The 57509-nt window shown below is 56.1% G+C and carries 52 protein-coding genes and 1 riboswitch (1 of these 53 running past the window's edge); of the genes, 33 read left to right on the top strand and 19 right to left on the bottom strand.

Going from position 1 to position 57509, the window contains the following annotated elements; genetic code table 11:
* The 5 genes from HMPREF1207_RS07355 to HMPREF1207_RS07335 all read left to right on the top strand — a co-directional run.
* Positions 1–548: the 3' portion of a carbohydrate ABC transporter permease gene (locus HMPREF1207_RS07355; RefSeq protein WP_009676244.1), read on the top strand. It extends 370 nt beyond the left edge of the window; 548 of the gene's 918 nt are visible here — the last part of the coding sequence; its start codon lies beyond the left edge, outside the window; it ends in the stop codon at positions 546–548.
* Entirely contained in the window at positions 545–1384 is an 840-nt protein-coding gene (locus HMPREF1207_RS07350) for a carbohydrate ABC transporter permease (protein ID WP_009676265.1), read from the top strand. Before HMPREF1207_RS07355 ends, HMPREF1207_RS07350 begins: the two co-directional genes overlap by 4 nt.
* Before the next feature lie 16 nt (positions 1385–1400).
* A complete protein-coding gene (locus tag HMPREF1207_RS07345) occupies positions 1401–2861 on the top strand; it encodes an arylsulfatase (RefSeq protein ID WP_009676273.1) in 1461 nt (486 codons plus the stop codon).
* 77 nt (positions 2862–2938) lie between these two features.
* Positions 2939–3817 carry a MurR/RpiR family transcriptional regulator gene (locus tag HMPREF1207_RS07340; protein ID WP_231392023.1) on the top strand — a complete coding sequence of 293 codons (879 nt, stop codon included), beginning with the start codon at positions 2939–2941 and terminating at the stop codon, positions 3815–3817.
* A gap of 81 nt (positions 3818–3898) precedes the next feature.
* Complete coding sequence (locus tag HMPREF1207_RS07335; protein ID WP_009676268.1) at positions 3899–6274, top strand: polysaccharide lyase 8 family protein; 2376 nt, start codon at positions 3899–3901, stop codon at positions 6272–6274.
* A gap of 322 nt (positions 6275–6596) precedes the next feature.
* Here the strand turns inward: HMPREF1207_RS07335 and HMPREF1207_RS07330 are convergent, their stop codons facing one another.
* The 5 genes from HMPREF1207_RS07330 to HMPREF1207_RS07310 form a co-directional block, all read right to left on the bottom strand.
* On the bottom strand, positions 6597–7595 hold the full coding sequence (locus HMPREF1207_RS07330; RefSeq protein WP_009676263.1) for a zinc-dependent alcohol dehydrogenase family protein: 999 nt from the start codon (positions 7593–7595) through the stop codon (positions 6597–6599).
* Between the two features lie 143 nt (positions 7596–7738).
* Entirely contained in the window at positions 7739–8719 is a 981-nt protein-coding gene (locus HMPREF1207_RS07325; protein ID WP_009676285.1) for a cation diffusion facilitator family transporter, read from the bottom strand.
* 618 nt (positions 8720–9337) lie between these two features.
* Positions 9338–10144 (bottom strand): histidinol-phosphatase, encoded by an 807-nt coding sequence (locus HMPREF1207_RS07320; RefSeq protein ID WP_009676254.1) that lies wholly within the window; start codon positions 10142–10144, stop codon positions 9338–9340.
* Between the two features lie 11 nt (positions 10145–10155).
* Positions 10156–11058, bottom strand: a complete 903-nt coding sequence (locus tag HMPREF1207_RS07315; protein WP_009676241.1) for a LysR family transcriptional regulator — start codon at positions 11056–11058, stop codon at positions 10156–10158.
* Between the two features lie 248 nt (positions 11059–11306).
* Positions 11307–12086: a TIGR01457 family HAD-type hydrolase gene (locus tag HMPREF1207_RS07310; protein ID WP_016423550.1), complete on the bottom strand. Its 780-nt coding sequence runs from the start codon at positions 12084–12086 to the stop codon at positions 11307–11309.
* 405 nt (positions 12087–12491) lie between these two features.
* On the opposite strand from HMPREF1207_RS07310, the gene HMPREF1207_RS07305 reads away from it, so the two are divergent.
* Positions 12492–12947, top strand: a complete 456-nt coding sequence (locus HMPREF1207_RS07305) for a chemotaxis protein CheX (protein WP_009676282.1) — start codon at positions 12492–12494, stop codon at positions 12945–12947.
* A gap of 333 nt (positions 12948–13280) precedes the next feature.
* A complete protein-coding gene (locus HMPREF1207_RS07300; protein ID WP_036739571.1) occupies positions 13281–14057 on the top strand; it encodes an SDR family NAD(P)-dependent oxidoreductase in 777 nt (258 codons plus the stop codon).
* Positions 14058–14164: 107 nt separating this feature from the next.
* On the opposite strand, the gene HMPREF1207_RS07295 is transcribed toward HMPREF1207_RS07300, so the two are convergent.
* Positions 14165–14413 (bottom strand): YkuS family protein, encoded by a 249-nt coding sequence (locus HMPREF1207_RS07295; protein ID WP_009676264.1) that lies wholly within the window; start codon positions 14411–14413, stop codon positions 14165–14167.
* Between the two features lie 57 nt (positions 14414–14470).
* Positions 14471–14728, bottom strand: coding sequence for a DUF2573 family protein (locus HMPREF1207_RS07290; RefSeq protein WP_009676279.1), 258 nt, complete (start codon positions 14726–14728; stop codon positions 14471–14473).
* A 140-nt stretch (positions 14729–14868) separates the two neighbouring features.
* On the opposite strand from HMPREF1207_RS07290, the gene HMPREF1207_RS07285 reads away from it, so the two are divergent.
* From HMPREF1207_RS07285 to HMPREF1207_RS07265, 5 genes are all read left to right on the top strand, one after another.
* Positions 14869–15786 (top strand): alpha/beta hydrolase family protein, encoded by a 918-nt coding sequence (locus tag HMPREF1207_RS07285; protein ID WP_009676243.1) that lies wholly within the window; start codon positions 14869–14871, stop codon positions 15784–15786.
* A 223-nt stretch (positions 15787–16009) separates the two neighbouring features.
* Positions 16010–16591: an RNA polymerase sigma factor gene (locus HMPREF1207_RS07280; RefSeq protein WP_009676277.1), complete on the top strand. Its 582-nt coding sequence runs from the start codon at positions 16010–16012 to the stop codon at positions 16589–16591.
* Positions 16592–16743: 152 nt separating this feature from the next.
* Positions 16744–18273 carry a DEAD/DEAH box helicase gene (locus HMPREF1207_RS07275; protein WP_016423548.1) on the top strand — a complete coding sequence of 510 codons (1530 nt, stop codon included), beginning with the start codon at positions 16744–16746 and terminating at the stop codon, positions 18271–18273.
* A gap of 118 nt (positions 18274–18391) precedes the next feature.
* Complete coding sequence (locus tag HMPREF1207_RS07270) at positions 18392–18940, top strand: hypothetical protein (protein ID WP_009674858.1); 549 nt, start codon at positions 18392–18394, stop codon at positions 18938–18940.
* A 169-nt stretch (positions 18941–19109) separates the two neighbouring features.
* Positions 19110–20315: an S-layer homology domain-containing protein gene (locus tag HMPREF1207_RS07265; protein WP_009674864.1), complete on the top strand. Its 1206-nt coding sequence runs from the start codon at positions 19110–19112 to the stop codon at positions 20313–20315.
* A gap of 253 nt (positions 20316–20568) precedes the next feature.
* Here the strand turns inward: HMPREF1207_RS07265 and HMPREF1207_RS07255 are convergent, their stop codons facing one another.
* From HMPREF1207_RS07255 to HMPREF1207_RS07245, 3 genes are all read right to left on the bottom strand, one after another.
* Positions 20569–21582 (bottom strand): LLM class flavin-dependent oxidoreductase, encoded by a 1014-nt coding sequence (locus tag HMPREF1207_RS07255; protein ID WP_009674857.1) that lies wholly within the window; start codon positions 21580–21582, stop codon positions 20569–20571.
* Between the two features lie 256 nt (positions 21583–21838).
* The gene (locus HMPREF1207_RS07250; protein ID WP_009674861.1) at positions 21839–23851 is read right to left on the bottom strand and encodes a putative bifunctional diguanylate cyclase/phosphodiesterase; all 2013 of its coding nucleotides are present in this window, start codon (positions 23849–23851) and stop codon (positions 21839–21841) included.
* Positions 23838–24356: a DUF5317 domain-containing protein gene (locus HMPREF1207_RS07245; RefSeq protein WP_009674862.1), complete on the bottom strand. Its 519-nt coding sequence runs from the start codon at positions 24354–24356 to the stop codon at positions 23838–23840. Before HMPREF1207_RS07245 ends, HMPREF1207_RS07250 begins: the two co-directional genes overlap by 14 nt.
* A gap of 358 nt (positions 24357–24714) precedes the next feature.
* Between HMPREF1207_RS07245 and HMPREF1207_RS07240 the strand changes: the two genes are divergently transcribed.
* Positions 24715–25485 carry a metallophosphoesterase gene (locus HMPREF1207_RS07240; RefSeq protein WP_016423547.1) on the top strand — a complete coding sequence of 257 codons (771 nt, stop codon included), beginning with the start codon at positions 24715–24717 and terminating at the stop codon, positions 25483–25485.
* 152 nt (positions 25486–25637) lie between these two features.
* Entirely contained in the window at positions 25638–25820 is a 183-nt protein-coding gene (locus HMPREF1207_RS29710) for a hypothetical protein (RefSeq protein ID WP_016423546.1), read from the top strand.
* 171 nt (positions 25821–25991) lie between these two features.
* On the opposite strand, the gene HMPREF1207_RS07230 is transcribed toward HMPREF1207_RS29710, so the two are convergent.
* The 3 genes from HMPREF1207_RS07230 to HMPREF1207_RS07215 form a co-directional block, all read right to left on the bottom strand.
* Positions 25992–27299, bottom strand: a complete 1308-nt coding sequence (locus tag HMPREF1207_RS07230; RefSeq protein ID WP_009676386.1) for an aminotransferase class I/II-fold pyridoxal phosphate-dependent enzyme — start codon at positions 27297–27299, stop codon at positions 25992–25994.
* A 283-nt stretch (positions 27300–27582) separates the two neighbouring features.
* The gene (locus HMPREF1207_RS07220; protein WP_009676401.1) at positions 27583–27909 is read right to left on the bottom strand and encodes a hypothetical protein; all 327 of its coding nucleotides are present in this window, start codon (positions 27907–27909) and stop codon (positions 27583–27585) included.
* Between the two features lie 89 nt (positions 27910–27998).
* Entirely contained in the window at positions 27999–30251 is a 2253-nt protein-coding gene (locus HMPREF1207_RS07215; protein ID WP_009676405.1) for a PrsW family glutamic-type intramembrane protease, read from the bottom strand.
* Positions 30252–30632: 381 nt separating this feature from the next.
* On the opposite strand from HMPREF1207_RS07215, the gene HMPREF1207_RS07210 reads away from it, so the two are divergent.
* From HMPREF1207_RS07210 to HMPREF1207_RS07195, 4 genes are all read left to right on the top strand, one after another.
* A complete protein-coding gene (locus HMPREF1207_RS07210) occupies positions 30633–32336 on the top strand; it encodes an aminotransferase class I/II-fold pyridoxal phosphate-dependent enzyme (protein WP_009676408.1) in 1704 nt (567 codons plus the stop codon).
* Positions 32337–32444: 108 nt separating this feature from the next.
* On the top strand, positions 32445–33905 hold the full coding sequence (locus tag HMPREF1207_RS07205; protein ID WP_009676410.1) for an NAD-dependent malic enzyme: 1461 nt from the start codon (positions 32445–32447) through the stop codon (positions 33903–33905).
* Positions 33906–33947: 42 nt separating this feature from the next.
* Positions 33948–34427: a GAF domain-containing protein gene (locus HMPREF1207_RS07200; RefSeq protein WP_009676407.1), complete on the top strand. Its 480-nt coding sequence runs from the start codon at positions 33948–33950 to the stop codon at positions 34425–34427.
* A 263-nt stretch (positions 34428–34690) separates the two neighbouring features.
* Positions 34691–35092 (top strand): hypothetical protein, encoded by a 402-nt coding sequence (locus HMPREF1207_RS07195; RefSeq protein ID WP_009676402.1) that lies wholly within the window; start codon positions 34691–34693, stop codon positions 35090–35092.
* A gap of 99 nt (positions 35093–35191) precedes the next feature.
* Here the strand turns inward: HMPREF1207_RS07195 and HMPREF1207_RS07190 are convergent, their stop codons facing one another.
* A complete protein-coding gene (locus tag HMPREF1207_RS07190; protein WP_231392022.1) occupies positions 35192–35449 on the bottom strand; it encodes a hypothetical protein in 258 nt (85 codons plus the stop codon).
* 197 nt (positions 35450–35646) lie between these two features.
* Between HMPREF1207_RS07190 and HMPREF1207_RS07185 the strand changes: the two genes are divergently transcribed.
* Entirely contained in the window at positions 35647–36912 is a 1266-nt protein-coding gene (locus tag HMPREF1207_RS07185) for an enolase C-terminal domain-like protein (protein ID WP_009676409.1), read from the top strand.
* A 26-nt stretch (positions 36913–36938) separates the two neighbouring features.
* On the opposite strand, the gene HMPREF1207_RS07180 is transcribed toward HMPREF1207_RS07185, so the two are convergent.
* Both HMPREF1207_RS07180 and HMPREF1207_RS07175 read right to left on the bottom strand, forming a co-directional pair.
* Positions 36939–37610, bottom strand: a complete 672-nt coding sequence (locus tag HMPREF1207_RS07180) for a hypothetical protein (RefSeq protein WP_009676398.1) — start codon at positions 37608–37610, stop codon at positions 36939–36941.
* Between the two features lie 144 nt (positions 37611–37754).
* On the bottom strand, positions 37755–38570 hold the full coding sequence (locus tag HMPREF1207_RS07175) for an alpha/beta fold hydrolase (protein WP_009676394.1): 816 nt from the start codon (positions 38568–38570) through the stop codon (positions 37755–37757).
* 242 nt (positions 38571–38812) lie between these two features.
* On the opposite strand from HMPREF1207_RS07175, the gene HMPREF1207_RS07170 reads away from it, so the two are divergent.
* From HMPREF1207_RS07170 to HMPREF1207_RS30550, 3 genes are read left to right on the top strand one after another with little or no spacing between them, the layout of a single operon-like run.
* Positions 38813–39382 (top strand): sigma-70 family RNA polymerase sigma factor, encoded by a 570-nt coding sequence (locus tag HMPREF1207_RS07170; protein WP_009676414.1) that lies wholly within the window; start codon positions 38813–38815, stop codon positions 39380–39382.
* A complete protein-coding gene (locus tag HMPREF1207_RS07165; protein ID WP_009676415.1) occupies positions 39379–40836 on the top strand; it encodes a hypothetical protein in 1458 nt (485 codons plus the stop codon). Before HMPREF1207_RS07170 ends, HMPREF1207_RS07165 begins: the two co-directional genes overlap by 4 nt.
* A 38-nt stretch (positions 40837–40874) precedes the next feature.
* Complete coding sequence (locus HMPREF1207_RS30550; RefSeq protein ID WP_009676411.1) at positions 40875–41000, top strand: hypothetical protein; 126 nt, start codon at positions 40875–40877, stop codon at positions 40998–41000.
* Between the two features lie 101 nt (positions 41001–41101).
* Here the strand turns inward: HMPREF1207_RS30550 and HMPREF1207_RS07160 are convergent, their stop codons facing one another.
* Positions 41102–42355, bottom strand: a complete 1254-nt coding sequence (locus HMPREF1207_RS07160; protein WP_009676412.1) for an MFS transporter — start codon at positions 42353–42355, stop codon at positions 41102–41104.
* Positions 42356–42379: 24 nt separating this feature from the next.
* A complete protein-coding gene (gene asd / locus HMPREF1207_RS07155) occupies positions 42380–43171 on the bottom strand; it encodes an archaetidylserine decarboxylase (protein ID WP_009676406.1) in 792 nt (263 codons plus the stop codon).
* Between the two features lie 213 nt (positions 43172–43384).
* Here asd and HMPREF1207_RS07150 point away from each other — a divergent pair, with 213 nt between their 5' ends.
* From HMPREF1207_RS07150 to HMPREF1207_RS07140, 3 genes are all read left to right on the top strand, one after another.
* On the top strand, positions 43385–43687 hold the full coding sequence (locus HMPREF1207_RS07150) for a hypothetical protein (protein ID WP_009676395.1): 303 nt from the start codon (positions 43385–43387) through the stop codon (positions 43685–43687).
* Positions 43688–43804: 117 nt separating this feature from the next.
* Positions 43805–44116 carry a DUF485 domain-containing protein gene (locus HMPREF1207_RS07145; protein ID WP_009676419.1) on the top strand — a complete coding sequence of 104 codons (312 nt, stop codon included), beginning with the start codon at positions 43805–43807 and terminating at the stop codon, positions 44114–44116.
* A 30-nt stretch (positions 44117–44146) separates the two neighbouring features.
* A complete protein-coding gene (locus HMPREF1207_RS07140) occupies positions 44147–45682 on the top strand; it encodes a solute symporter family protein (RefSeq protein ID WP_009676387.1) in 1536 nt (511 codons plus the stop codon).
* Between the two features lie 85 nt (positions 45683–45767).
* On the opposite strand, the gene HMPREF1207_RS07135 is transcribed toward HMPREF1207_RS07140, so the two are convergent.
* Positions 45768–47222, bottom strand: a complete 1455-nt coding sequence (locus tag HMPREF1207_RS07135; protein ID WP_009676400.1) for an amino acid permease — start codon at positions 47220–47222, stop codon at positions 45768–45770.
* Between the two features lie 122 nt (positions 47223–47344).
* Positions 47345–47534: riboswitch (Lysine riboswitch) on the bottom strand.
* Positions 47535–47737: 203 nt separating this feature from the next.
* Here HMPREF1207_RS07135 and HMPREF1207_RS07130 point away from each other — a divergent pair.
* From HMPREF1207_RS07130 to HMPREF1207_RS29705, 8 genes are all read left to right on the top strand, one after another.
* Positions 47738–48340 (top strand): glycerol-3-phosphate responsive antiterminator, encoded by a 603-nt coding sequence (locus HMPREF1207_RS07130; RefSeq protein WP_009676393.1) that lies wholly within the window; start codon positions 47738–47740, stop codon positions 48338–48340.
* 311 nt (positions 48341–48651) lie between these two features.
* Positions 48652–49479, top strand: coding sequence for an HAD-IIA family hydrolase (locus HMPREF1207_RS07125; RefSeq protein WP_009676404.1), 828 nt, complete (start codon positions 48652–48654; stop codon positions 49477–49479).
* A gap of 93 nt (positions 49480–49572) precedes the next feature.
* Positions 49573–50895, top strand: a complete 1323-nt coding sequence (locus HMPREF1207_RS07120) for an ABC transporter substrate-binding protein (RefSeq protein ID WP_009676391.1) — start codon at positions 49573–49575, stop codon at positions 50893–50895.
* A gap of 91 nt (positions 50896–50986) precedes the next feature.
* Positions 50987–51877 carry a carbohydrate ABC transporter permease gene (locus HMPREF1207_RS07115; protein ID WP_016423545.1) on the top strand — a complete coding sequence of 297 codons (891 nt, stop codon included), beginning with the start codon at positions 50987–50989 and terminating at the stop codon, positions 51875–51877.
* Between the two features lie 161 nt (positions 51878–52038).
* Positions 52039–52815, top strand: a complete 777-nt coding sequence (locus HMPREF1207_RS07110; RefSeq protein WP_170318717.1) for a carbohydrate ABC transporter permease — start codon at positions 52039–52041, stop codon at positions 52813–52815.
* A gap of 435 nt (positions 52816–53250) precedes the next feature.
* Positions 53251–53586: a L,D-transpeptidase gene (locus HMPREF1207_RS07105; protein WP_009676389.1), complete on the top strand. Its 336-nt coding sequence runs from the start codon at positions 53251–53253 to the stop codon at positions 53584–53586.
* 13 nt (positions 53587–53599) lie between these two features.
* The gene (locus HMPREF1207_RS07100) at positions 53600–54751 is read left to right on the top strand and encodes a glycosyltransferase family 4 protein (RefSeq protein WP_009676397.1); all 1152 of its coding nucleotides are present in this window, start codon (positions 53600–53602) and stop codon (positions 54749–54751) included.
* Between the two features lie 122 nt (positions 54752–54873).
* The coding region (locus tag HMPREF1207_RS29705) for a hypothetical protein (protein ID WP_016423543.1) at positions 54874–57509 on the top strand (2636 nt) is incomplete at its 3' end.

Genomic DNA, 57509 nt, shown 5'->3' with positions numbered 1-57509 from the left:
TTACGATGTCTACGGCGGTCGGGATGATCTGGAAGTGGCTTTACAACGCGGAATTCGGGCCGATCAATTATATCCTGGGCTGGCTGCACCTGCCCCAGCCGAACTGGATCTCGGACCCTGCTTACACGATGCTGTCCATTATGATCGTCTCCGTCTGGTCCACCGTCGGCTACAACATGGTCATTCTGCTGGCGGGGCTTCAGGGAATATCCGGTTCCTACTATGAAGCCGCCAGGATGGACGGAGCTTCGGCCCGGTATCTTTTTTTCGGGATCACCCTTCCGCTGCTGTCGCCGAGCCTTTTCTTCGTTCTGATGATCTCGGTTATTCACGCTCTGCAGGTGTTTGATCTGGTTTTCGTCATGACCGGAGGAAATGCGGCTCTGCTGGAGGCGACTAGAACGGTCGTCTACAACATGTATGATCAGGGCTTCGTTTTGTTCCGCATGGGATACGCCTCCGCTCAGGCGGTCGTACTGTTCGTTCTCATTTTTGCGATGACGCTGGTGCAGATGGCACTGCAAAGAAAGTGGGTGCACTATCAATGAGCCGGCTTGAAAAGCGGAGGGTGCCCTTCGCGAAAATGGTACTGCACGCCGTGCTTATTGCCGGAGCGGCCATTATGCTGCTGCCTTTTCTGTGGATGCTGGACACTTCGCTCAAAACATTCGCCGAATCGATGCAGGCCCCGCCCGTTCTGATCCCGGAAAAACTGAGATTCGATAATTATCTGGAAGTGTTCAGGGAAACCAGATTTTCCCGGTATTATTTGAACACGCTTATGGTAACGGCCGTTAAAACCGCCGGTCAGCTGCTGTTCTGCTCTTTGGCGGCTTACGCGTTCGCGACTATGAGTTTTCCGGGCAAAAGGGTCTTGTTTCTGCTTATTTTATCCAACATGATGATCCCGCAGCAGATTATTCTGATTCCGGCCTTTGTCGTCATGAAACAGCTCGGCTGGCTGGATACCTACTATGCCTTGATCGTACCGGGACTTGCCAGCGCATTCGGCATTTTCCTGCTCCGGCAGTTCTTCATGTCCATTCCGAAGGAAATCGGAGAGGCGGCCCGTATAGACGGCAGTTCGTTTTTCCGCATTTACCGGTCCATCTACCTCCCGCTGTCGAAGCCGGGCCTTGCCGCATTGGCGATCTTCGTCATCATGGCGTCCTGGAACGATTTTATATGGCCGCTGTTGTTTACAAGCTCGGATGAAATGCGTGTTCTGTCACTGGCGGTATCAAGCTTCGTAGGGGAATTTTCCACGGAGTATCCCCTTATGATGGCGGCCGCTTGCATGGCAGTGCTGCCGCTTCTGCTGCTTTTCTTGTTTTTTCAAAAATACTTCGTTCAAGGTATTGCCCTGACGGGAATAAAAAGCTGAAAGCGGGTATGCCATCGTGCAAAAACCGAATGTATTGGTTATAATGACGGACCAGCAGCGCTGGGATACGCTCGGCTGTTACGGAAACTCCGTTATCGAGACGCCTAATCTGGACTGGCTTGCTTCGGAAGGGACGATCTTTACGAATGCGTATACGCCGTCGCCTTCGTGTGTTCCGGCCAGAGCGTCCCTGCTGACGGGAATGGACCCGTGGAATACGGGCGTGCTCGGGATGGGAGGAGGCCAGGGCCCGATGGGCGGAGGATTTGCCCACACGCTGCCGGGCGAGCTGAGCCGGGCCGGCTACCACACGCAGGGCGTGGGCAAGATGCACTTTCATCCCCAGCGTCTGCTGAACGGTTTTCACAACACGGTACTGGATGAATCCGGCCGGGTGGAATCACCGGGGTTCGTGTCGGATTACAAAGCCTGGTTCGATGCGAACAAGACCGGCGATTACGGAATCACCGATCACGGTATCGACTGGAACTCTTGGATGGCGAGGCCGTATCACGCCCCGGAATTTTTGCATCCGACGAATTGGACGGTCAACCGGTCCATCGAATTTCTGGAGAAAAGAGATCCGAGCCGGCCGTTTTTTCTGATGACGTCGTTTGCAAGGCCGCACTCGCCTTACGACGCACCCTCTTTTTATTTCGATCTCTACCGGGGGAAAAAGTTGCCGGAGCCGTTCATGGGAGACTGGGCGGGGCGCCATAACGTGCCTGAGGACGCCGCCAAACCGGACGCCTGGCGGGGCGTCCGGAGTCCGGAGGAAATCCACCGGGCAAGAGCGGGCTATTACGGGTCCATCCACCATATTGACCATCAGATCGGGAGGCTGCTTTTTCACTTAAGGAAGACGGGGCTGCTGGACGAGACGCTGATCGTGTTCACCTCGGATCACGGGGATATGCTGGGAGATCACCATTTATGGCGCAAAACGTATGCGTACGAGGGATCGTCGCACATTCCCCTGCTCCTCAAACTGCCGGGGGGCGGGCAGGAAACCCGGCTGAAGAAGGTGGAAGCTCCCGTCGTTCTGCAGGATCTTATGCCGACGCTCCTGGAAGCGGCCGGAGCCGGAATCCCGGATACGGTCGACGGAGTAAGCCTTCTCGGCCTGATCCGGGGAGAGCAGGCGCAGCGCCGGTTTGTACACGGGGAACACAGCACCTGTTACGCCGAGGAACAGGAGATGCAGTATGTAACGGACGGGGAAATGAAATATATCTGGTTCCCCAGATTGAATGAAGAGCAGCTCTTCGACCTTCGCGGCGACCGGGAAGAAACCCGCGACGTGTCCGGCTGTCCCGAATACCGGGAGGATCTGGACATGTGGAGACAACGGCTGATCGCTGTCCTGGAAAGCCGCAATGCGGGGCTGACCGAAAACGGCAAGCTTGCGCCGCAGGCCGGGAGGCCTTATCTCGTTTCCCCTCATTACGAGAAGCGGATGAGCCTGTTTCGGACTTGAGCTTTCGGAAACGGGCCGCTAAAGTAAAAGGGAAGACAAGCACGGGATTGAACCCGCACGTTAAGGACGTGAAAAGCATGATCAAAGGCATACTGACCGTCATAGACGAAACTTTCGACTCGCTGACGGCAATGGAGCAGAGAGTCGCCCGGTTTATTCTCGACCACCCGCAGGACATGGTCCATATATCCGTGCAGAAACTGGCCGGGCTCACGCAAACGAGCGAGGCTACGATTGTCCGTCTGTCCCGCAAGTTCCGCTGCAAGGGGTTCAAGGAGCTGAAGCTGAGAATAGCCGCCGACCTGTTTGTCCCCGCCAGGGAGAATGCGGAATTCCAGCAGGTTAACGTCGGCAGCCCGACGGGCGAGCTGATGGAGTCCGTGGCGCACAACAGCGTCAAGTCGATCCAGGACACCCTCGCTATCCTCTCGGCCGAAGTTATGGATGAAGCCATCGAAGTGTTATCCCGCGCCAGAAAAATCGCCTTGTTCGGGATCGGGGCCTCCGCGGTTGTAGCGGAAGATTTCAAGCACAAGACCGCCCGGATCAACCGGTGGTGCGAAGCCGGATACAGCGGAGACATGCAGGCGATCATCGCGGCGAATCTGACCGCGGATGACGCGGCCCTCTGCATTTCCTATACGGGAGAAAATGCGGAGGTGCTGCATGCGATGCGGATCGCCAAACGGAACGGCGCGACGGTTATTTCCTTGACGCAGCTGGGGCTTAATCCCATTGCGGAGCATTCGGACATTCAGCTGTTCACAAGCACGCTGGAACAGAACTTCCGGCAGGGCGCCATGAGCTCGCGGATCGCCCAGTTGTATGTGATCGACCTGCTGTACGTCGGGCTGGTTTCACGGGATTACGAGAGCAGCCTCGCTTCCATTGAGAAAACCAAGCGGGCGGTCCAGAGCCTGCATCCGGGGCGGGAAAGCGATTCCCAGAACAATTAAATAAGTTGACCATACCATTGGAGACGCTATTTTTCGAGAATAGGGTCTCTTTTTCTATGGAAAAAAAGGAGAGTGGAAAAGATGATTCACCGCTTATGCGCCGCAAAAATAGGCATGGTTCTGCTGCTGGTCCTGCTGTCGGGAGCGGCCGGTTTTCAACCTGCCCAAGCCTCCGATGAATTTGACAGCCTGCGTATCAAATGGAAAAACCTGCTCACCGGCGGTAACTACCCTGCAGGCGACCCCGATATCGCGGCCCAAGTGGCCGTTTCGGCTGAAACGGCCGGCGGATACTGGGCGTCGCTCGATAAAAGCGCGGGCCGCACGTTTCTGTGGCCGGATCTTGCGGATTGGAGCGCATCCAAGACAATGACAGCCTCTTACAACCGGCTGAAAAGTTTGGCGGGCGCCTATTCGACGCCCGGGTCTTCCCTATACGGCAGCGCGGAGCTCGGAAGCGATATCGTAGACGGTCTCGATTGGATGTACAGCCGCATATACAACGAGAACAAAAGCCAGTCCGACAACTGGTGGGACTGGCAGATCGGGACTCCTCAGGCGCTGAACGATGCCGCGGTATTGGTCTACGATCTACTCGGCTCCGTCCGGCTTGCGAATTATATCGCCGCGGTCGATAAATTCGTTCCCGATCCGACCAAGCGCGTCAACAGTACATTGACCGAAACGGGGGCCAACCGGTCGGATAAAGCCCAAGTCGTTACGATACGGGGAATTCTGGGCAAAACAGGCGGGAAACTGGCCCAAGGCCGGGACGCCTTAAGCCAGATCTTTCTCCATGTCACCGATGGGGACGGATTTTACCGGGACGGATCGTTTATCCAGCATACCAATATCGCCTATACGGCGAGCTACGGCCGGGTGCTTCTGGCCGGCATGTCACGGCTTCTGTATGTACTCAGCGGCTCTTCGTGGCAGGTAACGGATGCAAACCTGGGGAATGTGTACAACTGGGTGCAGGACTCCTTCCTGCCTGTTATATACAAAGGCGCCGCCATGGATATGGTACGAGGCAGGGCGATATCGAGGCAGCATCAGCAGGACCATGAGATGGGAAGAGATATCGTCGCTTCGGTTAACCGGCTCTCGTTGTCGGCACCGGCGGCCAAACAGGCTGAACTGAAAAGTCTGGTAAAAGCCTGGGTCCAGCAGGATACGAGCTTCGGTTCCTATTATGCGGGTCTGCCTGCCGACGATATCATCCGGCTCAAATCGGTTCTGAACGATTCTGCGGTTAGCCCGGCTCCTGCCGGTCAACTGACGAAAATTTTCCCTAAAATGGACAGGGCTGTCCAGAGGGGGCCGGCTTTCGCTTTTGGAATCAGTATGTCTTCGAGCCGCATAGCCCGGTACGAATCGGGGGGAACCGAAAATTTGCGCGGCTGGCACACGGGAGACGGAATGACGTACCTGTACAACGGCGATCTTACCCAATTTTCCAATGACTACTGGCCGACCGTGAATCCGTACAGATTGCCCGGCACAACGGTGGATTCCGGTGCTCTTACCGACAATCAGGGAAATATAAGCACATCGGCTTACAATTTCGTTGGCGGGGCCTCCAGCGGAAATGCGGCCGCAGTCGGTATGCGGTTCTCGGGCATCGGAACCGATCTGACAGGCAGAAAATCCTGGTTTCTGCTGGGAGACAAAGTCGCTGCGCTGGGAACGGGGATTTCAAGCGCTTCGGGGCGTAAAATCGAAACAATTGTGGAAAACCGCAAATTGGACAGCGGGGGAACGAATGGTTTCACGGTCAACGGAGGGGCCAAACCGGGACAGACCGGATGGTCGGAGTCCATGGCGGGCGTGAGATGGGCCCATTTGGCGGGGAGTACGGTGAATTCGGATATCGGCTACTATTTTCCTCAACTCCCCTCCATAGACGGATTACGGGAAACGAGAACGGGCTCTTGGCGGAATATCAATAAGGACGGCCCGACAACACCGGTTACGAACTCCTTTTTGAGTCTTGCTTTCAACCATGGCATCAACCCGTCCAACGCAAGCTACGCGTATGTTCTTCTTCCCGGGAGAACGGCTTCGCAAACACTCTCGTATGCGGAAAATCCGGATCTTGTCGTGCTCGAAAATTCGAACGATGCCCAAGCCGTTCAAGATCTTAGTTCACATGTGATTGCCGCGAATTTCTGGAACAACATCACGAAGTCGGTTGCGGTGAACGGAACGGATCTGCTGACAAGCGGCAAACAGGCTTTGGTCGTCTACACGGAAACCTCCGCAGAAATCGAGATTGCCGCCGCCGATCCGACTCAAACGAACACGGGCAGTATTCCTCTGCAAATTAACAGGAGCGCATCGGCTGTTCTTGCCGCGGATGCCGGGGTGACGGTTACCCAGCTAAGCCCGGTCATCAAGTTGAACGTCAACGTGAACAAGGCAAACGGAACGACGTTTAAAATCCGGCTCCAAAAGTAGCGGACATGGGAAGGGAAAACGGAATCGGGGCCTTGAAGATTACGAACGCAAGCGTCTTAAAGAAGGAATTACCGAAACAAGCCTACGGGTCAGTAAAAAAGAAAGTCGTGGAGCGAAAGATGCCGGTGAGACATTAACTTGGCTCCCTTCAAAATTTAAATTAGAAGAGCAGGATCGCAATGATTGATCCCCCGGCTAATTCCGGGAGGGAACGATTGCGAAGCCTGCTCTTTTACCATGGAGATAGGCAGAGTAGTTTACTGCCCGCAGCCTCAGCCTGCATCCGGGGGCATGCCCTTACAGGTCGTTCATCCGCACGTCCTTATAGATCGTTCGTCAGCACGACCTTGCCGATCGCGCTGCCCGACTCCAGGCGGCGGTGAGCTCCCGCCGCGTCGCGGAACGTAAACCGCTGCTCGTCCAGCAGCGGGCGCAGATGCCCTTCGTCGGCCAGGCGCGCAAGACGCTCCAGCGTCTCGCCCTGATGCTTGCGGCCGACGTCGGTCAAAAGCGGCAGCACGGTGAACACCACGTGCAGCGTCAACCCCTTCGCATGAAGCGGGCTGAGATCATGCGTGGAGCGGGCGGCGATGGCGACGACATGGCCGCCTGTGCGCGCGGCGGCGAAGGAACGGTCGAGGTTGTCCTTCCCGACCGTGTCGAACACGACGCCGAAGCCCTGGCCGCCGTCCGAGCATCTGCGCACGTAATCTTCTACCGGTTCCGTCCGGTAGTTGATGACGCCGTCCGCGCCCAGCCGCGAAGCGATGTCCAGCTTCGCGTCGGAGGATGCCGTTGCGAAGACGTCGGCGCCGCCCCATTTCGCGAGCTGGATCGCGATGTGGCCGACGCCGCCTGCGGCGGCATGCACGAGAACCTGCTGGCCGGGCTGAAGCCGCGCCCGGTCGAACAGGCCCTGCCAGGCGGTGAGCGCCACGACGGGCAGGGCCGCCGCCTCGCTCATCGAGAGCGAGGCGGGCTTGCGGGCGATGAGCTCCGCATCGGCCAGCATGTATTCGGCGAGTGCGCCGCCGAAGCCCTTGAAGCCGCCGGCGAAGCCGTACACTTCGTCGCCGGGCCGGAACTTCGTCACGCCTTCGCCCACGGCTTCGACGGTGCCCGCTACATCGCCGTGCAGGACCGCGGGAGCGGGCGGAGCGAGATTCGGCATCAAGCCCTGGCGGATCCGCGCGTCGATCGGATTCACGCCGCTGGCGGCGACGCGGATAAGCACGTGTCCGGGCCGGACGGCCGGGGTCGGAATTTCTCCGATGGAGAACGATTCCGGCGCGCCGAATGTTTCGAGAAGAACTGCTTTCATGGGAAGCACCTCCGATAGGTTGGCTGGTATGGGTACGTTAGATCCATTATAAAACACCCGGCATGAGAATGGTACAAGCCCGGCTAACGCGAAAAACACCGGACCCCTTGCAAGGGATTCCGGTGTTTGCGCGCCATGTCGTCTCACGTCATGGCTTGTTTTTGAACGGGAGCCGGAGAATCTTCCTGATGCTTCTCTTCCCGGTGTTTGAGAAATTCCCGGCCGTATTCGCCGTGAGGATGAATACCCGCATGCTCCATCTGAATGGTGGAATGCGTAATGCCGTATTTTTCCTTCAGCGTTTCGTTAATGGCGAGGATGATGCAGAACGGCTGGATTTTGTCGTCGATAAAAACGTGCGCGGTCAGAGAGTAATGATCCGTCGAGATCGCCCAAAGGTGCATTTCATGCACATCTTCGACCCCTTCGACATTGCCGATATCGCGGCGGATTTCCTCCAGATTGAACTTGGCGGGAACGGATTCCATCAGAATGAGGAAAGATTCCTTAATGATCCGGCTGCCTCCGATGAAAATAATGCAGCTGATTACGATACTGATCAAAGGATCAAACCACAGCATTCCCGTAAAATAAATGATCACCGCCGAAATAATAACCCCTACGGAACTGAGCAGGTCTCCGATAAAATGCCACAAGGCACTCTGGACATTGAGATTCTCCTCTTCTTCCATACTGCGATGCAGAACCAGCGTGAGCACCAGATTGACTACGAACCCGATGGAGGAGATGATGAGCATAAGTTTGAAATCAATGTCCTGCGGCTCGTAAAACCGCTTGATTCCCTCGATAAGGATTCCGATGGCGATCACGGCCAAGGCAAGCCCGTTAAGGAAGGAGGCAATGATTTCGAAACGCAGAAAGCCGAATGTGTAGCGGCTGTTAGGTTTCCGGGAGGCCAGGTAAATGGCGGTCATGCTGAGTCCGAGCGCAATGACGTCTGAGATCATATGCGCGGAATCCGAGAGCAGGGCGAGGGAGTTCGACATAATCCCCCCGACAACTTCAACAATGGTGAAAAATAAGGTGAGGAGAAGAGTAATCCAAAGCGTACGCTTGGACGTGGATTGTTCCTTTACATGGTCAAGATGGTGAAAATCGGTCATGGCTTGTACCTGCTTTCCGGCTTTTTTATATGGATGAACGGACGATAGTAGACTCTTCACCAGGTTGTTCTGTTGGAATTATACGTCACGTCCCGGAATCCTGCAACGGCTGTTCTATGAAATAGACAAAAGAGGAATTTTCATAGGCGAATGCTGCCGAAACCGGGGAAGTTGCCGTCGGAATATAAGAGAGCGCTTTCAATTTTGTTACATAAATGAAATATTTCTGTTACGTTCCTATAATGTAAGGGAGGTATTATAATAACCAAGACCCCCTTTTTAATATACAACGTTTCAGGCTTACCCCGTTGGTAAGCCTGCTTTTTTTTGTCTAGAGACTTGCTGCTTACGCCGCAATGTATCCGGAAGCCGCAGTATGAGCACGCTGCTCCCTGTTTGGAACTGGTTCTGATCTTGCAGACGCCTTTTTCCTGAATGATCTTCGTTGGGACGGGGAAGCTGTTTCAGGCAGTCCGAACCGGATGGCCCGTGCAGGGAACTGTCGGCTTTATGGGCCGACTTCCTGCGGATCATCCGGAATCACAGCTCCCGGAATTAAAGAAAACCGGCCGATTGACGGCCGGTTTTTCTATGTCTTTTTATGAAATGCGACGGGTATTACAGGGTAACGAGAACCCGCTCTTTATTGCGGAAGAAACACCATTCTTTAAACCCGATTTCTTTCAGCCGCTTGCTTACGAGTTCGAAGTCGTCGCCAACACGCTGGGGAACATGAGAGTCTGAGCCGAAAGTGACTTTAACCCCGTAATGGAGGGCGCGTTCCAGAATAAGATCGGACGGATACCATCCGCCTACGGTTTTGGTTTTGCCGGAAGTGTTGATTTCGATCGCCACATCCTCATCCGCGATGACTTTCAGGGTTTCGTCCACTTTGGGAGTCGGAATGTCCGAGAAAGCGGGATAGAATCCTTTCATCGCGTCGATATGACCCAGTATCTGAAACAATCCGGCTCTTGCCGATTGCTGGATCAGATCGTAGTAGGTCTCTTTATGGAGGATATGCTGAGCGTCGTCAAGCCCTTTCCACCGGTTCTTGTTAAAAATACTGACGCCGCCGGACAGATGGACCGAACCTATAATATAGTCGAACGGGAATTTCTCATACATGGAACGGTACAGGTCCAGATGCTCCGGGAAAAAGTCGGATTCGACGCCCAGCAGCACTTCGATTTTGCCCGCATATTCCTTCTTCAGGCCGAGCACTTCTTCCACATAGGCGGCGAAGGCGCTTTTGGCCATGGCGATTCCGGGAAACAACTGGTCCTGCTCGCTGTAAAAATAAGGGGAATGATCCGAAATGCCGATCACGGACAAGCCCGCTTCCACCGCCGCGTCTACGTAGTGACGGATGGTCCCCGTTGCATGCCCGCATCTTTCGTTGTGCGTATGAAGATCGAATTTCATAAGTAGCCCTCCTATTCGGAACCGAGAAATTGGGTTTCCGGCATTCCTTTCAAATCCTGCAGGAACTGGTGCATCGCGGAGTTGAGGTAGCGGCCGGATTTGTACACAACGCCGACGGGATGAGTGATATCTAACTCGTCTACTTTCAGCATTTTCAGCGTACCGTGGTCGAGATCGTTGACGACAGACAACTTCGAGATAATGGCGGCGCCGAGATTCAGCTCGACCATCCGTTTGACTTCTTCGCTGCTTGACAGCTCCATCACGATTTGCGGGTTGATATCGTACGTTTTGAACACCTGATCGACGAATCGGCGTCCCGCCGTTTCCGGCGATAGCATGATAAAGGGCAGATTGCGCAGCTTCTCGATGGAAATATGAGAGTACCGGCTTAGCGGATGACTGGTGGATACGATGAGTTCGAACGTGTCGTAGTACAGGACGGAAGCTTCCAGAGACGGATACTTTTCGTAGAGATACGAAATGCCGATATCTACACTGCCGTTGTCGACACTGGCCATAATTTGCGAAGAGGTCATGGAATGAATGGTGGTTTTGATTAAAGGGAACTGGTCCTGAAAATAAAACAGCACCCGCGGTAAAATTTGCATGGCAATGGACGTGGTTGTCCCGATATGGATATGGCCCTGGGGAGTCTGGCTCAGATCGGCCAACCGTTGTTTCAAATCCTCGACAGTGCGGAGGATTCTTTCGGCGTGCTCTAGGAACAGCTTGCCGCTGTCCGTCAGCGTCACAGGCTGGTTGCGGTCGATCAGAATCGTCCCGAACTCTTCTTCCAAGCTTCTAATCTGCGCAGACACGGCCGGCTGCGTCAGGTTGAGAAGTTCGCCTGCCTTACGGAAACTCATCGTCTTGGAAATCGTGATGAGCGTCTCCAATTGATTGAGATTCATGGGCAGCCCTCCGATTATAAGTAAAATTTATCGAAACATATAACGAGATAACTTAATTTTCTTTCTATTATAAAGGATGGCCGGGGAGAGTTCAAATGATTGGATGTAAATAAATGACAATCGGGTTTTGGGGGGATCATTTCAATCCCGGTTACAAAAAGAGGGGAGAAACGGGACTCTTTGTCAAGGGGAGATTCCCGTTTCTCTGTAATAAAGGAGTTGTCTCATTTCCAGGCTGTCGGGCCGGGCTATTTCATAAGACTGTTCCAAAAATGAGGCAGGTCTCGGCAAATCAGATCCGGCTCGTTTCCGGACTTGGAAATGTGCTCCCGGACATTGGCCTCCGTGGCAAGGCCTGTCAGCACGAGAGCTGTCCGGCAGCCGGCCGATATTCCGCCGCCGATGTCCGTTGCGGTATTGTCGCCGATCACCCACGTGTCTTTCGCCTGCAGTTCCAGTCGGGCCAGGGCGTAGTTCATAATGACCGGCGACGGCTTGCCGATGACGACCGGATTGGCGCCGGAAGCGGTCCGGATGAGGGCGCCGATGGAGCCGGCTCCGGGAATCAGGCCGCTGTCAGACGGAAGCAGGTGATCCGGGTTCGTCAGGATGTACCGGGCGCCGCCCAGCAGGTGCTTGACCGCCGAAGCCAGCTTGTCATAGGTCAGCTGCCGGTCGATACCTTGAACGACATAATCCGGCTCCTTGTCGGTGAGCTCGAACCCCGCTTCCAGCAGAGCGCTCTGCAGTCCTTCTTCGCCGATGCAGTAGACGCGATTGCCGCTTCCGTGTTCGAGCAAATACTGAACGGAAGCCATAGCCGTCGTGTATACGCGGTCGGGCCCGACGTCTATGCCCATCCCGTTTAAATGGCCGGCCACGTGTTCCGGGGAGCGGGACGAATTATTGGTCACAAGGAGGTAAGGGAGGCCGTTCTTATTGAGCAGCTCCACAAACTCCTTCGCGCCCGGTATGGCTTCGTTCCCTTTGTACAGCGTGCCATCCAAATCAATCAAAAATCCGTGCATGCTTTTGTTCACCTCACCTTTCATCGTACCAAACGGAATGCTTCCTCACAAGCGCGGTCATTTATGACGTGCAAAGAGGTTCGGCGGCGTCTAATCCGGTAAAAGACTGATTTGCTCTACCCCCGCGGTGTCCGGAAAATCCCAAAACGGGAAATAGGACCGCCGCGCGATTCTCTTCCTGTTTGGCCCCGCTTTATAGGTCCAATGATAAAAAAGGCTCAAAGCTGACATGGATAAAATAGGACAAAAGAAGTATACGGACAACGATTTTTACTATATAATGTAGAAAAATGTGTAAGTTTGGTTCGAAAAAATCCGACATGAGTGCCTAAACCGGAGGAACGGTTTTATCGCCTTGTGAAACAATTTTTGTTCCTATATGTTGGTAAAGGGGTTAAAGAGCACATGAAAGCGGAGTACATCAATCCTTTCCTGGAATCCGCGCGGATTGTCATCGAACAAGTCGCGAACGTGCGTCCGACTACCGGTAAATTGTCTGTCAAAGATATTTACTTTATCGAACGTTATGTATGGATACAAATCGGTATGACCGGTCAAATGCAAGGAAACATACGCTTCGGTTTTGAAGAATCAACGGCGCTGCGGATGGTTTCCGCTATGATGGGCGGATTTATTTTGACCGAGCTGGACGAGATGGGACACAGTGCGATTTCCGAACTCGGAAACATGATCAGCGGCAACGCCAGCACGATTTTGTACAATCAGGGCATCAAGGTTGACATTACGCCCCCTAAGGTCGTCACGGGAGACGTCCATGAGGTGGATGCACTGAAAGCGCTGACGGTTCCTTTGCTCATGGACGGAATCGGCGAACTGGATATTCAGGTCCTTCTCGCTTAGTTAAACCGGACCAAGCTGGAGAACCGGCCAAAAGACTGCTTCTGTTGAAGCAGTCTTTTTTTTGACGCGAGTTTCTCCGGTACGGGATGCGGGAGGAGCCAGAGAAGTTTAATTGCTGAGTTAAATTCCGCGAAATTGAAATTTCGGCGGCCGTCCGCGAAGGGGAGAGACCTATTCTAACTGCTTCTAACCCGCTGTATCCGGTCTCAAAGTGCTGAAGGATATAAAATGGAGCGGAATAAAACCTGTCCTGCCCGCCTCCGCCTGGTGAAGAAAAGCCGCGTAAGGTATACTAAGCCTACAAGCGTCACCGGAAGGGGAAGAAGCACATCCATGAATATAGAAGGCAAAGTAGTCGTCGTCACCGGAGCCTCCAGCGGAATAGGCGAGCAGACCGCGCGTGTGTTGGCCCAGCGCGGAGCGGTGCCCGTTCTGATGGCACGTTCGCGGGACAAGCTGGAGCGGCTGGCGGCGGAGATCGGCGGCGGATGCGGCGTGTACCGGCTCGATGTGCAGAATACGGCCGAAGTGAACCGGGTTTTCGCCGAAGTTCTGGCCGAGTACGGGCGGATTGACGTTCTCGTCAATAACGCGGGGTTCGGAGTATTCGAACGGTTTCTGGACGCTCCGCTGGAGCAGTTCGAAGAGATGATGGACGTGAATTACATGGGCATCGTCCGCTGCACGAAAGCGGTTCTTCCGGCCATGGTCAAATCGGGCTCGGGCCACATCGTCAATATCGCTTCGATGGCCGGCAAAATCGGGTCGGCCAAGTCCTCCGGATACTCCGCGACGAAACACGCCGTGCTCGGCCTGACAAATTCGCTTCGCCAGGAGCTGGCGGGAACCGGTGTCCGGCTCAGCGCCGTTAATCCGGGCCCGATTGATACCCCGTTCTTCGAACGGGCGGACCCTACGGGGAATTACGTCAAGAACATCAGTTGGTTCATGCTGAAACCGGAGCGGGTTGCCGGAGCGATCATCCGCGCGGTCGAGAAAGAGAAGGCGGAGATTGATCTGCCTTTTATAGCGGGAATCGGCACGAAGCTGTATTCGCTGTTTCCCCGTCTGCTGGATAAATCCGCACAGCGTATGCTGAACAAGAAATAACTCAGAAAAAAAGCGGCTCTCCTGCAGGAGAATCGCTTTTTTAATCGGTTCCATGGATACCATGGGGAAAAACGTGCGGCAAGAAAACCAAGGACGGTTTGCGCTGATCAGAAGCCCTGGTTTTGCCCGGTCGTTCTGCCGACTTCCTGGACGATTTCTTCGTCCGTTAAGCCGTGAGCGTTGATGACGGAAGCGGAGGTGGTGGCATCCGCGAAGCCCATCACATTCTGGTCCAGACCGGAAATGACCACGCAGGACGCTCCGTCCGCCTGATTCAACGAGGTAACTTCGTAGCCGCTGCTCTGCAGGGCCTGCTTCACACTGGATAAGCTGTCTTCGACTGCGATTTTAGACATATGCCTTCGCTCCTTTATAAGGGATCTCAGGCTTATTGTGGCTGCGTGGACGAATTCTTATTCAGGTTTGGCTCGGCTTGCCTTCTGCTGCTCGTTGAGATCGCGGATTTCTTCGAAAATGGCCCGGACTTGCGTTTTGGCGTCGGGGTGCGAGCCGTTCCAGTGATTCGTTAGAGCGGGCATCGCTTTATGTAAGTGTTGATAGACGGCCCATATTTTTATTTTCTCGGTCATTTCGGAGGAACCGTCCCCGGTCAACAGCTCGGCCGCTTTGGATACGAGGGCGTTAAACTCGTTTTCGAATTCTTGACTCATAAGATCATTCCTTCCGTATGAAAATAAGATACTCCCAGTCTATCGGAAGCCATGGGGACTGTAAAGTTTCCTTCACCACGGGTCCCGGGTCGGTCCGCAACTACACTCAGGATATATACATACAAGGAGGCTGAACAAGCATGTCGGAATCCATTCAATCGGGGAAAAAAATCAGCACCCTCTCGCCGGTCACCTTGTCGCCTGCCGTACGCGCGGCCGGTAACGAAACGGGAAGCCTTAAAGACGGCCAGCTCCTAGAGCGGGAGCTGCTGTCCCGGCACGCGAGAAACGTCTCGCTGTACGTCGTGACGTACGCGGCCCAGGGACTTCGCGTCAAAGGCTATCTCGCCGTGCCGGATCACGCGGAACCGCTGCCGGCGGTCGTCTACTGCCGGGGAGGCATCCGGGGCGTCGGAATGGTGCGGATCCGCCGGATCGTTTCGATGGCACGGCGGGGGTATGTCGTTTTCGCGCCCTTCTACCGCGGCAACGAAGGAGGAGAAGGACGCGAGGACTTTGCCGGAGAGGACCGGTACGATGTGTATCACGGGCTGCTGATGCTGAGGGATCTGCCCGAGGTCGCCTCCGTACCGGTCTCGCTGATCGGCTTCTCCCGCGGCGCGCTGATGGCGCTGCTGGCCGCCAGAGACTGCGAGGAAGTCGGCCCCGTCGTCGTATGGGGCGGCGTCAGCGACCTTCACGATACGTATGAAGAGCGGGTCGACTTGCGGCGTATGCTCAAACGGGTCGTCGGCCATCCCCTCAAGCAGGCGGATGAATATATCCGCAGGTCTCCGGCCAGATGGGCCGACCTTATCGAGTCTCCCGTGCTGATCGTGCACGGAACCGCCGATCCGCAGGTTAAAATTTCGCATGCTTACAAGCTGGCCGCAGCGCTTGAACATGCGGGCAAAGATCACACCATGCTCATTTACGAAGGGCTGGAACACCGTTTTCCGAAGGAAATGGACGAAGTGGCGCTGGACGAAGTTTTCCGCTGGATGGAGCAAAAAAGAAATGAAATAGAAGGGAAGAAAAGTAAAAAAGAAGGAAAATAGCTTGATATTACTAAATTGAAATAGAAAAAAATCTCCTTTTTTGGCGAGCAAAATGACGTTATCCCGCCTGATTTTATCCAAAATGAGACTTAGAAGCATGTTTGGATAGAAATGTAAGCTTTTTCTTTAAATATAATGAATTTTTTTGCTGTTTAATATTGTTAACTCCCTCGGTATAGCCTAATATGAGTTTTAGGAATGGTTTACATAAGGGGGATGTCTCATGTCGAAGTACATGATTCATTTGTTTACATCGAATTATTTCCACCTGGACAAAAGCCTTCAGGAAAAAATATATAAAGAATTTCATGTGATGGTATATCCGACCATTTATTTCATCCTCCAGGATCACAATTTAGTCGAGGATATCATTCAGGAATCGTTTCTCCGTGCTATCGACAAGGCTCCTCAACTGAAGGAGACGGAGAAATATGAAGGCTGGCTCAAGAAGCTGACACGCAACGTGACGCTCAATTATTTGCAGAAGCATAAGCGCAACCGCAACGAGTTGGATTCGGAGATAACGCTGACGCTGAGGGAAACGGCCCCGGCTTACGAGGCCGGCAGCACCCCGCTGGAGAAGGAAGTTGAGCTGAAGATCATGCAGGAAGCGATCAACCATTACGTGAACCAGCTCAGCCCCGCTTACCGGCAGATTCTGGCCATGAAAGTGGTTCATAACATGTCTTACAAGGAAATGGCGGAAGAGATGAACGTGACGGAAGGCGTCATCCGGCAGCGTCTTTACCGTGCGCGGGAGGCGATCCGGCAAATGCTGCTGGAAGAATGGGATTTTCTCAGATAAGCGCTCCATGCAGGCCGGATAGGGCCGTTAAGGGTGGGCAGTGCGGTCAGGCTCCGCAGCTCATCCTTTTTTGCATGCCCCGGTTTGTTCCCGGGAGCTTCCTCGCGTATAATGTAGACAAACAACAACGGTATACAGAAAAGAGGTTCTTCATGTACGACAATTTTGAACAGCTGCAAATCGCCCCCGTCTGGGCGGAAAAGTTGAAGGAACGGGGGATAGGCAGACCGACGGCCGTTCAGGCCGAGGCGATCCCGCTCATTCTCACGGGACGGGACGCTATTGTGCAGTCGCAAACGGGAACGGGCAAAACACTGGCTTTCCTGCTTCCGGCCCTGCAGCGGATCGATGTGAACGCGAAGCATGTCCAGGCCGCTATCATCGTTCCGACACGGGAGCTCGGCATGCAGATTTTGCGCGTGGCGGAAGATCTGATCGGCGACGGTCCCATTAAGTGCCAAGCTCTGATCGGAGGAGCGGCCCTGGCCCGGCAGGTAGAGAAACTCAAAAAAGGTTCTCCGCACCTGATTATAGGAACTCCCGGCCGCATTAACGAGCTGATCAAGGCCCGTAAGCTGAACGTGCATCATGTGTCCACGCTGATCGTGGACGAAGTCGATCACGTGCTGGAGCTGGGCTCCATGAAAGAAGTCTATTCGATCTTCAAAGCGCTTCAGCGCTCGTCCCAGTCGCTGTTCTTCTCGGCGACCATTCCCGCGGAGATCGGACAAGCGGCGGAAAACTTGATGAATGACCCGGCCGAGATCCGCATCAACCCGGATCAGCGTACGGCGTCCACGCTGGAGCATCTCGCTTTTAACTGCGAAGCCCGCAATAAAATCGACACGCTCCGCCGGATCATCCGTCTGTACGAGCCGCCCAAGGCGATGGTGTTCGTCAATGCGACGGCCGACGTGTCGGAAGTCGTATCGAAGCTGCAGCACCTCGGTTTGTCCGTGGAGGCGCTCTACGGGGAGGCGGGCAAGCAGCAGCGGGCGAACGTCATGCAATCGTTCCGCGAAGGCAAGTTCCAGCTGCTGCTGGCTACCGATGTCGCGGCCCGCGGGCTCGACATCGAGGAAGTGACGCATGTCATCAACCTCGATATGCCGCTTAACGCCGAGTACTACCTGCACCGTGCGGGGCGTACCGGAAGGATGGGGCGCAGCGGAACCGTGATCTCGATCGTCGCTCCGAAGGAGCGTTTCATCATCGATAAGTTCCGCAAGGCTCTGCGCATCTCCATCGACGAGAAGGAGATGTACGAGGGCCGGGTGGTCGATGCCGGCCAAGGCCCGCGCAGCGGCTTCCGCGGCGCACCGCGGCGGGATGACGCGGGCGCGGGCGCCGCAGCCCGCGTATCGGACACGGCCCAGCGCGCGTCCGGCGGCGAAGCGGGGGCGCGCCGCGGCGGGACTGCCGGCGCGGACGGGGAGCGCCTCTCCACGGATCGCCGTGGAGAGAGCGGCCGCAGCGGCGCGCCGGCCCGAACGGGACGCGGCAGCGCGGGCGCAGCCTCCCGGAGCGGTGCGGGCGAGGGCCGCGGCGGAGCTGCACGCGGAGGCTCCGCGCAGCAGCCGGTCTCGCGCAAGGCCGCCCGCAAGCAGGAGACCGCCCAGGACCGCAAGAACAAAGGCGCGCCGAAATGGCTGAAAGCCAAAAGAGACGGAGACGGGAAATAACCGGAGCTGCAGCATTGCGTATAAGACTCCAAGCCGGTTCGGGTTGAACCGGCTTTTTCATTTGGAGTCCGCTGGGTAAATAGAGGGTACGCGTCATTACGGCAAGGAGGGAATAAACATGAAAATCATCCGGCGTATAATCGTGGTCCTGCTCGTTCTGGCCGTTGCGGCGGGGCTGGCGGCCTGGGGACTCTTAACGTATATCAAACCTCAGCAGAAGCTTGATCTGGCTTATACGGAACTTTCGTTGGAAAGCCAGCTGGTGGATATCATCAGGAGCAAGAAGCCCGAAGTCCGGCTGTCCAATGAAGAACTCAATCAGCTCGGCAAAAAGGCGATCGCCAAACACGCGCGGGTATCACCCGATGTAACGATAACCGGAGCCGACTTTACACGAAGCGGCGAGGATCTGACCGCGGATGTGAATCTGCTATGGAAAAATACGGTGCCTGTCGGGGCGCAGATGACGTTTAAACTGGCCTGGACAGGCAAAGAACTGACCGTAACGCATACGGGCACGCATATCCGGAACTTCGAAGTGCCGCCGGGATTGGTATCCCTCGCGCCGGTTTCGATTTCGCTGGATTCGTATCTGCCTTCCATCGTGCATATCAAGGATGTCCGTTTTGACCCTGATTTCGTCGTGATTGGTCTCACTCTCCGGTAGAGTGGGACTTTTTTTCATCTTTTTACCGGTTGCACTTGGAACGGACCCCCCTAAAACGCCGCGGCTCCAAGAATTGCTATAGTGTAAACCGTCATGCTTCGCGAAGAGTTGCCGGTTCATCCAGCCCGGGCCGGGGCTGATTCCTACACGCATAAAGGAGAGTTTTCCGATGAAAAAACTTAACATGAAAAAAACCGTTCTATCCACGGTCGTACTCGCTATGGCAATGGGCGGAGGCACTGCCGCGTTCGCTAACGGAAACGGCAAGGATAAGGACCATGATAAGGATAAAGACTGGAAAGAGGGCAAAAACGGCGGCGTACACGGCTCTTTCGATTTCCGGATTACGTTCGACGATTTGAAGGGTTCGGACGTGGAGTGGGCGCTGAAAAATATTGCAAGCCTTTCTTCGAAGCGTGTTTTTGAAGGCTATGAAGACGGTTCGTTCAAACCGCGGAATACGGTTACCCGTATTGAAGCCATTACGGCTGCCGTCCGGCTGATGGGCCTTCGCGATAAAGCGGAATCGAACGAAGAGAAGCAGACGAAGCTGAACTTCAAGGATGCGAACAAAATTCCCGACTGGGCGGTAGGTTACGTGGCCGTAGCGCTTGAGAACGACCTGTTCGGCGAAAGCGAGGACATGGTTCAGCCGTCCAAGCCTGCCGACCGCCTGTGGGCGACGGTTCTCCTCGTGAAAGCGATGAAGCTGGATGCCGAGGCTAAAGCGAAAGTCAACACGCAGCTTTCGTTCAAGGATGCGAAGCAGATTCCGGCCGGTTCCGTCGGTTATGTGGCCGTCGCTATCGAGAAAGGGCTGATCGACGGTTTCGAAGACAACACGTTCCGTCCGAATATGCCGGTAACCCGCGCTCAGCTCGCCGCGCTGCTGGATCGCACGGACAGCCAGATGCCGGGACAGGACCAAACCACGGCCGTCGGCAAAGTGACGGGAACCGTGAGCGGGAATACGCTGGTGCTCGATCAGAACGGCACCCTGAAAACGTATGCGCTGCATCCCGAAGTGTTCGTTTACCGCAACGGCGCCAAAGTAAGCGCGTCCCAGCTTCAAAACGGGGATGTCGTCAGACTGCGCTCGTACAACAACACGGTTGTTTTTATCGAAGTAACGAAAAAAGCGGTTGAAGACCGCACGCTTCAGGTCAGCGGCTTTTTCGATTCGATGACGCTGAACAAGGAAGGCCGTATCGCTACGGTTACCGTAACGAACCAAGTCTACGGAAATACGGACAAAGCAACGTACAAGGTTGCCTCCGACGTTGCGATTCAAGGCGATGTAAGCCGGTTGGTCAAGCCGACTGCGGTCGAGCTGAAAGGCAAAGATAAAGTCGTTGAGACCATTATCATCAAGTAAGAATCACGGCAAAAAAAGCCCGGAGTCTGGGGAAATCCCCAAGCTCCGGGCTTTTCTATGAAGGTGCGGCTGCGGTGTGAAAATGGTTTGAGCGGTTAGCCGATTTTGCCGTGGGAAACGCCTTTCGGAAGGTGCGAGCCGGACGGCGTCCCGGACGAAGCCGAAGCCGGTTCCGGTCAAGCGGGCTTGGCCCGCAGCGTGCTCGCCGTGCGGAGAGAAGCCGGACTGCTTCGGGCGCATGCTCGGCCTTGTTTTACTCCTCGCCCTTCATGCCGAAGGCGTCGGCGATCAGGCGGTAAGAGCGGAGGCGGGCGCCGAAATTGTGGATGGGCGATACGATCAGGAGCTCATCCGCGCTGTAAGCTTCCGCAACTTCATGAAGCCGGCTTTTGACTTGCTCGGGGTTGCCGACAATGCGCCGTTCCCGGCGCTCTTTGATGCGTGCGAGATCATACTCCGTGTACGGATAATTCAGCGCCGTATCCACGGACGGGAAGAACCCGAGCTCCAGGCCGCGTTCCAGGCGCAGGAAGTACAAGTCCGTGCTTGACGCGAGCTTGTTCGCTTCTTCCTCCGTATCCGCGCAGACGGCGAGAACGGCTGCCAGCGTACGCGGCTTGTCGCCCAGCACGGAAGGCTGGAAATGCGCCTTGTAGTGGCGCATGGCTTCCTCGCCGCCGGGGCTGCAGAAGAATTGGGCGAAGCCGAACGCGGCGCCCTGTCTGGCGGCGATGCGGGCGCTTTCGCCGCTGGAGCCGAGCAGCCATACCTCCGGCGCCGTCGGTATGGAGGGCGAAGCCTGCAGCGCGGCGAAGGGGTGCTCCGGAGGCATCGCTTCGTGAAGGTAGCCGGCGATATCGGCTACCTGATCCGGATAGCGGTCGATGCTGACGTATTTGTCCGCCTGCAGGGCGCGGGTCGCCAGCGGCATACCGCCCGGCGCGCGGCCGAGCCCGAGGTCGATCCGCCCCGGGTGGAGCGCCTCCAGCAGGCGGAAGTTCTCCGCGACCTTGTAGGCGCTGTAATGCGGCAGCATAATGCCGCCGGAGCCCACACGGATGCGGGAAGTCGCCGCCGCTAGATGGGCCAGGAGCACCTCGGGGCTCGAGTGGGCCAGCGATTTCGAAGCGTGATGCTCCGAAACCCAGTAGCGGGTGAAGCCGAGACGGTCCGCTTCCTGCGCCAGCCGGGTCGTTTCTTTAAGTGCGTCGGAGGCCGTACGGCCTTCGGCTATTTGCGATTGATCCAGAATCCCCAATTTCAACATAAGCTCACCTCTTGTGGATAACTGTAACAAAAACGGTTTAACTGTAATCTTAACTGTAACAAATTTACGTTCCAAGGTCAAAGTTCCATCCGTACACCTTGACGCGCAAAGGAGAGAGGGCATCTTGTGCGAAGCTCGCTTTCTCGGATGACCGCCCATGCTGTCCAGACAGTCCCAGCCTGCGCATGTTGCCCGGCGGCGCCCCGGCCGCGCCCGAACGCTGAAAAGACCCGCAGTTGTCTGCGGGTCTTCCGTATTAATCCGGCCGGGTTTCCGGCGTTCCGCTGCCGCCCCAAAGCTTTTCCTGCAGCCGGGAGGGGGATAGAGGCTTGCTGATCAGGAAGCCCTGAATGCAATCGCAGCCCCGTTCTTTCAAATAAGCGAGCTGATCTTCCGTCTCGACGCCCTCCGCAACGACCGTCATATGGAGGCCGTGGGCCAGTTGGATGACCGTGCGGACGATCCATTCATCTCCCGTGCGGTCGTTCATATGATGGATAAAGGACTTGTCGATTTTAAGCCGGTCGAACGGATAATAGTTCAAGTAGCTGAGAGAGGAATAGCCGACGCCGAAATCGTCCATGGCGATGTGAACGCCAAGTTCCTTGAGCTGCCTGAGCGTACGCATCGTTTTGATTTTGTTGCGGAGCAGAAGACTCTCCGTGATTTCCAGCTCCAGCCACCGGGCTTCCAGTCCGGTTTCGTCCAATATGCGCCGGATCGTGGGGATCAGCTCGTCGTGTTCAAACTGGATGGAAGATAAGTTGACCGCCATTCTGACGGGCGGGAAGCCTTCGTTCTGCCAGGCTTTGTTTTGCTCGCAGGCTGTCCTCAGCACCCATTCGCCAATCGAAAGAATTTGCCGGCTTTCTTCCGCAAGCGGGATAAAATCTTCGGGAGATACGAGGCCGAGCTCCGGGTTGTTCCAGCGGACGAGAGCCTCCGTGCCTTGAATTTGGCCCGTATCCAGTTGGAGCTGAGGCTGATAGACAAGATGGAATTCGCCGCGTTCCAGCGCCTTATGTAGATTTCTCTGCAAAATCAGTTTCTTTTCGATCGTCTCTTCCAGGTCGGAAGTGAACATGGAGTATAAGTTGCCGCCGAGTTCCTTGGCCCTGTACATGGCGGTGTCCGCGTTTTTCACGATCGTTTCCGAATCGTATCCGTTGTCCGGATACAGGCTGATGCCGATGCTCGGCGTAATATAGATGTCTTTCCCCTGTAGGAAAAAGCCCGTTTTCAGGGCGGACAGGACCGTTTCGGCGACCAGAACGCAATCCTGCGCCCCCGCAATGTCCCGCACGATAATCGTAAATTCATCGCCCCCCAGCCTGGATACCGTATGGTCTTGCCCCAGACAGCTTTGCAGCCGTCCGGCCACTTGAACGAGCAGGGCGTCCCCGCTGATGTGTCCCATGGTGTCGTTAATATTTTTGAACTGGTCGAGATCGAGAAAAAGCAGTCCGACTTTTCCTTTCGTTTCCCGTGCCACGGCAATGTCCTGAGTCAAGCGTTCGTTAAAATGAGCCCGGTTGGGCAGACCGGTGACCGAGTCGTAATAAGCCATCTTTTTGTAGCGCTTGTTGCTTTCTTCGATGATATCGATCTGCTTCAAATACCCGGAAACAAAATAATGAATAATCTTGATCGCAATGATCGTGAATACGATTTCCGAAATGAAAAGCTCGTAGCTGGGCTGCTTCAGCATCTTATAAAGCACGACCGAGGCGATCAGGATGCCGATTTGAAGACTGCGCGCCTCGTAAATGGCTTTGCCTGCGGAAACGGGCGTACCTGTGACCGAACGCACGATGCCCATCCTCAGCAGGAGGTTCACTCCCTCGAACGCGAGAAATACGCATACGATTTTGACGTACAGAGGGGCCTGAGCGGTCAGAGCGCCCGTACCCCAGGCAGCCAGCATACTGATGCCGTACATGCCGAGCGTAGAGAAGAAGCGGAACCATCTGATTTTATAGAAAGGCTTGGAATGCAGCGTAAAAAACGTGAGCGTGTTCAGGACAAGAAAGAAAGTGCTTGCAAAAAATCCCATTTCAAAAAGTGAAAGGATAAAACCGATCGTGACCCCGCTGAAGTAAGTGCCGTTAGGCATTTTAAGGGGCATCATTTCAAAGACGATGACCATGACGGCGATAGGCAGCAAAATTTTCAGATCGTAAGCGTTTTGCGCGATAAAAGCCGATGCGGTGATCAGGGTGAGGATTCCGAAAGCCGACAGCAGGGAAGTAAACGGGTTATGGTCCTTCATTCTTCCTCCTCTTCACCGAATTTCCGAGCATAAACCGGATGAGTCCGGCTCCGATCCCTACATCGCCGATGCTGATTACTCTTCGTACAAGCGGAATCCAATCGCCCATCCACCAGAAGGCGGACGCGGCCATGAGCTGATGGCGGGGTTCATTCTCCGGCAGGGACGCAAGTCCCGCCCATGCCAGCGCCGTATCGGATACGGGCATCAGTCCTCCGTGTAGGACAAGAGCCGTCCAGTTCCAGAGAGCGCCCAGGAAAATAAGGGGGATGCCGGGAACTTTCCGGTTCAGCCACAAAAACAGAAGCACAGCCAAAATGGCCGCTTCCGTCCAATAGGGGTACGTCCGGTTTGTCCGGACCGTTACGGCGAAAATCGCGATCTGGGCGGCAAAACTTCCGAGCAGGAGATACGGTAATTTGAAGTTCACTTTCTCTACCAGGGAGAGCGGATTCCGTCCCGAAAGAAGGGTAATGACGACAGCCAGAACGATGAAGTAGATCATATTAACCTCCAAATAAAAAAAAGAACCAGGCTCAGCCCAGTTCCTCTAAGTGGCTCACGGACCCCAAGGAAAAGCCAGTCCGGATGAGTAAACCAATGCCGCAACCGTAAGAATAGCAAAAACCCAGCGTTTCATCGCGTTTACCTCCAATCCTTTAAAATAATAGGTACTAATTTCCATTATGTAATCTCATTATAGCTTCCGGGCTCTATTTGTACAAGGCATCCCATTTCGACATAAATAGACGCATTTTGCGTTTGTTTTTTATCGGCGCTATCCGCGATATCCGGTCTCTTGACGAACGCCGGATGCGTGGCTTATGGTGGAAGGAACCTTTATCTGGAACAGGATGAGACTTATGACCGTACTTGTGTGGCTTTTGTCTGCGGCAGCCTGCGCGTATCTCTTCTTGATCGTACCGACCATGTGGCTCAAAGTGGAGCGCGTGAGGGTACCGGCCGGGCTCGGCATTAAGATTTTGCAGATCAGCGATCTTCACGTCGAAAAGCTGAGGGTCCGTCCCGGCAGGCTTACTCGGCTGATCGACGCGGAAAAGCCGGATTATATCGCGCTAACCGGCGACTTCACCCGCAGAAGCAAGTATTTGCCGAAAGTTGAAAAGGTGCTGAAGGCGGTCGCTTCCCGCGGAATTCCTGCGTTTGCCGTTCTCGGCAATCACGATCACCGCCTGGATTCGGCCGGGATGATGAAGTTGAACGCGATTCTGGACGAAGCGGGTGTTGCTCTGCTGAACAACCGGTCCGCCGATCTCGGCGCCTTCCAGTTCGTCGGCGTGGATGACCTCGGCACCGGGCACAGCCGGATCGGTAAAGCGTTCCGGCATACCGAGGCGCACAAGCCGGTCGTGGTGCTGACCCACGATCCGAACCTCGTCCTCCGTTTAAAGCGCCCGTTTACTTACTTGATGGCGGGGCATTTTCACGGCATGCAGTTTCATGTTCCGTTTCTGTTCCGTTTTATCCGGAAGGGGGAGCTCGCGGCGAGAGGGATCACGAAGGGCTTGCATGAAACCTCTTATGGGCGATATTACATTTCCAAAGGGATCGGTCAGGCGGGTCCTAACGCCCGGTTTATGATCCGCAGCGAAGTTACCGTCCATGAGCTGTGACGGCGGGAGGAATGTTCGGCTGCCGGATGCGAACCCGTCACGCGGCCGGCAAATACCAAGCACCGGGAGCGGCGCCAGCGCAGGCTGCACTTCTCGGCGGGACAGGGAACGGAGAGGCTTGGATTAAAGACACGACAACGGAGGTACAATTAATGGAGGAGAAAAGCAACTGCAAAATCCGGCGTTCCGGTCTCGTGCGGGAGCTGGACGGACCGTCGGCCGTGCTGGAAATCGAGGGCAGGACGGTACGTGTGCCCGCCGGTAAAATCGCGGACGGAACGGCCGCGGGAACGCCGGTACAGTGGAATGGAACCTTGTGGATTCCGTTCAAGTGACTCCGCGGCCCCCGTGTACACTGCCGTGACTCTTGCGGCTCCGATGACTTTCATGACCTGCGACACGCCTAGGGGTCTCCATGGAATCGCTTCTGTGACTTCCTATATAGAAATATAAAAAGCCCGGCTATAGCAGCCGGGCTTTTGCATATGGAGCAACAGAAGTAGCGCTTATTTCGCGGAAACCGTCTCAAGGTCGCGTACTCCCTGATAGATCAGGTCGAAAAGCTCCTCGATGTTTTCTTCGTCGATGCAGGAGAAAGCGACGCGAAGATCCGTTTCGCTGAGGGCGATCGTTCCGACGCCGTAAACTTCCAGCAGGCGCTGGCGGAGCGCTTCCGCATCGACGGTTTTCAGCTTCAGGCACATGAAGTAGCCGGAGTTGAACGGATAGTAATCCCAGGAGTCTCCGTACTTGCCGCTGTCGAGCAGAGCTTTCACTTTGTTCGCGCGGCCCTTCATGATTTCGAACTTCTCCTGCTTCTGGGCGTTGAATTCCGGAGAGTTCAAGGCGTGCAGGACAAACGTCTGCGAAGGATGCGAGCACGAGGAGATCGTGGCCCGGATAATCCCGAGCGTTTTCTGTTCCAGCGCGCTGAGCAGCGCTTCATTCTTGCCGGCGTAAGTGATAAAACCTACGCGGAAGCCCCACACATACTCTTCTTTCGTAGCGCCGTCCACTTTAACCGCCAGTACGCGGTCGTGAAGATCGGCAAGCTGGCCGAAAAGAGATTCCTGCAGGGAATTCTCGAAGAAGAGGGCGAAGTACGCATCGTCGGTAACGGCCACGACATTGATGCCCGCTTCCGCGGCTTCGCGGATTACGGAAACGATCTGGCGTCCTTCTTCCGCTCCAGGCGTATAGCCTGTCGGATTGTTCGGGAAATTCAGAACGACGAACGCTTTGCCTTTGTCTTTCTGGGCAAGGAGCCGTTCGCGGAGTCCCGCGGAATTAAACGTGTTGTCTTCATTGTAAAGCGGGTACGTAACGATTTCGGCGCCCCGGCGGATTCCGAAGGTGAGCTCGTAGTTTTCCCAGTTTTTATCCGGAATAATGACGCGGTCCCCCGCTTCTACGAACAGGTCGGCCGCAATGCTCAGGCCGTGTGTAAGGGCGTTGGTCACGATCGGATTGCCGAACGTTTTGTTGCTTAAGGACGGATTCTCCTCCAGCATTTTTTTACGCCAGGCGGTGCGCAAACCGGGCTTGCCCGCAGGAGGCGCGTACTCGTAAAGATCTTTCGGATCATAGGCGGACAGCGTATCCTGAATGACCTTCAGGTGCATAGGCTGACCCTTCTCGATGGCAGTACCGATCGTGGCATTATATTTACCGGCTTTGGTTTTCGCCTCGGCCGATTGGCTCAAAATGCCGACTTTCGGGAAATAGATTTGCTTGCCCAACGACGATAACATCTCATACACATAGGCGTTTTCTTTTTCGATGGTTTCATTCAACTGCTTAGCAAGGGGGTTCATTCCGCTCCATCCTTCCGGGGTTATGGAAATTCATTTTAGCCATTATTATAGCACTTCTTACCGGAATGCGTCACTGCGTTACCTAAAAAAAACGGCTCCCGGTATCCGGAAGCCGTTTGAACCCGCAAGAACCGGTAATAAAGCTCCGGAAAAACGTGCGGAAAGCGCAAGAGAAACGTCGAGTGTATTGCCGAAGGAATAAGAAATCCGGGCACAGAACAAGCGAATTTGCAGCTAGAGAGTAGGGAGAAACAGAGAGAGGTACGCGATCAAGTCCGGTATGTTAAGCTTCCATCCCCGCGTCGTACAGCAAAAGGATTTTGCGGATATGAGCGGCCAGCGATTCCCGCGGACAGACCAGATTCGTCTCATAGTATTCCATTTCGACAAGCTCGGGGTGCTCAAGCACGCGCTCGAACTGGATTTCACGGAACCCGATTCCCTGATTCGTTTCGCTCTCCAAGGCGGAGGCGACGGCTTGAAGCGCCGGGGGATCCAGGGCGTCTTCTTCCATATTCAAAATCATATAATGCCAGATATCATCGGCGTCGCTATCGACGGGGCGGTGAATCTGGGCCAGATGCCGCAGCAGCTCTATGTTGGCTTCCATGGTTGTCCTCCTTTCCGAACGTTCCGCATATCGCCTTTTTGCTTAGCGGCGGTACATGAGCCCGTGTGCTTACGACAATGCGGTAAAATTTAGTCCTGATCCGCAGAAAGCCGGCGGAACGACACCGTCTGGCGGTGATTGTAAGGAAAATGGTCGATAATTTCCGTCAAATTGCCTTCGGTATCGGGGAGGACTCTTCCCTGAACTCCGATGATTTTTCCGTCGGGCCCAACCACTTCTTCTCTAAATGTGTATGCTTGAAGGCGGCCGAGATGGTCATTCTGCGATTGCAGCCGATTATGAAGAATAGCCTTGTTCAGCGCATCTTCCCCTAAACGATCGATCTCCGAATCGTTGTAGTGTTTGGGATAAAACGTTTTGCCGTATGTCAGGGAAGTGAACGTTTCCCCGGTAAGGGGGTCCGTTCCCTGCCGTCTGATGACGGCTCTGCGGATTCCGTTCTCCGGCAGTTCCTCGGTTCTCACCACGGTGAGTCGGTCCCGGCGGACGGCGTCTATAAAGCCGTTCCAGTTATGCAGCCCCCTGATCGTCCACCCGCCTCCGTAGCGGGTTCCGGCAGGCAAATACGCCTGCTTCCCTTGGTGGACGGTCTGCCGCGTGCGCTCCGTTGTGAAACGGTGTCTGCGTTCCGGAACGGTTCCGGAACTCGCCGCGCCAGCCGCACCGGCCGTATCGTCAGCGCCGAAGCTGGCGTCCGCCGCGCTTTCCGCGGCAGACGGGGCTTCGGCGGACTGGGCCGCAGAAGGCTGTTCCTGCGCGCCGGAGGAAGCCGCGGGCTCGCTTGGCGCGGAAGGCTTCTTCCCGGCTTCAAGACCCGCCAGGAGGTCGAGAAGCCGCCGCAGGCCGGCGGCCGCCGCCATACGCGGAGTGAACGCGCCGAGCAGCGGCAAAATCTCTCCGGGCTGAAGCCGCCCGGCGTGTTTGCGGCGGGCTTTGAAGTCGCCCGCCAGCGTATCGCTTACCGCGCCCCACAGCGGGAAGAAAGAAGTGAAGAGAAAGGCGGTGCCGAGCAGGAGCACCCCTTTCGCGGCGGCACTCTGCCCGCTCCACCAGGCCGCGGTGGGCGCGTACAGGCAGGAGACGCAGGCGTTGCCGCCAGGGCTTGATCCTGCGGCGGCTGCAAGCCCCCCGGTCCAGCCGGCGGCGCTCAGCAGAAGGAACCCCGCCGCAAGCAGGACGGGGACAGCCGCCTTGTTCAGCGTCTTCATTTCATCCTGGAGATTTCCGAGGCTGCGTTTGGCGTCTTTTTTGCCGTACAGCAGGGTGAAGGCCAAGCGGCGCCGGATTCTGTAGAAACGGAGAAGGCTGACGTAGCGTTTGGCGCCTTCCGGCAGCATGCTCAAAGAACGGTAGAGCTCGCGGAACGGTTCGATCAAGTTTTCGGAGCGGAACAATGTCAGCCCCTTCCGCATGCGGTTCAAGTCGGCGTAGTCGTATGCGACCGCACCGATCAGCAGAACGATAAACAACACCTTGGTATAAGCGCCGCCGCCCAGCGTCATATGGAACCCGTTCAGCCAGGTCGCCTGTGTCCCGTTATGCACCGCGTGATCCGCGGCGACCCAGACAAGCAGAAAGACGGGCAGCGCGTAAGCGGCTTTCCCGATGACCCGGCGCAGGCGGATGGCGATTCCGAGGCCGAGGGCGCAGAGGGCGGTGGCCGCCGTGTGCCCGGCCCAGGGCGAGGCGAGACCCTGCTCAAGGGACGGCAGGAAGTGAAACAGGTTCCAGCTCATTGCGCTATCCGGCGAAACCGCCGCGGAACCGGCCGGCTCCAGACTGGCATGCAGCCGCATCCAATATTCCTCCAGGAACTGGAGTCCGGCTCCGGTAGCGCCGCCGATCAGGGCGAAGTCGGCCAGACTAAGCGAGGTCGCTTTGCGCGAGCCCCACAAAAACAGGAGCAGGGGAGCCAGCTTCATCAGTTCCTCCGTCAGCGGAGAAACGAGCGACGCATTCCAGACGGCGTAAACCGCCGGATCGAACGGCAGGAAGACCAGCTGAATGAACAGCGTATTGAGCGGAGCTACGATCCAGGTGCCGATGATAAAAAAAGCGGTGTACGCGGACCAGCCGACGGTTTTGGAACGGCAGACGATCCACAATTGCCAGAGTACGTAAAAAGAGGCCAAAGCCTGCACCAGCAAAGTGCGGCTGTCTTTCATAAAAGGCAGGGACAGGCATAAGAAGGCCAGACCGAGCCAAGATAAAATCGAATAGAAGGCGAACAAACGCGGAGCCTGCACGGCTCTTTTTTTCCAATGGGTACGAAACCGGTCGAGAGCGGTCCGGATAGTTAAACGCAAACCAGGCAAAATCATATCATTTTCCTTTCTGTGCGCCGAAGGCAGATAACAAGCGTCTGTCCTGTTACCGGAGCTGCGGGTGGAGACGGGCAAAGAACCCGTGCTTCGCTCCGCTGCCGGAAACAGCCCCATTAAACAGGGCGGCGGCTTCAAATATGCCTAAACGGAACAGGTGAAACGGCTTATAGAGCTTCCTTGATAGGGGATCAGGAAGGTTCCTCAAGCTTGCTTCCCCCCTCATAAAAGTTCGTAGAGACCGCCTGAAATGGGACTCAGGTGAACGGGGCCGGAGCCGGCTGCAGCGCTGTTGATTTTGAACACGTCTCTGTGAGATGGTAAGAAGATAGAAACGATCAGGCGGCTTTTTATTTTCACCGGAATTCGGCGGAGGTTTATGTGAAGATTTTAATCCCTTTTAATCACTATGCACAACTGTTTCCCCATAAAAATACCGCCCTCTACCGAGCGCTGCGGGAAAGTATAGTAGAAGGAAGACTGGAATCGGGCTCTAAACTCCCTTCAAGCCGGGAGCTGGCGGAGGTATACGGAATCTCCCGGGGACTCGTTATGCAAGTGTACGAGATGCTGATGTCCGAAGGATACATAGAAGGCAAACCGGGAAAAGGAACGTTCGTTGCCTACCGCAGCGATCAGGCGGCGGGAACCGGCTCCTCTTCGGATGAACCCCTCCTTTTGTCGGCATGGGGACGCCTTTTGATGGAACCGGGGGGCGGCGGCGCACGCAGACGAGAAGAAGGGAGCGGCGCCTCGGCAGGAAATAAGGAGGATAGCCGGGAGCAGGAGTACGGCGGAGCAGAGCGGAGGCCGGGCGGCGTACCCGCAGGTTATGCCGAAGCGAGCGGTGTAGAGCCGGCAGAGGCGAGCGGAGTGAAAGCTGCGGATGCAGGGACTGCCCGGCGAACCGCGGCCCTTGCAAGTCCGCCCGGGCGGGCGGACGAAACGCGCAGCCGCAGTGCGGCCTCCTGGAGCGCGGACCCGCATACACCCGCGGGTCCGGGTTCCGTCGTCTTCGAGCTGTCCGGCACCGACAGCTCGGCCTTCCCGAGGCAGGCCTGGAACCGCTGCCTGCACGAGCAGGTGCGCAGCGCCGCCTTCCTTGAGAGTCCGCTGCGCGACCCTCAAGGCGACTATTCGCTGCGCTCGGCTATCGCGCTGCATCTGCGGCGCTCGCGAAGCATCGACGCGGACCCCGATTGCGTCGCAATCGTGAACGGGTCGATGCAGGCGATCGCGCTGACGATGCAGCTGCTGGTAGGCCCGGGCGACGAGGTAGTCGTCGAGTCGCCCGGTTACAGCGGCGCCGTGCGCGCTGCGGCCGCCGCAGGCGGCGTGCCCGTCGATGCGCCCGTCGACGGGCAGGGCATCATCCCGCAGCCATGGAATGCGCGGCTGCTGTTCGTCACCCCCGGACGGCAGTTTCCGACCGGGGCGGTTCTTCCGCTGAAGCGGAGGCAGGAGCTGCTCCGCTGGGCGAAGGAACGCGGCGCCGTCATCATCGAGGACGATTACGACACCGAGTTCCGCTACGCGGGCCGGCCCCTGGAGCCGCTTAAGGCGCTGGACCGCGAAGGCCGCGTCCTGTTCGTCGGCACGTTCTCGCGGACGATGTACGCGGGCCTGCGCCTCGGCTATGCGGTGCTGCCGCCGTCTCTCGTCGAACCTTTCCGGCGCGCCAAGCAGCATTACGAGCCTCTGACGACGGGAATGATGGAGCAGCGGGCCCTGGCGGCCTTTATGAACAGCGGCGCCTACGAGCGTCATCTGCGCAGGATGCAGCGGGTGTACGGGGAAAAAGCCGCCTTGCTGCGTTCGGGGCTGACCGCGCTGGATCCCGCTTTTGAATGGATGCCGAGCGAAGCGGGACTCCACATTTTCGGCTGGTGGAAAGGCGGCGCGGAAGCGTATAGGCGATTTGCCGCCGAATGCGCCGAGCGGGGTGTCTTCTGGCGGGACGCCGGGCAGCATGTCCGCTGCGGAGGAAGACCCGCGGCATGTTTCGGCTTCGGACATCTGTCCCGGGAGGAGATCGGCCGCGGCATCGCCGTGATGACGGAAGTCCTGAGGGAAACTTTTTTGTAAGCATACAGGAATCTCCAAAAGGTTTGTGCTATGATGTGAATGAAGGACGAGCCCGGTTTGACTCGCCGAGGCTTTTCCGTACTAGAAATACCGTAGGAGTGATTGGATATGGCCGGATTTACCGGAGGTACAAGTATTATTTTGCGGCTTGAGATGATGAAAGAACGCACGAATTTCGGGCAGATCGCGACTACGATCGGCGACGCCGGCGGCGATGTCGTGGCAATTGACGTCAACCGTTCAACGAAAACCGTTACCGTCCGGGACATTACTGTCAAAGTCAGCGATCAGAATCAGACGGATGCCATCGTGAAGGCTCTAAACGAGCTGGATGGCGTAAAAGTCATTAACGTGTCTGACCAGACGTTCCTGCTTCACTTGGGCGGTAAAATCGAAACGACGGCGAAAATACCGATCAAGAACCGTGATGATTTGTCCCGTGTGTACACACCCGGGGTGGCAAACGTTTGTATGGCCATTCATGAAGATCCTTCGAAAGCGTTCTCATTGACGATTAAACGCAACACCGTTGCCGTTGTATCGGATGGTACGGCAGTTCTGGGGCTGGGCAATATCGGTCCGGAAGCGGCCATGCCGGTTATGGAAGGTAAGGCGATGCTGTTCAAGCAGTTTGCCGGTGTAGATGCTTTCCCGATCTGCCTAAATACACAGGACCCTGAAGAAATCATATCGATCGTAAAAGCGATTTCTCCGGCTTTCGGCGGAATCAACTTGGAAGATATTTCGTCCCCGCGCTGTTTTGAAATCGAGAACCGGCTTATCGAAGAGCTGGATATTCCCGTTTTCCACGATGACCAGCACGGCACGGCGGTCGTTCTGCTTGCCGGCATGCTGAATGCGGTCAAGGTTGCGGGCAAGAAGCTCGAAGACTGCAAGGTTATCGTCTGCGGCATCGGAGCTGCCGGTATCGCATGCACCAAGATTCTGCTCGCGGCAGGCGTTAAGAACGTAATTGGAGTCGACCGTCAGGGTGCTCTGGTTCGCGGCGAATCGTATCCGTACGAATCGTGGCAGTGGTATGCGGAGAATACGAATCCGAATGAGGAAAAGGGACATCTCTCCGACGTGATCGAGGGAGCCGATATTTTTGTCGGTCTGTCGGGACCGGGTGTGCTTAAAGTGGAGGACGTCAAGAAAATGGCGGCTGATCCGATCGTATTCGCCATGGCGAATCCGACACCGGAAATCGCCCCGGAAGAAGCGGAGCCTTACGTGCGCGTGATGGCGACGGGCCGCTCCGACTATCCGAACCAGATCAACAACGTCCTGTGCTTCCCGGGTCTGTTCCGCGGTCTTCTGGACTGCCGCGCTACGCGGGTCAACGAGCAAATGAAGCTGGCAGCCGCCAAAGCTATCGCGTCCGTCGTGTCGGAAGAAGAGCTCAACGAGCTTTACATTATACCGAGCGTGTTCAACAAGCAGGTCGTGAAGAAGGTCCGCGAGGCCGTGATTGCGGCCGCTTACGAAACCGGCGTAGCCAGACGGAAAAGTGCGGATATCCGCAGTGACGAAGCCGCCCAGTCCGCAGACGGCGCGGGTATGCTATAATAAACTCCTGGTTACAGTTTTACTGGGAAAGCAGGCGATAACATGTTTCATACGGAAACTTACGGAGGAACCCGTGAAGAGCAGTACACCCTCGTCATTGCCCAGTTGAAGGCGCTGATTGAAGGGGAGACAAGCCGGATTGCCAATCTGGCGAACGCTTCGGCTCTGCTCGGCCAGTTTCTCCGGGATATAAATTGGGTCGGTTTTTACTTGTTCGAAGGAGAGCAGCTGGTGCTCGGACCTTTCCAGGGGCTTCCGGCTTGCGTGCGCATCCCGCTCGGACGCGGAGTATGCGGTACCGCTGCGCAGAAGCGCGAGACGCTGGTTGTTGAGGATGTGGAGCGGTTTCCCGGGCATATTGCCTGCGACGCGGCCTCCCGCTCGGAGATCGTCGTACCGCTTGTTAAAGACGGCGAGCTGCTGGGCGTCCTGGATATCGACAGTCCGAACCTGGCCCGTTTTGACGAAACCGACCGCGTTATGCTGGAGCGTTTCGTGACGGAGCTGGCGGCTCAGCTGTAAACTCCCGATCGGGGTACCCTATGCATGACGTGAGTTTGTTTAATGCAATGAACGGTTCTTAGCTTTGAGAAGCCCTCGTACCAGCCGGTGCGGGGGCTTTTTTAGCAAGCTCGCAAAACATTTTGTAATTTTGTATTTATTTTCCAAGATAGATTCGTTAGAGTAGAAGAAGAGAACACATTGGCGCTTTAGGCCGGAGGACGAAATATGGAGAATAAAGCTTGCTTGTAAAAAGAAACGCTCATTGCCGAGGAGGAAAGCTTATGAAGACGATTGAAATACGAAATCCGCTGCTGCCTCTGCTGGCCGGGTCGGTATTCAGCGCTTTTATGTTTGCCACGCTGATGATACAAAGCTGGGAACAGTCCGCCTATCTTAAGCCGCTGACGGTTCTCGGCCTGCTTTTTGCGCTTTTTACCGCCGGATATGTCCTGTTCGATCTGATCGAATCCCGTCACGTTGAATTTGAAGGCCGGGTAACGGATTATAACAACGGCAGGCTGTCGCTGAAGACGCGGGAGGGCAAGGTAAAGCGCTACAAGCTGCCGTCCAGGGAAATACCGCCGGGGGAAAACGAAGAGCTTCTGGAACCGGGGAATCAGGTGAAGGCTACCGTGACGAAAAGAACCGGTCAGCTGCTGACCTTGGAGGTCTTGTCCGGCTAACCGGGCGGACTTCCCGCAAGCGATAAACATCGCCGGAAGCAGGGACTGCGTTCCGAGGAGTTCCGATTCCGATATAGGAGGGAAAAGCCGAATCGAGCCTTATCCGGGCTCTTGATCCGGCTCTTTTTTCGGCCTGTCGGCCAAATATAGAATCAGATAAAAAAACGTCATGACCAGAGCCAAAACGGCGCAGGGCAAGCCTTTCGAAAACAAGTTCTCAAAGTGCTCCGCGTTTCCCAGAGGCCCGGTCCGCTGCTTGTAAACTTCCGGCATCCCGCTGATAAATTGGACGGTGTATATGACCGTCATTAGCAGGGACATACCTCCATAGAACAAATAAATCGGTCTTGTACGCATGGTTTTCACCCCTTTCCCTTCCTTCCATTTTACGGCTTCCGTGTCTATAAAGTTGCGATAAATGGCCGATTCATTGACAGGCTCTGCCCGTGACTCCTAAGATATGGGTACAATGAAATGTGCTTATGCGGGTATGAAGTTAAGCTGCCCGACAAAGAAAGCCCCGGCGAACGGGGAGAAAGAGGGCGAGAAAACGCATGCTGACAATTACGGAAAGCAACCTGCGAGCCGACCGGGAACCGCTGCTTCATCCTTTCGGATTTAAAGGAGGTCAATTAACGGAGCTGTGGCAGCCGATTGTTACGCTAACTAGTGAAAGCGGTCACAAGGGTACGGGAGTGGGCGTCCAGAGTCCCTTGTGGTCGGATGCGAATCTGATGGCGTCTCTCGGGGAACAGGGAGCTAACGAGCTCATGTACAAATTTGCGGAGGAGACCGTAAAGTCCCTGTCGGGAGCCTCCTTCGGGCATCCGATGGAGCTGTTCGAAGAATTGTATGCGCGGCCTTCGCAGTCCTGGTTCGCCCGTCAGGGGCATCCGGATGTCCGGCCGACTTATGTTCTGAACGCGTTGGCGGCGGTCGATTTCGCGGCCTGGGTCCTCTACGCGCGGGAGCGGGAGATTTACCGCTTCTCGGATCTGCTGCCGGGCGAATACCGCAGCCTAGGCGAGCAGAAGACGGAAGCGGTTGCAGCCGTTCCTGCTATCGCGTACGGGACGGACGACGGGGAAATTACCGGCTTGCTGGAGCAGGGCTGTACCGTGCTCAAAATCAAGCTGGGGTCGGGCGGCGACGATATGATCGACTGGGACAGCAGGCGCCTGCGGCATATTCATGAGCTTACCCAAGCTTATTTGCAGACCTCTCCGGCCCCGGCAGAGGTGTCTTACTATCTCGACCTGAACGGCCGTTACGCGGCAAAAGACGACCTCCTGCGGCTGCTGGAGGATGCCGACCGCAGCGGATCGCTGCCTCATGTCATTCTGGTGGAAGAGCCGTTCCTGGACGGGCGTGAAATCTCCGTCGAGGATGTACCGGCCCGTATTGCCGGGGATGAGAGCATTCAGTCCGAAAGCGATGCCCGCTACTATATGGATCTCGGCTATGGAGCCCTTGCCCTTAAACCGGCGGCGAAGTCGATGAGCCTGAGCCTGAAAGTGGCCGCTCTGGCCGCCGAGCGGGGAGTACCGTGCTTCTGCGCCGACCTTACGGCCAATCCGCTGCTGGTGGAGTGGACTCGCGTGCTGGCCGCTCACCTCCGTCCTCTGCCGGGGATGGCTTACGGCCTGATCGAGTCCAACGGGGGGCAAAATTACCGCGGCTGGGACCGTCTCGTAAGCTATCATCCGGCGGCGGGAGCGGGCTGGACCCGCACGCGCGGCGGGTTGTTCGAGCTGGGCGAGGCTTTCTACGCGGAAAGCGGCGGCGTATTCCGGCCGAGTTCTTACTACGAGAACCGCTAGGTATTGCCGCGGGCTGTATACCCGCCTCAGCGCCCTACGGCTTCAAGGCTGAGAATATCTTTCAGATAGCCCGGAAGGGCATCGAGGTGGTTGCCGAGGAACGCGTCGCTTTCCCTGCCGACCCGCTGGGCGGCGGGTACCATGGAAAGCTGGGCCGCGAACACCGTTTTGCGGGGATGGTCTTCGATGGCATGGAACAGTCCTCTGGAAACCGCTTCGATATAATCGTTCTTCTTGCCCTGCATGACGAGCTGGAACGTATTTTCAAGAAGGACCGGCTCCACCTGAATCTCCTGGCCGGCTGCGGCCGCAAACTTATGGAGCTGTTCCATCGTGCCTTCGACAGTCGAAGGATTGGTGAAAACGAGAACCGAAGGCCGGTTCAGCTGCAGGATTTTATGAAACAAAGGATCGTCGATTTTAATAATCGGCACCGGGCAGGAGAAATTTTCAGGCAGATGAGCCGTAAAATACGTACAGGTAATCAAAATGGCATCCACATGACAGCTGGCTAACCAGTCGAGTGTGGATTTTATTTTGTTCAGGGCCAGTTCCTCCGTAAAATCGCTGTCGTTCTTAATCCGGTCCAGACCGGGATCGACGAAATGCACCAGCTCGATGTCATAAGAGCCGAGGGCTTTCTCGATATGTTCGATATTGGAGTAGTGGGCATGATAGCAGCCAAGTTTTCTTTTCATTCGATAGACACCCCGTCCGAAGTTTTCTATGAAGTATAGCAAGGTTAACAATATTTGGCAATGGGAACACGGGGCCGAGCGGGTAAAAAAATGTCTTCTCACCCTGCGCCGGGAGTCGGCTGAACCGAATAACGAACCGGATGACTAGGAACCGGCGAACCGCATCAGCTCCCGGTTGAATTTGCCCATTTCACAGTAAAACAAGCCGTGTCCGCTGTACGCGAACGGCACGAGCTCCGAGCCCTTGATGCCCGCCTGTGTCGCCTGGGCTAGCGGATAGGGACAGATCAGGTCCTGCGCCCCCTGGAAAATCACGGTGGGCACCGAGATTTTGGGCAGATCGGGACGCAGATCCTCGTCTCTCAAAAGAGCCGCTCCCATGGCGGTCGCGTGCCCGGAGGATGACAGGGCGATCCCGTGAAACCAGTTTTGAAGAGGGGCCGACACATACCGGGCAAAAAAACGGCCGCCGAGATCTTCGAGCATTTTAGGGCGGTCGGTATAGGTTCCTTCTATGAGATGGTTCAGCTCTTCGATTGAATTGCCGTAGGGGAAGTCCGGACGTTTGGTAAATAGGGGAGCCGCCGGAGCGAACAGAGCCAGCTTGGAAACGCCAAACCCGCCGTGTCTGGCCATATACCGGATCGCAACGGCTCCTCCCATGGAAAATCCGGCCAGTATAATGCCTTCAAGCCTAAGCGTCTCGATCACACGGCGGATATCGTCCGCCATCCGGTCGTAGGAATAGCCTCCCCAAGGGCGGTCGGATTTGCCGAACCCTCTCAAATCGACGCCGATACAGCGGTATCCGGCTTTGGGAAGCTGATCGAACTGGTACTCGAATATCGTGTGGTTAAGCGGCCAGCCGTGTATGAACAGAATCGTTTTGCCGCCGCCCCCGGGGTTCAAATCCTCGACATAAAGGTTAATTCCCTGCTCTGCGGGGATGTAGATGCCCATGCTGCGGCCTCCTTTGGATGAAAAAATAAATAAGGGCGGTGACCGGGGATTGATTGCATGAAAAGATCGCAATTCCTATGAACCAAACACCGGTCGGTATTGAAAAATATCCGCTTTTTCTAGTGTATGTGGGACGGTTTGGACGATATTTCTACCAGCTTGAGTGATTGTGAAGGGAACGGACGTAGTACATAGTGACAGAATAAAGCGGATTTAGGGATGGGACATACGGGGGGCGCTATATGGGAAAGTCGGAGGAGTGGCTGGCACGCGGGATGTCCGAACAGGATCCTGCCGCACTGGAAGCGCTTATGGATTTATACGCTTCGAATATATACGGTCTGGTGCATCGTATCCTTCAAGGAGCGGTATCGCGTGAGGATATCGAGGAATGTGTCAGCGATGTTTTTGCCGCCGCCTGGAACAGGACCTCAGAATATGAGCCGCGACGGGGGACTTATAAAACTTGGCTGCTTATTCTCGCCAAATACAAAGCGCTGGATTACCGCCGGCGTTTGAGACCGGAAAACCGATTGGGTAAAATGCTCGCGGAGACGGAACTCACGGCCGAAACGGATACCGAGCAGATCGTTCTTGACCGGGAAATGCAGGAAGAATTTTTAGCCTTGATTGACAGGCTGGAAGACAAAGACCGGATTATTTTCTATCGGCGATATTACTATTACGAGTCTGTGGAGGAGATTGCGGCTGCTATGGGGTTGACGGCCAAGGCGGTTGAAAATCGGTTGTACAGAGCCAGGAAAAAGCTCAAGGAGCAGATGAAAACAGTTCGTAAGGAGGGGATCTCATGAAAAAACGCGAAGAACGGGAATGGTTTGGGCTTCTGGATGAAATAACGGCCGACTTGGCGGAAAATCACATCCCTGACTTGGATACAGCGGAATTTCCATTGGAGAAAGACCCCGACAGGCTGACAGCAATTAAGCAGCGGACTTTTGAGAAAATAGCCGTGATATCCCCCGGCACAAAGACAAAGACCGCGAATTGCCCCTCATCCGGCGGTGAGCTTGCACCGGCTGTTTCTCCGGTTAGGCGAACGGGAACAAGTCGACCGAAGCTCCTGCGCAGATATGCTCTCCTGGCCGCGTTAGCGGCTTTGCTGCTCACCGGCGGGGTGCTTGCGGGCGCTCAGCCGGAAGTGGCCGCCCAAATGCGGCGTGTGCTTCAATACCTGCCTGGCTTTGCCGGAGTTGCCGATTCGGAGAAAACGGAGCAGCGGGTGGAGTACGTGCAGCCTCTGCCGACTACTCATAAAATCGGAAAAGGGCAGCTTGAAATCAGAGGATTGTCCATCGGTGAGAAAAACTCGACCGTTACGCTGGTCGGCACCGGCTTGCCCCGGGCCTCGGAGGTGACCCTGAGGAATGGCCTGGGAGAGAAGTACGTTTTCCGCCGGGCTACGATGACGGGGGCGGAAGGAGGATGGACCGGGTTTTACAGCTACGAAGGCCGGATCGAGGTTACCGGCAATACGACCCTGATTGCGGAGGGGAGGGAACTCCCCTTGAAGCTTGTCGCTCCCCGGGAAGTGGAGCAAGTGACGGATCTCGGTCCTACGGCCGAACATAGCGGGATCCGGTTGACCGCCGTGAGTGCAGCGGTGGATGATAGGAAGATGAAACTGACGATTCTTCCTCAACTGCCGGGTGAAGTGAAAATCAATTCGTACGGGTTTAATTCTTTTTATAAGGAAGTTCCGTCCGCTAAGTTCTTTAATCCCGGCACGGGTGAAGAAATTCCCTTCACGCAGGACGAGACGTTCCCTAATCCGAGTGAAATTTACTGGGAGCGAGGCAAGGAGTCGGAGGGGGGAGCCAAGCTGGTCATTCCTGCGCTTGTTCTGACGAGAAGCTATGACCAGCCGGCTGTCATCCGTCTCCCTGTTCCCGAGAGGGGCAATGTGGAAGTTAACCGGACGTTCGACCTGTTCGGCTTTCCGGTCAAGGTAAGCCGGGTGGAGAGAATCCTCAAGGGAGCGAAAATTGACGGAGATGGCGAAGCCGGGGAAGACAGTATCCGCATCTGGTTCGAGCTTCATGGGGATGAGCAGGCGGCCGAGACCTTGTACGAATTTCCCCCCAGTCTGTTAAATGGCGGCGCGGTCTGGCACCGTAACGAGCAAACCGACAGGATGGAATGGATGCTTCTGTCGGTTCAGCCCGGCCAGAAGGAGTACGAGTTGAAAGTGTCATCCCTTAATTCGCAGGTAAGAGGTCCGTGGGAATTTTCGGTGGATCAACCTTAATCGAGGCTGTCACTGCAGCCTGTTGAAGGAGGTAGAGAATGAAAAAGGTGCTGCTGCGTATAGCCAAAATAGCGGGAACTGTCGCAGCCATTGCGATAGGAGCTTATTATCTTTTGACGCTGGCGGCTTTCGTGATCTTGGCTTTAAACGAATGGACGGGTTGAAGGGTGAAACGTCGGCTGAGAAATGACCGCTCATAAAACAGTTACGGACAAGACCTAAAAAAACCGGTATTCCCCGCGGGGAATACCGGTTTGGTTTATGCTTATACTTCTGCGGACCATTCACGCAGCTTGCGGTCTGACGGAAGAAAGAGCGTCAAGATGCCGAGAATCGGCAGAAGGCTGGACAGCTTCATGATGAGGCTGATTCCGTGCGCGTCGATCAGGTTACCCAGAACGAGCGCTCCTATCCCGCCCATGCCGAACGCGAAGCCTGTAATCAGGCCGGATACCATGCCGACTTTCCCCGGAATCAGCGTCTGCGCATACACGACGGTGACGGAGAAGCTGGAGAACACGATGAATCCGGTCAGCACGAGCAGCACGGTTGCCCATCCCAGACCGACGTAGGGGATGAGGGCGGCCAGCGGAGCCGCGCCGCACATCGAGACGAAGATGACGGTTCTCTGTCCGAACCGGTCGGCGAGAGGTCCGCCGAAGAACGTTCCGAGCGCTCCTGCGGCCAGGAACAGGAAAATATAGATTTGCGCCTGGTCGATGGTCGTGCCGACGACATCGCGCAAATAGAAAGCGTAATAGCTCGTCATGGCCGCCGAGTACCACGAGCGGATAAAGACCAGGAACACCAGCACGACGATCGCGGTGGCGATCTTATTCCGCTTGGTGGGGTCCATCGCGCGCTGCACGGTCTTCTTCGCCGTCACGGCTCCGGCCTCGATCACACCCTTATACCAGCGGGCGATAAAGGTTTGCACGAGCATGGCGGCGCCCGCCACGAGGGTGAACCAGATCGAGCCGAACTGGCCCAGCGGGATGAAGATCCATTTCGTCAGCAGCGGAGCCAGCGATTGACCCGCGTTGCCGCCGACCTGGAAGATCGACTGGGCGAGTCCCTTGCGGGAGCCTGCGGCCAGGTGGGCGACCTTCGAGCCCTGCGGATGGAAGGCCGCCGATCCCAAGCCCACCAGCGATACGGCCAGCAGCACGAACGCGTACGAAGGCGCGAACGCGAGCAGGAGCATGCCGAGGAAGGTGGAGGCCATGCCGAGCGGCAGCATGTAGGGTTTGGGCTTCCGGTCGGTATACATGCCGATGACCGGCTGCATGATGGAAGCGGTCAGATTGAAGTAGAACGAGATCCATCCGATCTGGGCGTACGAAAGCGTCATGCTGTCTTTTAAAATCGGATAGATAGCCGGGATAACCGACTGAATCGAGTCATTGAACAGATGCACGAGACTGATGGCAAGGAGTACCTTATAGACCGTCGGTTTCGACGTAGGGATTCCTGCTGAGGGTCGTGCTGTGCCGGCATTGACTGTCGCCTGCGACGCCATAGGGCACGCACTCCTTTCGTGAAGCTAGTGTGTAGATTGCTTAAGCGTACCGATCCGTTCGCCCATGCGGACTTTGCTGCCCACCTGGAGATCGGAGCGCGGTGTCAGGATGCCGTTCTCAGTGACGAGCACAACGGTCGAGCCGAATTCGAAATAAGCGAGGTCGTCGCCCGCCTGCAGGTGAGACGGAAGGCCTTCCACATACTGAATGGAGCTGACGTTGAGCGCGCCGACTTTGACGACGGCAATCTCCCCGGCTTCATGCTCCATCACGGTGATGAGACGCTCGTTGCGGCTGAGCACGCGTGTCATGTGGCGCAGGCCGAATTCGTTCACGGGATACACCTTGCCCGGAACATGTTCTTTCTCCAATATCTCGCCGGTAACCGGAGAGTGGATACGGTGATAGTCCGTCGGGCTTAAATAAAGCACCATAAAAAAGCCCTTCTCGTAATTGATCGTACGAGGGGAGCGGTTGAGCAGCTCCTCGACGGTGTAATCCTGCCCCTTGACGCTGAGCATGCGGCCCGCCTCTACGGGACCGTAGCCGGTAATAACGGCGTCCACCGGGCTGACAAGCGCGGCCGGGTCCGTATCGACCGGACGGAGTCCGGGCTTCAGGCGGCGGGTGAAGAACTCGTTGAGTGTGGCGTATTCCCCGATTGCCTTCTCGGCTTCTTCTACCGGAATGCCGTAAGACTTGGCAAACCACGGAATAAGGGAGCGGCTGAGCGGAGATTTGGAAAACGAACCGGTCATCCGGGAAATCCATTTGCGGGATGAGAGTTCCGTCATAAGTCGAAACAATGGTTTCATGCTTAGTTCAATGCTCCTATCTGTACGTTGACTATAGTCTTCGTTTTATCTTGCCATAGAATGAACGTTTTGACAATTGCCGCGACCCGGCGTTTTCGGGCGCTCAACAGCCCCAAACGCGGCTTTTCGCCGGGACCGTGCCATTATCCTCGGGCAGACAGGTATGATTCGGATCAAGGCTGCGCAAGCTGATTAAAAAAAGGAGGAAAACCTATGTCCGGTTTGGTGTGGGGAACGGTTGTTGTCGTTCCGTGGCTGCTCGTTTGGCTTCAAAATAAAGTGGCCGGGGCCAAATTTATTATAGATGCATTGGCTTACGCGGCACTTGTGCTTTTTTCAGGGATTACGGGGGTAACCGTGGCGGAGATTCTCGTAAACAACACGGTTTTTATGACAAGCGTGCATAAGGTGTTTCTGAATCCGCTCTTTCTGGGCAGCGGCGGTTGGCTCGGCCTGTATGCGCTTCAGCTGCTTATAGTAGAAGGAATTTTTTCAGGGAGAATAAAGAAGCGCTGAAGCGGGGGAGCTAGCGAAAAAATAACTGGTACAAAATGTAAAGGTTATATATAATAAGGTTGGATTTAATGAAAGCGCTTACCATGTGGAGGAAACAAAATTAGGAGGAGGAAGCTAATGAAAAAGCGAGCCAAGGAGCTCAATTACACGGAAATTGCGCAGTCCAGTCAGTTCCAAACGTTATTGAAACGAAAAAGACAATTCATTTTACCGCTTTCCCTGTTCTTCTTTGCCTTTTATTTTACGCTCCCGATTCTCACCTCTTACACCACCGTGCTTAACGCCCCTGCATTCGGTTCCGTCTCCTGGGCGTGGGTATTCGCTTTTGCGCAGTTTATCATGACTTGGGTGCTATGTATCCTTTACTCGCGCCGGGCCGCTAAATTCGATGTGATGGTACAGCAAATCCGGCAGCAAATGAAAGGCTGATCTCATTTCTCATAATTGGAGGGAAGTCAAGTGAATTTGACGGCATTCTGGTTATTTCTGGGCATCGTGGCGATCACGCTTCTGATTACCTATTTTGCGGCCAAAAAAACCAACTCCACCGATGAGTTCTATACGGCGGGCGGAGGACTGACGGGCTGGCAGAACGGTCTGGCTATCGCCGGTGATTACATGTCCGCCGCTTCCTTCCTGGGAATCGCGGGTACGATCGCGCTGGCCGGCTTTGACGGGTTCTTTTACAGCATCGGGTTTCTGGTCGCGTATCTGGTCGTTCTCTACCTCGTAGCGGAGCCTCTCCGCAATCTCGGGAAATATACGGTGGCGGATATGATTGCCGCCCGTTTCAACGAAAAGAAAATCCGCGGTGTGGCGGCCTTAAATACGATCACGATCTCCACCTTCTATATGATCGCGCAGCTCGTGGGCGCGGGGGCGCTCATCAAGCTGCTGCTGGGACTCGATTTCACGACGTCCGTGCTGATTGTGGGCCTGCTGATGACCGTTTACGTCGTATTCGGCGGGATGACCGCCACTTCGTGGGTGCAGATCGTCAAAGCCGTGCTGCTGATGGGCGGAACTTTTATTCTTTCGATTGTCGTGTTCTCGAAGTTTAACTTCAGCGTCACCGAAATGTTCGATCAGCTGAAAGCCGTTACTCCTCTCAAAGAGAAGTTTCTGGACCCCGGCAATAAGTATAAAATTCCGCTCGACACGCTCTCGCTTAACCTGGCGCTTGTGCTGGGTACGGCCGGTCTGCCGCACATTCTGATCCGCTTCTTCACGGTGAAGGACGCTCCGACCGCGCGCAGCTCCGTCGTGTACGCAACCTGGATCATCGGCATTTTCTACGTGCTGACGCTGTTCCTCGGCTTCGGTGCGGCCGCGTTTGTCGGATACGATAACATCATCGCGGAAGATAAGGGTGGCAACATGGCGGCGCCTCTACTGGCCCGGGCACTCGGCGGAGATTTCTTCTTCGCCTTTATCGCGGCCGTCGCGTTCGCGACGATTCTGGCCGTGGTCACCGGTCTGGTTCTCTCCGCCGCTTCCGCGTTCGCGCATGACTTCTACAGCCATATCGTACGCAAGGGAAAAGCCACGGAGTCCGAGCAGATGAAGGTAGCCCGCTGGGCGTCCGTCGGCGTCTCCATCCTGTCGATCATCTTGTCGCTGGCCGCATCCAAGCTGAACGTCGCGTTCCTCGTGTCCGTCGCCTTCGCGATCGCGGCCAGCTCCAATCTGCCGGTCATCCTGTTCACCGTCTTCTGGCGGCGCTTCAACACGGCGGGTGCGGTAACGGGCATGCTCGTCGGCCTGGTCTCTTCCCTGGTGCTTGTGGCCCTGAGCCCGAGCGTATGGAGTCCGGAAGCGGGCAAAGCCATCTTCGTGGGCACGCCGTTGTTCCCGCTGACGAACCCGGGCATCATCTCCATTCCCCTCGGATTCCTGGGCGCAATTCTCGGAACGGTCCTGTCGAAGAAAAAATCGTCCGACGCCAAATTCGACGAGATTGTCGTTAAAGCCAACGTCGGCAATATCAACATGTAAGCGGGCGGCGAAATGCTTGACACAACAAAGAACCTCCCGGTCCTTAACGGACCGGGAGGTTCTTTGTTTATGCGCGCCGCCGCGCTTAATCGTCGAAACGACATTCTTCGAGGCGGAGAACTTTCGTTTTCTTCTTGACTTTATAAGCGATCCAGACGATCAGGAAAAGCGGAATTCCGATATAGGAGGCGATCAGGCCGGCCCAATCCACGCCGCTTTCCGAGATCGCCGAGTAGTTTTGGCCGAGGATCACGACGATACAGACGACCAGGGCGAAGATGGGGCCGAACGGGAACCATTTCGCCAGGTACGGCAGATCGCGCAGGTCGCGGCCTTGCGCTTTATAGGCGCGCCGGAAGCGGTAGTGGCTGACGGCGATGCCGAGCCAGGCGATGAACCCGCACATGCCGGAGGCGTTGAGCAGCCAGATGTACACGACCCCGTCGCCGAACATGGAGGCGAGGAAAGCGAACATGCCCACGGCTGCCGTCGCGATCAGAGCGACCACCGGCACGCCGCGCTTGTCGAGCCTCCCGAGGAAGCGCGGCGCTTTGCCTTCGCGGGCAAGCGTCCAGATCATCCGCGTGGACGCGTACATGCCGGAGTTGCCGGCGGACAGAACGGACGTCAGGATGACGGCGTTCATGACGGAGGCGGCGAACGCCAGGCCGGCTTTCTCGAACACGAGGGTGAACGGGCTGATCGCGATATTTTCGACGTCGCCGCTGATCAGGTTGTCGCTCGTGTAAGGAATGAGCAGGCCGATGATGAAGATGGCGAAAATATAGAACAGCAGGATGCGCCAGAAAATGGTGCGGATCGCTTTGGGCACGTTCTCGCGCGGGTTCTCGCTTTCGCCGGCCGCCACGCCGACAAGCTCTGTCCCCTGGAACGAGAAGCCCGCGGCCATGAACACGCCGAGCACGGCCATAAATCCGCCGCTGACGGGAGCGTCTCCCAGCGTAAAGTTGCTGAACCCGACGGACTCGCCGCCGATAATGCCGAAAATCATCAAAATCCCGACGGTGATGAATACGATGACGGTCACGATTTTAATCAGGGCAAACCAGTATTCGGACTCCCCGTAGCCGCGGACAGACATGTAATTCAGGGAGAACATCAGCACCAGGAACAGCAGACTCCATAGAATGGAGGGACTGTCGGGCAGCCAGAATTTCATAATGAGCGTGGCCGCGGAAAGCTCGGCGGCAATCGTAATGGCCCAGTTGAACCAGTAGTTCCAGCCGAGCGCGAATCCCAGCGCCGGATCGACGAACCGGGAAGCGTAAGTGGAGAAGGAGCCGGATACCGGCATGTAGGCCGACAGCTCCCCGAGGCTAGTCATGAGAAAGTAAACCATGATGCCGATGGCCGCGTAAGCGATTAAAGCGCCGCCGGGACCTGCGGAATGAATCGCTCCGCCGCTGGCCAGGAAGAGTCCGGTTCCGATGGAACCGCCAAGCGAAATCATGGTCAAATGTCTGGCTTTAAGGCCGCGCTTAAGTTCCGTAGTCTCGGAACCGGAGTTCGGTTGTTTCATAAGGAACACCTCTGTGAATAAATTTGTTTCTTGCCGCTGCGCTAACCGCCGGTTAATTAAGAGGAAAACACAAAGAGCCCCGAAAAGGAGTTTTCGCGGCTGCTGCTTCTATCTCGCCTTTCCATGAAGATAGCGCAACACCGCTGCTTGGAAGGGCAGCAGTGACAGTTCCGCCCCTGTTCGGGAACGGACCCAATCCGGACGCAAGAGAAACGGCCCGAATTTCGGCGGCTGCTCCTTTCTCCCGGCTTCGCTGACGTCTCTCTCGTCTCCCCCGGCATACTCCTAGCACCCGCAACCTCTACCTCATCGAGAATGGATGAGGAACTTGCTATTAAGTTTTTGTAAAATGGTACATCGTTCAGTATAGATAAAAAGAGGAATAGTGGCAATAGGAGAAACTGGAAACGGATACAAAAAAATTCCGGCTGATTTTACAGGGGAAAAACACGGCGTTAATACTGGGGAAACAGGGTGCGGCTACGATTAAGGGGACGGAAGAAAGAAGGGTGACTATGGATAAAGGAATCGGCAATCTGGGACCGAGACGCATCATCGCGGCCGTCCGGCATTCGGAGGATTTGAAACTGGCGTGCGCAAGCGACCTGCCGGTTGTTTTTCTGCTGGTCGGTGATTTGTTCACCGTTCAGGATTATGTGAAGCAGGTGATCGACAGCGGCAAAAAGGTGTTTTTGCACGTCGATTTTATAGCCGGGCTCGGAAGCGATCCCATCATTATTAAATATTTGGCCGAGAAAGTCAGGCCGACCGGTATTATTTCCACGAAAACGCATCTGATCAAGCATGCTAAAAAGAATGGCCTGGCGGCCGTTCAGCGCTTGTTCCTGATCGATTCGGCGGCTCTGGAGAACGGCATCGCCAACGTCCAGCAGAGCGGACCCGACGCCGTGGAGATTATGCCGGGGCTGATACCGCGCGTTATTACGGAGGTCAGCGAAAGGCTGAGCGTGCCGGTCATAGCGGGAGGGTTGATCCACCACCATGAAGAGATTGAAACGGCTTTACAGGCGGGGGCTGCGGCGGTTTCCATGGGCAGCCGGGCTCTGTGGGTGAAGGAAACGAAGCGGCCGCGTAAGGATGAGGCGGTTGTCCGGTAATTTCGCAGGAGGTTCTGCAAGTCTTGCGGCCGGCGTCCGTTATCTTTACAAATCTTTAAAATCGCGTTCATACAGAGCAAACACTTCGCGGATAAAGTAGAAGTAAAGAGAGAACCAACTGAATCGGTAAGGGTTGAGATGAGGAGAAAACCCTTTATGCAATATTCGCCGCAGGGCATGGCACGACGGAAGTTCCGTTAACTGACGGGCTCCGGTTGTGCGGTCGTTTCCTGTTCCGGGTGCGTATTGGATGAAGGGTTTTTTGGGTTGTCTTCTTCCCGGCCGGTGAGGTGTTCAAGGAGGAAAAACGCTTGCGGGGCCTGACAGAATGGAACGATGCAGAAGCTTATTTTTTTGATCTCGACGGGACGATCTTCCTCGGAGGACGCCTGCTTCCCGGAGCGGCGGAGCTGCTCCGCTCTCTGGAGGAAGCCGGCAAGACGGTCGGCTTCCTGACCAACACCACGACGCAGACGGCCGCGGACTGCGGCCGCCGCCTGCGGGGGCTGGGTCTTGCCGTCCGCGACGAGCAGGTCGTGACGGCAGCGGCGGCTGCCGCCGCCTACCTGGCGGAACAAGCCCCGCAGGCCCGGGTGCTCGCCGTCGGCGAGGAAGCGCTGATCGCGGAGCTGGACGCGCGGAACATCCGCGTCGTGCGGACGCCGCTGGAGGCGACGCACGTGGTCGTCGGCATGGACCGGCGCTTCGACTATGCGAAGCTTCACGCCGCGTCCAGGGCGCTGCGGTCCGGGGCGGAGCTCATCGCCTGCAACCCGGACACGTTCTGTCCGGTGGAAGGCGACGAGCTGCCCGACACCGGGGCCATGACGGCCGCGATTGAAGCGGCCTCGGGCGTCCGCGCGTCGGTCGTCGCGGGCAAGCCGTCGCTGCACTACGCGCAGGTCGCTCTCCGCAGGGCCCGCAAGACCGCGGACCGGTGCGTCATGGTCGGCGACCGTCTGGAGACGGACATCCGGCTGGGCCTTGCCAGCGGCATGCGCACCGCGCTCGTGCTGACGGGCGCGGCGACTTTGGAGGAGGTGAGAGCGGGGACGGTCATGCCGGACTGGATCGTACCGACACTGGAGGCGTTCACGAAGCCTTCCGACGAAGAAATATTTAACATCCCCATTACATAACGTTAACGCAGCGGTGGAAATGGAGTGTTACATTGGGGACAAGCACGGCGAACTGCAAAAACCGAAATCATTTTATTTGGGGGAGACTATCCAATGCGGACAATCGCGAAAATGAGTGTGTTGACACTGCTTACGGCAAGTTTGATGGCGGGCTGCGCTAAGCCTCAAGCGGAAACGAGCGCAAGCACCACCCCGGGGGCGGGAACGGATAAGCCCAAAGAGAAAACCGAGCTGACGTTCTACTACCCGATCGCCGTAGGCGGCCCTCTGACGGCAACGATCGAAGCGATGGCGGCCGATTTTACAAAAGAAAACCCGGATATCACCGTGAAGCCGGTGTACACCGGAAGCTACGCGGATACGACCGTGAAAACACAGGCGGGCGTACAGGGTAAAACGCCTCCGGACGTAGCGGTTAACCTGTCGACGGAACTTTACAGCCTGCTGGATATGAATGCGATCATTCCGCTGGACGAATTTATCGCCAAAGAAGACAAGAGCTGGCTGTCGGATTTCTACCCGGCTTTCCTGGCCAACTCCCAGACGGGCGGCAAAACGTACAGCGTCCCGTTCCAGCGCAGCACGATCGTGCTTTACTACAACAAGGACATGTTCAAGGAAGCGGGTCTCGATCCGAACAAGCCGCCGACTACATGGGAAGAGATGGCCGAATACGGCAAGAAGCTGAAGAAGGAAGGCCGCTGGGGGCTTGAAATTCCGGTATCGGGTTTCGCTTACTGGATGATGCAGACGTTCTCCCTGCAAAACGGCAAGAACCTGATGAGCGAAGACGGAAAGAAAGTCTTTTTCGATACAAAAGAAAACGCCGAAGGGCTTCAATTCTGGGCCGACATGGCCCGCAAGGACAAAATTATGCCGGAAGGCGTAACGGAATGGGCAACGGTGCCGTCCGACTTTATCGCCGGTAAAACCGCGATGATGTATCACACGACAGGCAACCTGACGAATGTGAAGAAAAACGCGAAGTTCGATTTCGGCGTGACGTTCCTGCCGCAGAAGAAATCGTACGGCAGCCCGACGGGCGGCGGCAACTTCTACATTTTCAAAGACATCGACAAGAAAAAGCAGGAAGCGGCTTGGAAGTTCGTCAAGTTTATGACGGAGCCTGAGCGTGCAGCCAAATGGAGCATCGAAACCGGCTACGTGGGCGTGCGCAAGTCCGCTTATGAAACCGATGTGATGAAAAAGTACGTAGCGGAGTTCCCGCCGGCGCTTGTCGCCCGCGATCAGCTCCAGTATGCGGCAGCCGAGCTGTCCACGCACAACAACGGTAAAGTGTCCAAGGCGCTGAGCGATCAGCTTCAGGCGGTGCTTACCGGTGCGGCGGAACCGGCGGCTGCGCTGAAAAAAGCTCAGGAAGAAGCGGACAAGGCGCTGGCGCCGTTCAACAAGTAAGCGGGCCGGAGCGTAAATGCGGTCGGCAGGGTCTCCTATGGCTCTGCCGATTCTTTATTCAACCGGCCGGAAACCGCAGGGAGGGAAGACAATGACCGGGAAAGTCGCGGTTTGGAAAGAAAACGGGTTTGCGTGGCTGCTTCTGCTGCCGTCGCTGGTGTTTCTTATTCTTTTTACGTTTTATCCGATGCTCAAGACGCTGATCTTAAGCTTCTATCAGGCTGATCTGGCTACGCCGCAGCCGATTTTCGCGGGTCTCGACAATTACAAGCACATGGCGGAAGATGCCGTCTTCTGGAAAGTACTCCGCAACAACGTCTGGTTTGCGCTGGGCACGGTGCCGACGGCCATTGCGCTCGCGCTGGTCATGGCGGCGTTCGCCAATAAAGCGCTCCGGGCGAAAGGTTTCGTCCGCACGGCTTTCTTTTACCCGAACATGATTCCGATGATCGCCATCGCCAACGTGTGGCTGTTCATTTATACGCCGCAGTACGGGCTGCTCAGCAGAGCGATGGGCTGGCTGGGGCAATCCCAGGCGGTCAATATTCTGGGAAGCCAGGACACGGTCATGTGGGCGATGATTGCGATGATCGTCTGGAAAGAAGCGGGATATCTGATGATTTTCTATCTCGCTGGCCTGCAGAATATTCCGAAGGACTTGTACGAATCCGCCGAAATGGACGGGGTCGGACGCTGGACCGTTTTTCGTAAAATTACGTTTCCGCTCCTTATGCCGACGACGCTGTTTGTCATGATCGTGGCTTTGACGAATTCGTTCAAGCTGGTCGATCACCTGTTCATCATGACCAAGGGCGGACCCGACAACGCAAGCAACCTTCTTCTTTTCTATATTTACGATACGGCTTTCAGCTTCTGGGATCAGGGGCTGGCCTCGGCTTTGACGATGGTGATGATCGTTCTGCTGATGGCGCTTGCGGCGCTCCAGTATTTCGGACTGGACAAGAACATTCATTACCGTTAATTTCGCGCTAAAAAAGGAGGGTGGAACTCATGACTTCCACAACCGCCGGGACAGCGGCACCCGAAGCTTCGCGCCGGGACGGGACGGCAAAGCCCGCATCCGCCAGACGCAGGCTGTTTGCACGCGGACCGCTGACCCTCGATTTCTGGCTGAATGCGCTTATGTTTCTCGTCGCGCTCGTCTGGATCGTACCACTAGTCTGGATGCTGTGGACCGCATTCCGGCCCAAAGATTCCGTGATCAATCCCACATTGTCGTGGGATTTTACGCTGGAGCATTTCCGGCATGTCTGGTCGGCCGCCCCGTTCGGGCTGTACTACGGCAACACGCTGCTCATCACCGGGGGCATTCTGGTCGTTCAGCTGCTCACCGTTACGATGGCGGCCTTCGCGTTCGCCCGGCTGAATTTCAAAGGCAAAGAATTTGTATTCATGCTGTTTCTCGTGCAGATCATGATTCCGGCCGATGTGCTCGTTTTCCCGAACTATAACGTGCTCAAGGAGCTGAGCCTGCTCGATACGAAGCTGGGGATCATGCTTCCGTATTTCGCTTCGGCTTTCGGTATTTTTCTGCTGAGGCAGATGTTCAAGACGATTCCCCCCGAGCTGGATGAAGCAGCCGTGATGGAGGGATGCACGAAGTGGCAGATCCTGTGGCGCATCTATGTGCCCCTTGCCCGGCCGTCTTACGTCGCCTTTGCCCTCGTATCGGTCAGCTATCACTGGAACAATTTCCTCTGGCCGCTTATCGTGACGAACTCGGTAGAAAACCGTCCTCTGACGGTCGGTCTGGCTATTTTCGCCCAATCGTTCGAGACCGGAGCGCAGTGGGCCGAGGTGAGCGCGGCGACGCTGATCGTGATTGCGCCGCTTCTGGCGGGCTTCCTGCTGTTCCAGCGCCAGTTTATGAACAGCTTTATGCAGTCGGGCATCAAGTAACCTCATGTGCGAGGAACCGGTATGTCGGCAAGGAACACGTCCGTTTCACCGGCATGCCGGTAGGATCTTACGATAAAACAGGGCCGCTAACCCAATAGCGGCCCTGTTTTATTTCAGTTTTTGGCCGGCCGCAATCCAGCGTCCGTCGATATCTTCGAAGACCGGCTCGCGGTTGTTGTCGTCCGTTACGGACAGAGGACGAACGATTTTGACGTCCAGCCGGCGAGCTCGGCTTCGATTTCTGACCTCCCGAACGGTTTAAAAGACACCCTTCCCCCGGTTCGTACGGCCTATTGCTTGCAGGCGGACCCGGCTGCGGGTGTTTTTCTATTGGCAATTTACCCAACCACGGCGAGTCCGGCCGTCATATCCTGTAGAAGGAGCGTTTTACAGCAGGTTTGAAGGTCTGGATGCCGTACCTAAGGAGGTCACAAGATGGCATATCGCATCGATATCAATACCTCGACATTCGTCCTGACGTTATCCGATGACGGCAATACCGTGAATACTTATCCGGTCGGTGTGGGAAAGGTGGGAACGAGTACTCCGGAAGGAACGTTCACCATCGTCAACAAGGAGCCGAATCCCGGCGGACCCTTCGGGGTTCTCTGGATGGGCTTGTCGAAGAAGCATTACGGCATCCATGGAACCAACGATCCCTCTTCCATCGGAAAGCGTTCTTCCCACGGCTGTATAAGAATGCAAAACAAGGATGTGCTGGCGCTGTCCCGCGTCGTTCCGATAGGTACTGTCGTGCGGATTCACCCCTAAGAGAGGAAGATGAATGATGAACATCTCATCCATTGCTATTGTGTCGCCGGGATCGTTCGCCGTTCCTTCCGGTACCAGCAGTTCGGTCGAGCATGTGGTGGAGCGGCTGGCGGACCGGCTCAGTGAGGCGGCGCAGGTCACCGTATTGGGCAGAAGAACGAGACGCAGACCGGCAAGAGAGCAGATCGGAGGGGTCACTTATGTGCGGCCGAGCTACAAGAGCGGCCTTTCGTATATAGAGGCCGTTTACCGGAAGCTGAAACCGATGAAGCCCGATCTTATTCAGGTGGAGAATCGTCCCCGGTTCGTCCGTTATTTACGGAAGCGGATGAAGCGGGCGACCATTTGCCTCGGGCTGCAATCGATCACGTTCATATCGAAGCCTCACATCGGACGCAAAGAGGTCGCCGAATGCCTCCGCTGCGCCGACCTTATTTTCGTCAACAGCGAGTATTTGCGCCAGGAGGTTATCCGGCGCGCGCCTTCTGTTGCCAATAAGGTTATGGTGAATCCGTTGGGAGCGGACCCGTCTATTTTCGCTCCCCGGATGTTTCACGAGGAAGCCCGGCAGGAAATGCTGGCGTCCCTGGGGCTGTCGGGACGCAAAGTGATTGTCTTCGCCGGACGGCTTATGCCGATGAAGGGCGTCGAGCAGCTTCTGCGCGCGATGCCCGCCGTGTTTGCCGCTCATCCGGATGCGGCGCTGCTCGTCATCGGAGGGGCGGGCTACGGCAGCACGAGACAGACCGCTTACGTCAGGAAGCTGAAAAGGCTGGCGGCCCCGTATCCGGACCACATCCGCTTCATTCCTTACGTGTCGCACGATGCGATCCCGGCCTGGTTCCGTCTCGCCGATGTCGTCGCCGTTCCTTCGATGCGGATCGAAGCGTTCGGCCTCGTCAACGTGGAGGCGATGTCCTCGGGTGTGCCGGTTGTCGCCACGCGTGTCGGAGGAATTCCCGAGATTGTTCTCCACGAAACGACGGGGCTGCTGGTGCCCCTCCAGTCGGTGGAAGCGGAACTGGCGCAGGCCATCTCCCGGCTTCTGGCCGACGACGAGCTGAGGCGGCAGATGGGCCAGCGCTGCCTGGAGCGGGTGGCGGAGCTGTACACGTGGGAGAAAATGGCGGAGAGACAGCGGGCTTTTTACGATCTGCTGCCCTGAAAAAAATAGGTGATCGGGGCCGGACCGTGTCCGCGCCTTTTTTTTTCATAAATAGGCATAAACACCGGAGCGGAACGCTGCATAGGATACAGGAGGGAGAAGAACCGGAAAGGGAGATGGGAATGAAAAAAAAGAAAAACCCGGCGGGAGGCGCGCAGCGTCCGGCCTCCAGTAAATACAATGCGAGCATGAATGAGTTGCGCTGGCTGGATGAGGATCCGAAGAAGAAGAAAGAGCGTGAAGATGCCGTCATATCCAAAGCGGAAGCCGAAGCGCTCCGTAAAGCCGAGCGGCCAAAGCCTCAGGGTCTCCTCAGGGCGAAAGCCGAAGGAGCTGCCGGCGGAGGAAAGCATACGGAATCGGACGGAAAAGGTATTGCGAAGGCATCCGCATCCGCCGCTCAGGAAAAAAGCGCGATCAAGTCGGTTGCCGCTGAGCTTGTGCAAGACGAGGATATCTATGCCGGCGAAGAAATGCCGGAGGATTTCGAAGAATCTTTGCTAGTGCACGATACGGCCGAAGACCACTCGATAAGTGAAGAGGACGACGATGAAGCAGTCGTGGCTTCCGATGTTCCGGAAGCTTTAGAAGCTCCGGCAGCCCCGGAAGCCCGAAAGGTTCCGGAAGTACCGAAAACTTTAGAAGCACAAAAAGCTCCGGAAGATATCGGCAATTCAAACCGTCAAGCCCAGCCGGACACCGTCAAAACCGGTAAAAACGGTTCGCCGCTGCTGCTTTTGTCGGAGCGTAAAGAAGAACGCGGCAGCGAAGGTGTCGTGTATACCGACGATATTGTGGAAGCCGCCGTTACAGGTGAGAAAATCGCCAGCCGCGCCATCGACGAGTCGAAAATGAAGCCGAACAGTATCGGTACACGCTCCCTTCAGGACTTTTCGGTTGAGCGCTCGAAACTGGCCGACGGCAGTGTAACCAGCGAGAAACTCGCTCCCGGTGCCGTGCTCCGCGAGCATCTGGCTTATGGCATCGTGAACGGCGATCATATCCAGATCCGTTCGATCACCAGCGATAAGATCGCGGATAAAAGCATCACGGTCGAAAAGCTTGCCGACGGGACGATCGATGCGGCCAAGTTCGCTCCTTACTCGATCCAGTCTCATCATTTGGCCGAAGCCAGCATAACCCCTGAACTGCTTGAAGATCAGGCCGTGACTTCGGATAAAATCAAAAGCGGTGCCGTCCAATCCCGCCATCTGGGCAACTATGTCATTAATTCGGCGAAGCTTGCCGAAGATGCGATAACTACCGAGAAGCTCCGGCATGAAGCGGTGACCGGGGAAAAAATAGCGCCGGCCAGCATTTCGGCATCCCATTTGGTGTCGGGAACGGTATCGGGCGACAAACTTTCCGCCGGAGCGGTGAATGCCGTCCACTTGGCGAAAGGTTCGGTGGGGGACCAACATATCGGAGGCGGAGTGATCGGGAGCGAACATTTGAAACCGGGTTCCGTGACACGGGAAAAGCTGGCTCCCGGCGCCGTCGATTCCGCCCAGTTGGCGGAAGAAGCGGTGGGCTTCCGAGAGCTTGCTAAAAAATCGGTTCGTCCCGAACACTTGGCGGACGGTTCTGTTCTATCGGTTCATATCGCGGAGGGAGAAATTCGTTCCAGCCATATCGGTTCGGCTCAAATTACGGAGGAGCTGATTGAGAACGGAGCTATAAAATCATTGAAAATCGGCCGGAGAGCTGTCGAAAGCCGTCATATCGACGAAGGTGCGGTTTTGACTTCTCACTTGGCGAATCAGGCCGTCACCACATCCAAACTTGCGACGGAATCGGTCTCGACGGATAAACTGACGGATTATGCGGTCAGTACAGCCAAACTGAACGACAGCAGCGTAACGAGCAAAAAGCTCGCCCGCGGAGCCGTAGAAAGCGAGCATATCCAGCCGTTCAGCATACAGTCCGTTCATATTGCGAACAACGCGATTACGGCGGCTAAAATAGCCGAGCAGAGCGTTAACGGAAGCCACTTGAAGGAAGGCGCGGTTAGCGGCGTTCATCTCGCCTCAAGCGCTGTGGAAGGACGCCATCTGGCGGCGGGTTCCGTTAAGCAGCAGCATTTGGCGAAAGGCGTGGTGACGAGCGAGACACTGGCGAGCGGAGCCGTGACGGGAGATGCATTGTCGGAGGGGGCTGTGACCAGGGAAACGCTGGCGGAAGGCGCCGTGACGACCGAAGCATTGGCGAGCGGAGCCGTGACGAGCAAGGCGCTGGCGAGCGGCTCAGTGACGAGTGAAGCGCTTGCGAGTGGGGCGGTAACGAGGGAAGCGCTGGCGGCCGGTTCGGTGACGAACGAGAAGCTGGCGGTAGACTCGGTGACAAGTAAAGCGCTGGTCGCAGGCGCCGTAACCAACAAAGCGCTGGCGGCGGGCTCGGTGACGAGTGAGGCGCTGGCGGCAGGTTCGGTGACGAGCGAAGCGCTGACGGCAGGCGCCGTAACGAGGGATGCTCTGGCGGAAGGTGCCGTGACGAGGGATGTTCTGGCGAGCGGAGCCGTGACGAGGGATGCGCTGGCGAATGGATCGGTGACGAGCGAAGCGCTCGCGGAAGACGCCGTAACGAGCGAAGCGCTGGCAAGCGGAGCCGTGACGAGTAAGGCCCTGGCGGCAGGCGCCGTAACGAGTGGAGCGCTAGGGAAAGGAGCCGTGACGAGGGAAGCGCTGGCGTACGGAGCGGTGACGAGCGAAGCGCTGGCGGAAGGCGCGGTGACAAGCGAAGCGCTGGCGGCGGGCGCGGT

The organism is Paenibacillus sp. HGH0039, from assembly GCF_000411255.1.
Taxonomy (GTDB): Bacteria; Bacillota; Bacilli; order Paenibacillales; family NBRC-103111; genus Paenibacillus_F.
This window is presented reverse-complemented; position numbering and strand designations above follow the sequence as displayed.

Coding starts and splice junctions, on each gene's coding strand:
- HMPREF1207_RS07350 (WP_009676265.1), top strand. CDS start 545: ATGAGCCGGCTTGAAAAGCGGAGGGTGCCCTTCGCGAAAATGGTACTG.
- HMPREF1207_RS07340 (WP_231392023.1), top strand. CDS start 2,939: ATGATCAAAGGCATACTGACCGTCATAGACGAAACTTTCGACTCGCTG.
- HMPREF1207_RS07335 (WP_009676268.1), top strand. CDS start 3,899: ATGATTCACCGCTTATGCGCCGCAAAAATAGGCATGGTTCTGCTGCTG.
- HMPREF1207_RS07330 (WP_009676263.1), bottom strand. CDS start 7,595: ATGAAAGCAGTTCTTCTCGAAACATTCGGCGCGCCGGAATCGTTCTCC.
- HMPREF1207_RS07325 (WP_009676285.1), bottom strand. CDS start 8,719: ATGACCGATTTTCACCATCTTGACCATGTAAAGGAACAATCCACGTCC.
- HMPREF1207_RS07320 (WP_009676254.1), bottom strand. CDS start 10,144: ATGAAATTCGATCTTCATACGCACAACGAAAGATGCGGGCATGCAACG.
- HMPREF1207_RS07315 (WP_009676241.1), bottom strand. CDS start 11,058: ATGAATCTCAATCAATTGGAGACGCTCATCACGATTTCCAAGACGATG.
- HMPREF1207_RS07310 (WP_016423550.1), bottom strand. CDS start 12,086: ATGCACGGATTTTTGATTGATTTGGATGGCACGCTGTACAAAGGGAAC.
- HMPREF1207_RS07305 (WP_009676282.1), top strand. CDS start 12,492: ATGAAAGCGGAGTACATCAATCCTTTCCTGGAATCCGCGCGGATTGTC.
- HMPREF1207_RS07300 (WP_036739571.1), top strand. CDS start 13,281: ATGAATATAGAAGGCAAAGTAGTCGTCGTCACCGGAGCCTCCAGCGGA.
- HMPREF1207_RS07295 (WP_009676264.1), bottom strand. CDS start 14,413: ATGTCTAAAATCGCAGTCGAAGACAGCTTATCCAGTGTGAAGCAGGCC.
- HMPREF1207_RS07290 (WP_009676279.1), bottom strand. CDS start 14,728: ATGAGTCAAGAATTCGAAAACGAGTTTAACGCCCTCGTATCCAAAGCG.
- HMPREF1207_RS07285 (WP_009676243.1), top strand. CDS start 14,869: ATGTCGGAATCCATTCAATCGGGGAAAAAAATCAGCACCCTCTCGCCG.
- HMPREF1207_RS07280 (WP_009676277.1), top strand. CDS start 16,010: ATGTCGAAGTACATGATTCATTTGTTTACATCGAATTATTTCCACCTG.
- HMPREF1207_RS07275 (WP_016423548.1), top strand. CDS start 16,744: ATGTACGACAATTTTGAACAGCTGCAAATCGCCCCCGTCTGGGCGGAA.
- HMPREF1207_RS07270 (WP_009674858.1), top strand. CDS start 18,392: ATGAAAATCATCCGGCGTATAATCGTGGTCCTGCTCGTTCTGGCCGTT.
- HMPREF1207_RS07265 (WP_009674864.1), top strand. CDS start 19,110: ATGAAAAAACTTAACATGAAAAAAACCGTTCTATCCACGGTCGTACTC.
- HMPREF1207_RS07255 (WP_009674857.1), bottom strand. CDS start 21,582: ATGTTGAAATTGGGGATTCTGGATCAATCGCAAATAGCCGAAGGCCGT.
- HMPREF1207_RS07250 (WP_009674861.1), bottom strand. CDS start 23,851: ATGAAGGACCATAACCCGTTTACTTCCCTGCTGTCGGCTTTCGGAATC.
- HMPREF1207_RS07245 (WP_009674862.1), bottom strand. CDS start 24,356: ATGATCTACTTCATCGTTCTGGCTGTCGTCATTACCCTTCTTTCGGGA.
- HMPREF1207_RS07240 (WP_016423547.1), top strand. CDS start 24,715: ATGACCGTACTTGTGTGGCTTTTGTCTGCGGCAGCCTGCGCGTATCTC.
- HMPREF1207_RS29710 (WP_016423546.1), top strand. CDS start 25,638: ATGGAGGAGAAAAGCAACTGCAAAATCCGGCGTTCCGGTCTCGTGCGG.
- HMPREF1207_RS07230 (WP_009676386.1), bottom strand. CDS start 27,299: ATGAACCCCCTTGCTAAGCAGTTGAATGAAACCATCGAAAAAGAAAAC.
- HMPREF1207_RS07220 (WP_009676401.1), bottom strand. CDS start 27,909: ATGGAAGCCAACATAGAGCTGCTGCGGCATCTGGCCCAGATTCACCGC.
- HMPREF1207_RS07215 (WP_009676405.1), bottom strand. CDS start 30,251: ATGATTTTGCCTGGTTTGCGTTTAACTATCCGGACCGCTCTCGACCGG.
- HMPREF1207_RS07205 (WP_009676410.1), top strand. CDS start 32,445: ATGGCCGGATTTACCGGAGGTACAAGTATTATTTTGCGGCTTGAGATG.
- HMPREF1207_RS07200 (WP_009676407.1), top strand. CDS start 33,948: ATGTTTCATACGGAAACTTACGGAGGAACCCGTGAAGAGCAGTACACC.
- HMPREF1207_RS07195 (WP_009676402.1), top strand. CDS start 34,691: ATGAAGACGATTGAAATACGAAATCCGCTGCTGCCTCTGCTGGCCGGG.
- HMPREF1207_RS07190 (WP_231392022.1), bottom strand. CDS start 35,449: ATGCGTACAAGACCGATTTATTTGTTCTATGGAGGTATGTCCCTGCTA.
- HMPREF1207_RS07185 (WP_009676409.1), top strand. CDS start 35,647: ATGCTGACAATTACGGAAAGCAACCTGCGAGCCGACCGGGAACCGCTG.
- HMPREF1207_RS07180 (WP_009676398.1), bottom strand. CDS start 37,610: ATGAAAAGAAAACTTGGCTGCTATCATGCCCACTACTCCAATATCGAA.
- HMPREF1207_RS07175 (WP_009676394.1), bottom strand. CDS start 38,570: ATGGGCATCTACATCCCCGCAGAGCAGGGAATTAACCTTTATGTCGAG.
- HMPREF1207_RS07170 (WP_009676414.1), top strand. CDS start 38,813: ATGGGAAAGTCGGAGGAGTGGCTGGCACGCGGGATGTCCGAACAGGAT.
- HMPREF1207_RS07165 (WP_009676415.1), top strand. CDS start 39,379: ATGAAAAAACGCGAAGAACGGGAATGGTTTGGGCTTCTGGATGAAATA.
- HMPREF1207_RS30550 (WP_009676411.1), top strand. CDS start 40,875: ATGAAAAAGGTGCTGCTGCGTATAGCCAAAATAGCGGGAACTGTCGCA.
- HMPREF1207_RS07160 (WP_009676412.1), bottom strand. CDS start 42,355: ATGGCGTCGCAGGCGACAGTCAATGCCGGCACAGCACGACCCTCAGCA.
- asd (WP_009676406.1), bottom strand. CDS start 43,171: ATGAAACCATTGTTTCGACTTATGACGGAACTCTCATCCCGCAAATGG.
- HMPREF1207_RS07150 (WP_009676395.1), top strand. CDS start 43,385: ATGTCCGGTTTGGTGTGGGGAACGGTTGTTGTCGTTCCGTGGCTGCTC.
- HMPREF1207_RS07145 (WP_009676419.1), top strand. CDS start 43,805: ATGAAAAAGCGAGCCAAGGAGCTCAATTACACGGAAATTGCGCAGTCC.
- HMPREF1207_RS07135 (WP_009676400.1), bottom strand. CDS start 47,222: ATGAAACAACCGAACTCCGGTTCCGAGACTACGGAACTTAAGCGCGGC.
- HMPREF1207_RS07130 (WP_009676393.1), top strand. CDS start 47,738: ATGGATAAAGGAATCGGCAATCTGGGACCGAGACGCATCATCGCGGCC.
- HMPREF1207_RS07120 (WP_009676391.1), top strand. CDS start 49,573: ATGCGGACAATCGCGAAAATGAGTGTGTTGACACTGCTTACGGCAAGT.
- HMPREF1207_RS07115 (WP_016423545.1), top strand. CDS start 50,987: ATGACCGGGAAAGTCGCGGTTTGGAAAGAAAACGGGTTTGCGTGGCTG.
- HMPREF1207_RS07110 (WP_170318717.1), top strand. CDS start 52,039: ATGTTTCTCGTCGCGCTCGTCTGGATCGTACCACTAGTCTGGATGCTG.
- HMPREF1207_RS07105 (WP_009676389.1), top strand. CDS start 53,251: ATGGCATATCGCATCGATATCAATACCTCGACATTCGTCCTGACGTTA.
- HMPREF1207_RS07100 (WP_009676397.1), top strand. CDS start 53,600: ATGATGAACATCTCATCCATTGCTATTGTGTCGCCGGGATCGTTCGCC.